At 38.2% G+C, this 57,671-nt stretch carries 56 protein-coding genes (2 of these 56 running past the window's edge); 43 read left to right on the top strand and 13 right to left on the bottom strand.

Annotated features, from left to right (window positions below; all coding sequences use genetic code 11):
* The 20 genes from IEX29_RS14165 to hfq all read left to right on the top strand — a co-directional run.
* Positions 1-162, top strand: partial view of a GntR family transcriptional regulator gene (locus IEX29_RS14165; protein WP_188735036.1) — the final stretch only. It extends 564 nt beyond the left edge of the window; only the last 162 of its 726 coding nucleotides appear in the window; its start codon lies beyond the left edge, outside the window; the stop codon is at positions 160-162.
* Between the two features lie 1,095 nt (positions 163-1,257).
* A complete protein-coding gene (gene yfmF, locus IEX29_RS14170) occupies positions 1,258-2,544 on the top strand; it encodes an EF-P 5-aminopentanol modification-associated protein YfmF (protein WP_188735037.1) in 1,287 nt (428 codons plus the stop codon).
* On the top strand, positions 2,537-3,832 hold the full coding sequence (yfmH, locus tag IEX29_RS14175; RefSeq protein WP_188735038.1) for an EF-P 5-aminopentanol modification-associated protein YfmH: 1,296 nt from the start codon (positions 2,537-2,539) through the stop codon (positions 3,830-3,832). Before yfmF ends, yfmH begins: the two co-directional genes overlap by 8 nt.
* Positions 3,829-4,545, top strand: coding sequence for an elongation factor P 5-aminopentanone reductase (gene ymfI, locus IEX29_RS14180; RefSeq protein ID WP_188735039.1), 717 nt, complete (start codon positions 3,829-3,831; stop codon positions 4,543-4,545). The genes yfmH and ymfI overlap by 4 nt, the downstream gene beginning before the upstream one ends.
* A gap of 278 nt (positions 4,546-4,823) precedes the next feature.
* The gene (locus IEX29_RS14185) at positions 4,824-5,075 is read left to right on the top strand and encodes a DUF3243 domain-containing protein (protein ID WP_077601222.1); all 252 of its coding nucleotides are present in this window, start codon (positions 4,824-4,826) and stop codon (positions 5,073-5,075) included.
* Between the two features lie 347 nt (positions 5,076-5,422).
* Positions 5,423-6,208 carry a DUF3388 domain-containing protein gene (locus IEX29_RS14190; RefSeq protein ID WP_188735040.1) on the top strand — a complete coding sequence of 262 codons (786 nt, stop codon included), beginning with the start codon at positions 5,423-5,425 and terminating at the stop codon, positions 6,206-6,208.
* Between the two features lie 25 nt (positions 6,209-6,233).
* Positions 6,234-7,139, top strand: coding sequence for a helix-turn-helix domain-containing protein (locus IEX29_RS14195; protein ID WP_188735041.1), 906 nt, complete (start codon positions 6,234-6,236; stop codon positions 7,137-7,139).
* 88 nt (positions 7,140-7,227) lie between these two features.
* Positions 7,228-7,806 carry a CDP-diacylglycerol--glycerol-3-phosphate 3-phosphatidyltransferase gene (pgsA, locus tag IEX29_RS14200; RefSeq protein WP_188735042.1) on the top strand — a complete coding sequence of 193 codons (579 nt, stop codon included), beginning with the start codon at positions 7,228-7,230 and terminating at the stop codon, positions 7,804-7,806.
* Positions 7,803-9,050, top strand: coding sequence for a competence/damage-inducible protein A (locus tag IEX29_RS14205; protein ID WP_188735043.1), 1,248 nt, complete (start codon positions 7,803-7,805; stop codon positions 9,048-9,050). The genes pgsA and IEX29_RS14205 overlap by 4 nt, the downstream gene beginning before the upstream one ends.
* Positions 9,051-9,279: 229 nt before the next feature.
* The gene (recA, locus tag IEX29_RS14210; protein ID WP_188735044.1) at positions 9,280-10,323 is read left to right on the top strand and encodes a recombinase RecA; all 1,044 of its coding nucleotides are present in this window, start codon (positions 9,280-9,282) and stop codon (positions 10,321-10,323) included.
* A 436-nt stretch (positions 10,324-10,759) separates the two neighbouring features.
* A complete protein-coding gene (rny, locus tag IEX29_RS14215; protein ID WP_188735045.1) occupies positions 10,760-12,322 on the top strand; it encodes a ribonuclease Y in 1,563 nt (520 codons plus the stop codon).
* A gap of 343 nt (positions 12,323-12,665) precedes the next feature.
* Positions 12,666-13,463 (top strand): 2',3'-cyclic-nucleotide 2'-phosphodiesterase, encoded by a 798-nt coding sequence (gene ymdB / locus IEX29_RS14220; RefSeq protein ID WP_188735046.1) that lies wholly within the window; start codon positions 12,666-12,668, stop codon positions 13,461-13,463.
* A 91-nt stretch (positions 13,464-13,554) separates the two neighbouring features.
* A complete protein-coding gene (locus IEX29_RS14225) occupies positions 13,555-13,815 on the top strand; it encodes a stage V sporulation protein S (RefSeq protein ID WP_042534912.1) in 261 nt (86 codons plus the stop codon).
* Between the two features lie 255 nt (positions 13,816-14,070).
* Complete coding sequence (gene miaB / locus IEX29_RS14230; protein ID WP_188735047.1) at positions 14,071-15,630, top strand: tRNA (N6-isopentenyl adenosine(37)-C2)-methylthiotransferase MiaB; 1,560 nt, start codon at positions 14,071-14,073, stop codon at positions 15,628-15,630.
* A 1-nt stretch (position 15,631) separates the two neighbouring features.
* Positions 15,632-16,060, top strand: a complete 429-nt coding sequence (locus IEX29_RS14235; protein WP_147209490.1) for a YlbF/YmcA family competence regulator — start codon at positions 15,632-15,634, stop codon at positions 16,058-16,060.
* 270 nt (positions 16,061-16,330) lie between these two features.
* Positions 16,331-16,903, top strand: a complete 573-nt coding sequence (locus IEX29_RS14240) for an outer spore coat protein CotE (protein ID WP_188735048.1) — start codon at positions 16,331-16,333, stop codon at positions 16,901-16,903.
* Positions 16,904-17,106: 203 nt separating this feature from the next.
* Positions 17,107-19,704 carry a DNA mismatch repair protein MutS gene (gene mutS, locus IEX29_RS14245; protein ID WP_188735049.1) on the top strand — a complete coding sequence of 866 codons (2,598 nt, stop codon included), beginning with the start codon at positions 17,107-17,109 and terminating at the stop codon, positions 19,702-19,704.
* A gap of 270 nt (positions 19,705-19,974) precedes the next feature.
* Positions 19,975-21,858 (top strand): DNA mismatch repair endonuclease MutL, encoded by a 1,884-nt coding sequence (gene mutL / locus IEX29_RS14250; protein WP_188735050.1) that lies wholly within the window; start codon positions 19,975-19,977, stop codon positions 21,856-21,858.
* Positions 21,859-21,895: 37 nt separating this feature from the next.
* Positions 21,896-22,825 carry a tRNA (adenosine(37)-N6)-dimethylallyltransferase MiaA gene (gene miaA / locus IEX29_RS14255; RefSeq protein WP_188735051.1) on the top strand — a complete coding sequence of 310 codons (930 nt, stop codon included), beginning with the start codon at positions 21,896-21,898 and terminating at the stop codon, positions 22,823-22,825.
* 46 nt (positions 22,826-22,871) lie between these two features.
* Complete coding sequence (gene hfq / locus IEX29_RS14260) at positions 22,872-23,096, top strand: RNA chaperone Hfq (RefSeq protein WP_077601236.1); 225 nt, start codon at positions 22,872-22,874, stop codon at positions 23,094-23,096.
* Positions 23,097-23,150: 54 nt separating this feature from the next.
* On the opposite strand, the gene IEX29_RS14265 is transcribed toward hfq, so the two are convergent.
* From IEX29_RS14265 to IEX29_RS14315, 11 genes are all read right to left on the bottom strand, one after another.
* Positions 23,151-24,224 (bottom strand): type I restriction endonuclease, encoded by a 1,074-nt coding sequence (locus tag IEX29_RS14265; RefSeq protein WP_188735052.1) that lies wholly within the window; start codon positions 24,222-24,224, stop codon positions 23,151-23,153.
* 471 nt (positions 24,225-24,695) lie between these two features.
* Positions 24,696-25,337 (bottom strand): cupin domain-containing protein, encoded by a 642-nt coding sequence (locus tag IEX29_RS14270; protein WP_188735053.1) that lies wholly within the window; start codon positions 25,335-25,337, stop codon positions 24,696-24,698.
* Positions 25,338-25,493: 156 nt separating this feature from the next.
* Positions 25,494-26,201 carry an RNA polymerase sporulation sigma factor SigK gene (gene sigK, locus IEX29_RS14275; RefSeq protein ID WP_147209483.1) on the bottom strand — a complete coding sequence of 236 codons (708 nt, stop codon included), beginning with the start codon at positions 26,199-26,201 and terminating at the stop codon, positions 25,494-25,496.
* A 229-nt stretch (positions 26,202-26,430) separates the two neighbouring features.
* Complete coding sequence (gene mnhG, locus IEX29_RS14280; RefSeq protein WP_188735171.1) at positions 26,431-26,781, bottom strand: monovalent cation/H(+) antiporter subunit G; 351 nt, start codon at positions 26,779-26,781, stop codon at positions 26,431-26,433.
* Positions 26,774-27,052, bottom strand: a complete 279-nt coding sequence (locus IEX29_RS14285) for a Na(+)/H(+) antiporter subunit F1 (protein ID WP_188735054.1) — start codon at positions 27,050-27,052, stop codon at positions 26,774-26,776. Before IEX29_RS14285 ends, mnhG begins: the two co-directional genes overlap by 8 nt.
* Positions 27,052-27,528, bottom strand: coding sequence for a Na+/H+ antiporter subunit E (locus tag IEX29_RS14290; RefSeq protein ID WP_188735055.1), 477 nt, complete (start codon positions 27,526-27,528; stop codon positions 27,052-27,054). The genes IEX29_RS14285 and IEX29_RS14290 overlap by 1 nt, the downstream gene beginning before the upstream one ends.
* A 5-nt stretch (positions 27,529-27,533) precedes the next feature.
* Positions 27,534-29,018 carry a Na+/H+ antiporter subunit D gene (locus IEX29_RS14295; RefSeq protein WP_188735056.1) on the bottom strand — a complete coding sequence of 495 codons (1,485 nt, stop codon included), beginning with the start codon at positions 29,016-29,018 and terminating at the stop codon, positions 27,534-27,536.
* On the bottom strand, positions 29,011-29,349 hold the full coding sequence (locus tag IEX29_RS14300) for a Na(+)/H(+) antiporter subunit C (RefSeq protein ID WP_188735057.1): 339 nt from the start codon (positions 29,347-29,349) through the stop codon (positions 29,011-29,013). The genes IEX29_RS14295 and IEX29_RS14300 overlap by 8 nt, the downstream gene beginning before the upstream one ends.
* On the bottom strand, positions 29,349-29,777 hold the full coding sequence (locus IEX29_RS14305) for a Na(+)/H(+) antiporter subunit B (RefSeq protein ID WP_373290681.1): 429 nt from the start codon (positions 29,775-29,777) through the stop codon (positions 29,349-29,351). Before IEX29_RS14305 ends, IEX29_RS14300 begins: the two co-directional genes overlap by 1 nt.
* Positions 29,777-32,194, bottom strand: a complete 2,418-nt coding sequence (locus IEX29_RS14310) for a Na+/H+ antiporter subunit A (protein ID WP_188735059.1) — start codon at positions 32,192-32,194, stop codon at positions 29,777-29,779. Before IEX29_RS14310 ends, IEX29_RS14305 begins: the two co-directional genes overlap by 1 nt.
* Before the next feature lie 416 nt (positions 32,195-32,610).
* On the bottom strand, positions 32,611-32,751 hold the full coding sequence (locus IEX29_RS14315) for a sporulation histidine kinase inhibitor Sda (RefSeq protein WP_077601248.1): 141 nt from the start codon (positions 32,749-32,751) through the stop codon (positions 32,611-32,613).
* Between the two features lie 511 nt (positions 32,752-33,262).
* On the opposite strand from IEX29_RS14315, the gene IEX29_RS14320 reads away from it, so the two are divergent.
* The 11 genes from IEX29_RS14320 to IEX29_RS14370 all read left to right on the top strand — a co-directional run bounded on the left by IEX29_RS14320 (position 33,263) and on the right by IEX29_RS14370 (position 42,091).
* Complete coding sequence (locus IEX29_RS14320) at positions 33,263-33,769, top strand: YqeG family HAD IIIA-type phosphatase (protein ID WP_188735060.1); 507 nt, start codon at positions 33,263-33,265, stop codon at positions 33,767-33,769.
* A 12-nt stretch (positions 33,770-33,781) separates the two neighbouring features.
* Positions 33,782-34,891, top strand: a complete 1,110-nt coding sequence (gene yqeH / locus IEX29_RS14325; protein ID WP_188735061.1) for a ribosome biogenesis GTPase YqeH — start codon at positions 33,782-33,784, stop codon at positions 34,889-34,891.
* A 67-nt stretch (positions 34,892-34,958) separates the two neighbouring features.
* Positions 34,959-35,789, top strand: a complete 831-nt coding sequence (gene aroE / locus IEX29_RS14330; RefSeq protein WP_188735062.1) for a shikimate dehydrogenase — start codon at positions 34,959-34,961, stop codon at positions 35,787-35,789.
* Between the two features lies 1 nt (position 35,790).
* A complete protein-coding gene (gene yhbY, locus IEX29_RS14335) occupies positions 35,791-36,081 on the top strand; it encodes a ribosome assembly RNA-binding protein YhbY (RefSeq protein WP_188735063.1) in 291 nt (96 codons plus the stop codon).
* A 103-nt stretch (positions 36,082-36,184) separates the two neighbouring features.
* Entirely contained in the window at positions 36,185-36,754 is a 570-nt protein-coding gene (locus IEX29_RS14340) for a nicotinate-nucleotide adenylyltransferase (RefSeq protein WP_188735064.1), read from the top strand.
* On the top strand, positions 36,741-37,325 hold the full coding sequence (yqeK, locus tag IEX29_RS14345; protein WP_188735065.1) for a bis(5'-nucleosyl)-tetraphosphatase (symmetrical) YqeK: 585 nt from the start codon (positions 36,741-36,743) through the stop codon (positions 37,323-37,325). Before IEX29_RS14340 ends, yqeK begins: the two co-directional genes overlap by 14 nt.
* Positions 37,318-37,674: a ribosome silencing factor gene (gene rsfS / locus IEX29_RS14350; protein ID WP_188735066.1), complete on the top strand. Its 357-nt coding sequence runs from the start codon at positions 37,318-37,320 to the stop codon at positions 37,672-37,674. The genes yqeK and rsfS overlap by 8 nt, the downstream gene beginning before the upstream one ends.
* 5 nt (positions 37,675-37,679) lie before the next feature.
* Positions 37,680-38,426 (top strand): class I SAM-dependent DNA methyltransferase, encoded by a 747-nt coding sequence (locus IEX29_RS14355; protein WP_188735067.1) that lies wholly within the window; start codon positions 37,680-37,682, stop codon positions 38,424-38,426.
* Positions 38,427-38,528: 102 nt separating this feature from the next.
* Positions 38,529-39,131, top strand: coding sequence for a helix-hairpin-helix domain-containing protein (locus IEX29_RS14360; RefSeq protein WP_229720227.1), 603 nt, complete (start codon positions 38,529-38,531; stop codon positions 39,129-39,131).
* A gap of 93 nt (positions 39,132-39,224) precedes the next feature.
* Positions 39,225-39,803, top strand: coding sequence for a ComE operon protein 2 (locus tag IEX29_RS14365; protein WP_188735068.1), 579 nt, complete (start codon positions 39,225-39,227; stop codon positions 39,801-39,803).
* Complete coding sequence (locus IEX29_RS14370; RefSeq protein ID WP_188735069.1) at positions 39,800-42,091, top strand: DNA internalization-related competence protein ComEC/Rec2; 2,292 nt, start codon at positions 39,800-39,802, stop codon at positions 42,089-42,091. The genes IEX29_RS14365 and IEX29_RS14370 overlap by 4 nt, the downstream gene beginning before the upstream one ends.
* A gap of 243 nt (positions 42,092-42,334) precedes the next feature.
* Here the strand turns inward: IEX29_RS14370 and IEX29_RS14375 are convergent, their stop codons facing one another.
* Positions 42,335-42,469, bottom strand: coding sequence for a YqzM family protein (locus tag IEX29_RS14375; protein ID WP_077601258.1), 135 nt, complete (start codon positions 42,467-42,469; stop codon positions 42,335-42,337).
* A gap of 391 nt (positions 42,470-42,860) precedes the next feature.
* Here IEX29_RS14375 and holA point away from each other — a divergent pair, with 391 nt between their 5' ends.
* Positions 42,861-43,865, top strand: coding sequence for a DNA polymerase III subunit delta (gene holA, locus IEX29_RS14380; protein WP_229720228.1), 1,005 nt, complete (start codon positions 42,861-42,863; stop codon positions 43,863-43,865).
* Positions 43,866-43,976: 111 nt separating this feature from the next.
* On the opposite strand, the gene rpsT is transcribed toward holA, so the two are convergent.
* Entirely contained in the window at positions 43,977-44,234 is a 258-nt protein-coding gene (gene rpsT / locus IEX29_RS14385; RefSeq protein ID WP_188735070.1) for a 30S ribosomal protein S20, read from the bottom strand.
* Positions 44,235-44,591: 357 nt separating this feature from the next.
* On the opposite strand from rpsT, the gene gpr reads away from it, so the two are divergent.
* The 11 genes from gpr to IEX29_RS14440 form a co-directional block, all read left to right on the top strand.
* Entirely contained in the window at positions 44,592-45,698 is a 1,107-nt protein-coding gene (gpr, locus tag IEX29_RS14390) for a GPR endopeptidase (RefSeq protein WP_188735071.1), read from the top strand.
* Between the two features lie 190 nt (positions 45,699-45,888).
* Positions 45,889-47,052, top strand: a complete 1,164-nt coding sequence (gene spoIIP, locus IEX29_RS14395) for a stage II sporulation protein P (RefSeq protein WP_188735072.1) — start codon at positions 45,889-45,891, stop codon at positions 47,050-47,052.
* A gap of 11 nt (positions 47,053-47,063) precedes the next feature.
* A complete protein-coding gene (locus tag IEX29_RS14400) occupies positions 47,064-47,357 on the top strand; it encodes a hypothetical protein (RefSeq protein WP_188735073.1) in 294 nt (97 codons plus the stop codon).
* Between the two features lie 177 nt (positions 47,358-47,534).
* Complete coding sequence (lepA, locus tag IEX29_RS14405) at positions 47,535-49,343, top strand: translation elongation factor 4 (RefSeq protein ID WP_188735074.1); 1,809 nt, start codon at positions 47,535-47,537, stop codon at positions 49,341-49,343.
* Between the two features lie 619 nt (positions 49,344-49,962).
* A complete protein-coding gene (gene hemW, locus IEX29_RS14410) occupies positions 49,963-51,144 on the top strand; it encodes a radical SAM family heme chaperone HemW (RefSeq protein ID WP_188735075.1) in 1,182 nt (393 codons plus the stop codon).
* A 76-nt stretch (positions 51,145-51,220) separates the two neighbouring features.
* Entirely contained in the window at positions 51,221-52,252 is a 1,032-nt protein-coding gene (gene hrcA / locus IEX29_RS14415) for a heat-inducible transcriptional repressor HrcA (RefSeq protein WP_188735076.1), read from the top strand.
* 104 nt (positions 52,253-52,356) lie between these two features.
* A complete protein-coding gene (grpE, locus tag IEX29_RS14420) occupies positions 52,357-52,917 on the top strand; it encodes a nucleotide exchange factor GrpE (RefSeq protein WP_188735077.1) in 561 nt (186 codons plus the stop codon).
* Between the two features lie 41 nt (positions 52,918-52,958).
* The gene (gene dnaK, locus IEX29_RS14425; protein WP_188735078.1) at positions 52,959-54,800 is read left to right on the top strand and encodes a molecular chaperone DnaK; all 1,842 of its coding nucleotides are present in this window, start codon (positions 52,959-52,961) and stop codon (positions 54,798-54,800) included.
* 181 nt (positions 54,801-54,981) lie between these two features.
* Positions 54,982-56,115 (top strand): molecular chaperone DnaJ, encoded by a 1,134-nt coding sequence (gene dnaJ / locus IEX29_RS14430; protein ID WP_188735079.1) that lies wholly within the window; start codon positions 54,982-54,984, stop codon positions 56,113-56,115.
* A gap of 99 nt (positions 56,116-56,214) precedes the next feature.
* Positions 56,215-57,156 carry a 50S ribosomal protein L11 methyltransferase gene (prmA, locus tag IEX29_RS14435; protein ID WP_188735080.1) on the top strand — a complete coding sequence of 314 codons (942 nt, stop codon included), beginning with the start codon at positions 56,215-56,217 and terminating at the stop codon, positions 57,154-57,156.
* A 17-nt stretch (positions 57,157-57,173) separates the two neighbouring features.
* Positions 57,174-57,671, top strand: partial view of a 16S rRNA (uracil(1498)-N(3))-methyltransferase gene (locus IEX29_RS14440; protein WP_188735081.1) — the 5' portion only. It continues 270 nt past the right edge of the window; only the first 498 of its 768 coding nucleotides appear in the window; its start codon is at positions 57,174-57,176; its stop codon lies off the right edge, out of view.

Below are 57,671 nucleotides of genomic sequence, written 5' to 3' on the forward strand. Positions count from 1 at the left end.
TATCATGAACGCATTTATAGTATTTTGCAGTGTGCGCCCGACCAGCCGTTGCTGCTATTAAAACAGATGCACTATACAAGCAATGATGAGGGTGTTTTGTACTCTATGAATTATTTCCGGGCGGATATGTTCAGCTTTCAAGTTGTGCGCCAACGACTTTAATTCTACCGGCTGTATCTATATTCAACTTTCGCACCTGAGAATAAGCATCTATACCTTACTATTCCAGGGTGAACATGTTCTTCATTATCCTGCTTGCATTTTGTCACCTTTTTATTGAAATGAAGATTGTGTATAGCTCCTGCAACCAACCACTACGCTTTCCATGGGGACGGCTTCAGCTAACTTGAAAAGAAAACCGCTTTTCAAGTGGATCTTCAGCTCGCCCTGCGATGCACAAATGTTTCCGATGGGGTGAGTAATCGCAGTCCTAGTCCCAGGACGTGCAAGTGCAGGCGTTGTGACAACGCTTTTCGATGGGGTAGTAATCTTAGGCCCCAGGAGTCACGGGTTTAGACTGCGAACCACTTAGGAGTCTACGTGGTTGGTCTGCGCTCAGTTAGGCTTCTACAGCGTATGAAAGAAATCATATCCTGATGGAGTTGGATGAAATAATTGCTTTTTGCTTGTTGAAAAGATCATTTTAGTATTTCAAATGGTTAATGCGGCAATTGAAACGATGACACACCACACAGCATGAATAATAAATATCAAGAATAGCTTTTATGAACAGAAAGTAATCGTGATGGGACATTTTTATATGCACCACGAAAAATATGTTCTTTACTATCTAATTTCTATTGGCTCCGTTGTATTAAAAGGTATAGAATCCCCTTCTAGCGGAGGCGGACCGTTTTGACTCCTGAGGGATTAGCATCATCTGAAGATCCACTTTTGCCAAGTGCTCTTCTTGGCAAAAGTTAGCTGAAGAGCATGCCCCTAGGAAAGCAAAACGGTCCGCCGCAGCGGTGGCCTTACACGTTATCTTCTTTCTTCTGGATAGAGTATATGCTTTGCTTTGCCAAGAGATAGATGGAAGGAACGATTAACACCTATCACTATGATAAGAAAGCGAAAGTTGAGATATCTATAATCAGAAGGAAAATTGTTCTATAGCGTAGATTAGCGGATATACTGATTTTATATACTTTTAAAAAAGAATTTGCTCAGATAATACCTGTTTCTTTGAATATGATGGATGATAAAGGAGAGAAACGTGTAAAATAAATACTGACTAGTTTAGAATGGAGGATAAATATGAGCGTTAAGGAAATCAAACAGAATGAAAATAATATACAATTTCACATGCTTCCGAATAAAAAACATAAAACATTAACCTTTGCAGTAAAATTCCGTGCAACGCTGGAGAGGGAAACCATTACAAAACGGGCTCTGCTTCCTTATGTGTTAAAACAGGGAACAGCTTCCTTTCCCACGCGGAAAGAGCTGCAGGAAGAATTAGCAGAATTGTATGGGGCAGTGCTGTCTATCGGTGGATCAAAAAAAGGAGAAAGTCATATTTTGACGTTTTATTTGGAAGTACCGAATGAAAAATTCCTGCCTGAAACCACTTCATTAATAGAACGGGCAATAGAACTGCTGTATGAAATCGTTTATAAGCCAAATCAGGAAGAGAATGGATTTCCTCAGCGGGTATTTGACAGAGAAAAAGAAACTCTCCGTCAAAATATACTTTCCATCAAAGATGATAAGGCCAGCTATGCTAACATGCGGCTGATGGACGAAATGTGTTCAGGCGAACGTTACAGTATTCATGCACAGGGCTATGAAGAGGATTTATCAGAGCTTTCAAATCAGGAGCTGCTTACTTATTATCAAAATCTTCGACAGGAAGATGAGATGGACATTTATGTAAGCGGGGATTTTGATGCAGAACAGATACTGGATTTACTAACCAGGCAATTTAAACAGTCTTCAAAGAAAAAAGAAGTACCTGTTAATGATGATGCACCAGTGCAATCAGTTACATCGAAAGAGCTGATCGAGGAAGATCAGGTACAGCAGGCGAAGCTGAATATCGGCTATCGGACCAATATACTTTATCGGGATGAAAAATATCCGGCTTTACAGGTTTTTAACGGGATGTTTGGCGGTTTCCCAAGCTCCAAATTGTTTATAAATGTAAGAGAAAAGAATAGCCTGGCTTATTATGCTGTCTCCCGGATGGAGAGTCATAAAGGCTTATTATTTGTGATGAGCGGAATTGCTCCAGAGGATTATGAAAAGGCATTGAAGATTATCCGTGAACAGATGGAAGCTATGAAAAATGGCGATTTTACTGAAGAAGAACTGGCAGAAACAAAGCTTCTTATTATCAATCAACTAAAAGAGACCTTAGATCATACGCAGGGTATGATTGAATTTATGTATCAGCAAGTAGTCGGACAAAAAGAGATGACAGTTGATGAGCTGTTTGAAGGTATTCAGCAGGTAACCAGAGAGCAGGTTATTGAAGTAGCGAATCAAGTGCAGGAAAACATGGTGTACTTATTAACAAGTGAAGGGGGAGAGGCCGATGAATAAGCAGTATTTTGATACAATTGATGAAACTTTATATGAAGAAAAACTGGATAACGGATTGCAGGTTTGTCTGCTGCCCAAACCGGAGCTGGCAAAAACATATGGTGTTTTCATGACAAATTACGGATCGATTGATCAGAGCTTTGTACCTATTGGTCAAACAGAGGCGATTACTGTGCCGGATGGAATTGCCCATTTCTTGGAGCATAAACTGTTTGAGAAAGAAGATCGTGATGTATTTACGGATTTTACCAAGCAGGCAGCTTCTCCAAACGCCTTTACTTCCTTTACAGAAACAGCTTATTTATTTTCGGCGACGAGTAATATCGAGAAAAACGTATTAACATTGGTTGATTTTGTGCAGGATCCCTATTTCTCCGAGCAATCCGTAGAGAAGGAAAAAGGAATTATCGCCCAGGAAATTAATATGTATGATGATCAGCCTGATTGGCGTCTGTTTATGGGGACGAATAAAGCGTTGTTCCATAATCATCCTGTTAATATTGATATTGCAGGTACAGTAGATTCCATTTACACCATAACAAAGGATGATCTATATACCTGTTACCATACTTTCTATCATCCGGAAAATATGATCTTATTTGTAACTGGAAACTTTGATGCTCAGAAAATGATGAATTTAATTAAAGAAAACCAGCAGAAAAAATCATTTGATAAGCTGGATGATATTAAGCGGCAGTTTCCGGAAGAGCCTGACACAGTAAAAGAAAAGAATTTAAAGATTAATATGCCGGTATCTATTCCTAAGTGTGCAGTAGGTATTAAAGAGCCGAATAAGCCGCTTGAAGGCGAAGAATACCTGAAACGTGATTTATTCGTTGATATGGTGCTGGATCACTTCTTTTCAACTGGCGGCGAGTTTTACCAAAAACTATATGATGAAGATTTAATTGATAACAGCTTCTTTTTTGAAAGTAATCTGCAAACTTCCTTTGGGTATGTTTCCATTGGTTCCAATACCAATAATCCTGAAGCTTTCTCCGCGCAGGTGCAGGAAATGCTTTTATCAACCAAAGAACTCGAAATTAGCGAAGCAGATTTTGAACGGATGAAAAAGAAAAAGATGGGACAATTGCTCCGTGCGATGAATTCTTTGGAATTTATTGCAAATCAATTTGCCACCCTATCCTTTAAAAAGGTAAATTTATTTGATATCGTTCCATTTATTCAAAAACTGACTGTCCAGGATATAAATACATTTTTAAATACGTGGATAGAAGAAGATCGTCTGGCAACATGTACGATTCAAAATCAAACGGTGGATAAATGAAAGGGAATATCCTTTTAATTGGTGCAAGCGGTGATATTGGTTCAGCTATCGCAAAAAAATTGCTGGACACCGGGTATCAGCTTATCCTTCATTATCACTCTAATCAGGAACCTGTTAAAGAATTAATGCAGGCTGATGAGCAAAACGCTATCTTAGCTGCTTATCAGGCTGATTTAGCAAATGAAGCAGAAGTGAATGCTTTTATAGAGGACGTCTCTGTTTCCGTAGACGGAATTATTTTTGCCGGTGGTCATGCGCATTATGGTCTGTTTCAGGATATGAGAGCAGGAGAGATGGATGTCTTATTACAGGTTCATGTCAAGTCCCCATGGCTGATTACCCATCATTTTCTTCCAGCTATGATCCGCCAAAGAAAGGGAAATATTTTATTTATTACAAGCATTTGGGGTGATTATGGGGCAAGTAATGAAGTTGCCTACTCCAGTGTAAAAGGAGCCCAAAATATATTTGTAAAGGCTTTGGCAAAAGAAGTAGCGTTATCCAATATCCGGGTAAACGCAGTAAGTCCCGGCTTTATTGATACGAAAATGAATCATCATTTATCTGTGGAAGAATCGGATGCTTTTATTAATGAAATCCCGGAGAATAGGGCTGGGCGTCCTGAAGAGGTTGCGAATGTAATCAGCTATTTACTTAGTGAAGAATCCAGTTATATCCAGGGTGAAGTTATTCATATTAATGGCGGTTTGTAGAAGGAGACCTGTATTCAGGCCGGCTATTTACGAGCGGTTTTCTATAACAAAAGATAATCGGGCATGTATAAATTTTAGAATTCCTCAAATACTATAGGTGCTTAAGGAGAGTTTCAGAGCAATCTGCTTTTGCGGTCAGTCTTTATTTTTGTGAATAAAGAGGCATAAAGCAGTGTTCTGAACTGAAAAGCTGTGTGTCTCTGGCAACAGAGATAATGGCCGGCAAATCGTGAGACCTCTTGATTTGCAAAAGAAAACTTTTGAGGAGGCATGTCCAAATGTCTGTATTAGATAACTTCGATTCATGGAAAGGCTTTTTAAAGGGACGTTTGCAGCAAGCGGAAGAAAGTGGTATTAACCATGATACGTTAACGAATTTAGCAGCTGAAGTCGGTGATTATCTGGCTGAAAGTGTTGATGCTAAAACACCGGAAGAGAAGGTGCTGAAAGAGTTGTGGAGTACGGCTTCTGAAGAAGAACAGCAAGCTCTTGCCAGTACGATGATTAAGCTTGTCCAAAAGCATGATTAACTAATGAATATTTAGGGGAAGAAGCTGTATAGTATGATCTATATGGCTTCTTTTTATGCATGGATAAACGTTATTACTTTTATATTTTAAACAGTTTCAGAAAAATGAATGAGGAAAAAGATGTTAGCTGTTTAGGAAAAACTAAAAAGATGGTATATTATAATAGAAAGCTTGTCCTTTTTTCGATATGATGGTACATAGTACGACATAATAAGTTATCTGTTTGAAAAGATTACTTAAAAAGTGTATGTTCAAAAAGTACAATAAAAAAGGTCAGGATTTTCCTTTTCTGATGTGTTATTTTTATTTAATTGGACTTTTTGAGCAACCTATAAAAGGAGCTTATCATGGATAGAACACAATGGTACTTAGAGTATGAAAATTTAATAAACCGCCCGGGATTACTAGGCGAAATTTCTTCTTTACTCGGTATGCTTTCCATTAATATTATTATGATTAATGGCGTGGAAAATTCCCGCAGAGCAATGCTCATCCTGTCTAAATATGATGAAAATATAATTAGACTTAAATATATTTTAGAAACAATGGATGCGATTAAAGTACACAAACTTCGTAAGCCTAAATTACGCGATAAAATTACAGTCCGGCATGGGAAGTTTATCCATCATGATAATGAGGATCGTAAAACCATTCGTTTTGTACGAAATGAACTTGGACTTTTAGTTGATTTTATGGCTGAATTATTTAAGGTGGAAGGGCATAAACTTATTGGGATAAGAGGTATGCCCAGAGTAGGAAAAACAGAATCTGTTGTTGCAGCGAGTGTCAGCGCAAATAAGAGGTGGCTGTTTGTCTCCAGCACCATGATTAAACAAACTGTACGTAAGAGCTTAATTGAAGGGGAATATGATTCAGACAATATTTACATTATCGATGGTATTGTGTCAAAAAGAAAAATGAATGAAGAAGAGCACTGGCAGCTGATTAGAGAAATTATGCAGCTGCCGACTGTCAAGGTGATTGAACATCCGGACATATTCGTTCAATCTACAGAATACAATATGGAGGATTTTGATTACATCATTGAACTCAGAACACATGAAGATCAGGAAATCACTTATGAAACAGTGGAAAATGAAGGTTTACAGCAGGACGGATTCTCGATGTTTTAATTTATAAAGGTGGAAGGTGTTTTAAATGGATGTTGGTGAAAAACTGAAAGAAGCACGGCTGGCCAAAGATATTTCTCTGGACAGCCTGCAGGAAAAAACAAAAATACAAAAAAGATATTTGGTTGCAATTGAAGAGGGGAATTTCAATATCCTTCCGGGAAAATTCTACACACGTGCATTTATAAAAGAATACGCGTCGGCTGTAGGGATAAATCCGGACGAGCTGATGACAGATCATAAAGAGGAGCTTCCTCCCACAGAAGAAGAAGAAAATGTACAATACAGCAGGATACAGCGGACCAGAAAAGAGAGTAGATCAGATAAAGAATCCCGTTCATCATCCATCATTCCGACGGTTACAGTCATTTTATTAATTATCGCTATTATCGCTGTAGCAATATTTTTCCTGCGCCAGAGTTCTTCCTCGAATGAAGGAGAGCCAGTTGAAGATAATAATACGGACAGCAGTACGATTATTACTGATTCAGATGAAAACAACAATGACAATGGTAATGATGCTGCAGCAGATGATTCTGAAGAGAACAACAATGATGAAGAAAATGAAGACGAGGAACAGGAAGCAGACGAAAATGAGGAAGTTTCTGTTGAAGTAGTAGAAGAAGGAACGGGTTCTTCCCCAACGTCTGTACTCGAATTATCAAATGTCAGCGATGAAGCTGTGCTGACGCTTGAATCAGCTGATTCAGAATTGAACAGCTGGTTAGATGTAACCGGCGGAGATGACGAGTCCTTATTCAGCGGTAATTTTGATGCAGAAGCATCACCATTAGAAATTGATATTTCTGGTGAAGATTCCGTATTATTAAATATAGGTAATTCATCAGCTGTAACAATATCTGTTGATGGAACAGATATTGAGTACCCAACGTCTGCAATCCATCAGCGTTTAGAGTTACAAATCGGTAATTAACTATTTAAGTAACCAGTAAACCCTCCCCAAAAGGGAGGGTTTACTTCATGCACATGATGAAAGTATAAGAAAAAATGGAGGATACAAAATGAATTTACCAAATAAGCTAACCTTTTCTCGTATTTTAATGATACCGCTTTTTATGATATTACTGGCAGTACCATTCCCATGGGGAAGCTGGGATATTGGAAATGCAGAACTGCCTGTCGCTCATTTTGCTGCTGCTTTGATATTTATTATTGCAGCAGGCACAGACTGGGTAGACGGCTATTATGCAAGAAAACATAATCTGGTAACCAATTTAGGGAAATTTATGGATCCTTTAGCTGATAAACTGCTTGTTTCTGCAGCCCTCATTTTATTGGTAGAGATAGAGCTTGCTCCGGCATGGGTTGTTATTATTATTATCAGCAGAGAGTTTGCAGTTACTGGATTAAGACTGGTTGCAGCAGGTGAGGGGATCGTTTTGGCTGCAGGGAGTATGGGAAAATTAAAAACAGCTACACAAATGGTTGCCATTGCTTCTTTATTGCTGCATAATTTTCCATTTTCTTATATGAGTTTTCCGTTTGGTACAATTATGCTATATATTTCTTTAGTGTTCACTATTATTTCAGGGGTGGACTATTTTATTAAAAACTGGCATGTGATGAGGGATTCTAAATGACAAAAAATTATCAGGCAGAAATTGTTGCAGTAGGTACGGAGTTATTATTAGGTCAAATAGCAAATACAAATGCTCAGTGGTTGTCTGAGCAATTAGCCACTTATGGCATTAATGTTTATAATCATACCGTGGTGGGAGATAATTTAGAACGTGTTGAGCAGGCATTCCGTCTGGCGCAGTCACGTTCGGATATTGTCATTGTTACAGGCGGTTTAGGGCCTACAGAGGATGATTTAACCCGTGAAGGCTTTGAACAATTGACCGGTCTTGAAATTTTAGAAGATAAGACTACGATGGAGAAGATAGAAAGTTATTTTAAAGAGCGCGGCCGCACGATGACACCGAATAATCGGAAGCAAGCCCGTGTTTTTAAGGGAGCCAGCGTTTTAAAAAATAATGCCGGTATGGCTCCGGGAATGCATGTAGATTATCAGGATACGCATTGGTTCTTTTTACCGGGAGTTCCCCGGGAAATGAAGCAAATTTCATCTGAAGAGCTGTTTCCATTTTTAGAAAACTTAACCGGCAAACAACAGGTAATTCAATCAACGGTCTTGAAATTTATTGGTATCGGTGAATCGAATCTGGAGCATGAATTGACAGATATGATTCATGGGCAGACAAATCCGACAATTGCCCCGCTCGCTCAGGACCAGGGTGTGGTTATCCGGGTTACAGCAAGTGCCTCATCGAAAGAAGAAGCACAAAAGCTGGTCGCAGATAAAAAGCAGGAAGTTTTAGAACGTATTGGTGAGTACTGCTTCGGTGAAGACGAGCAGACGATTGAGAATAAAGTGATTGAGTTATTGGCTGAAAAAGAAAAAACAATTGGTGCAGCAGAAAGTTTAACTGGCGGATTATTCTCTAGTAATCTTGTATCAGCCGCTGGAGCCTCCAACGTTTTTGCAGGCAGCTTAATTACTTATCAGACATCTGCAAAAGAGGCTTTATTAGATTTATCTCCGGAATGGATTGCTGAATATGGTGTTGTGAGTAAAGAATGTGCTGAAAAGATGGCTGAGCAGGCAGCTTTGAAATTAAATACACCAATGGCTATTTCTTTTACAGGGGTTGCCGGACCTGATACGCAGGAAGAAAAACCGGTCGGACAAGTCTATATTGCTATTTTTGATGAAGGAAAAATTGTAGAATCAAGCTCTATTCTTTTATCAGGAAGTCGTAATAATATCCGCGAAAGAGCTGCTTTAAAAGGATTTGAATTATTATACCAATACTTAAAATAATATTTTTGGGGTAAATGAAAGATTTATTTTCATTATACAAAAGGCAGATTTAATACTTCAATTTATTTAATAGAGAAAATAGAGCATTTTTGAACAAAATTATAAATAGATTTTAATTTTTGAAGTGAAATCCGGTTTGAAAATAGCAGAACATTTATTCGTCTTTTTGCTTGTTAAATATGTAAAAACGTTGTATGATGGATAAAGACAGATTAAGGAGGTAGTTTCGGTGAGTGATAAACAACAAGCTTTAGATATGGCTTTAAGACAAATAGAGAAACAATTTGGTAAAGGTTCCATTATGAAAATGGGGGAGCATGAGATACCTAAGATGGCAACTATTCCAAGTGGTTCATTGGCTTTAGATGTAGCTCTTGGAATTGGCGGGTATCCAAAAGGAAGAGTAGTAGAAATATATGGTCCGGAATCTTCCGGTAAAACGACCGTTGCGCTTCACGCTATTGCAGAAGCTCAAAAAAAAGGCGGGCAGGCAGCTTTTATTGATGCGGAGCATGCATTAGATCCCATCTATGCAAGAGCTTTAGGCGTTAATATTGATGAACTTCTGCTATCACAGCCGGATACAGGAGAACAAGCTTTGGAAATTGCTGAAGCGCTTGTACGAAGCGGTGCAGTAGATATTGTTGTTGTAGACTCTGTAGCAGCACTTGTACCAAAAGCAGAGATTGAAGGAGAAATGGGAGATTCGCATGTCGGTTTGCAGGCAAGATTAATGTCACAGGCACTTCGTAAGCTTTCAGGAGCAATCAATAAATCAAAAACGACAGCTATTTTTATTAACCAGCTCCGTGAAAAAGTAGGCGTTATGTTTGGGAATCCGGAAACTACTCCCGGCGGCCGTGCACTAAAATTCTATTCTTCTGTAAGACTGGAAGTGCGCCGTGCGGAAACACTTAAGGTTGGAAATGACGTGGTAGGGAACAAAGCCCGTATTAAAGTTGTAAAAAACAAAGTAGCGCCACCATTTAAACAGGCCGAAGTAGATATTATGTATGGCAAGGGTGTCTCCAAAGAAGGAGAGGTTCTTGATATTGGATCAGATCTTGATATCGTCCAAAAAAGCGGGGCCTGGTATTCTTATAACGGAGACCGATTAGGTCAGGGCAGAGAGAATGCTAAAATATTCCTGAAGGAAAATGAAACAGTATTTGAGGAAATCAAATCAGCAATTCGTAATCATTATGAGCTCGACAAAGAATTGGAACAGCCTGAAGAAAAATCAAAAGAAGAGCAGGAAAGCCTTGATCTTTAATGTAACCTGCTTTGTGTCTCGAAAAACCGTAGTACATCCGTGCTATGGTTTTTTGAGGTTATAGGATTCGCTCGTGTTCACGAAGACTTATATCCAGCTCTAAATGCCGAAGCCGGGAGGAATTATCCTGTCGTGGAACAGCTAAATGTATATCATGAACATGCAGTTATCGGTGTTTTTTTAAGCAGCACGTTCTTAAACTGGAGGATACTTTGCAGGCGTTTGGTCTTATTAACAAACTATATAACAAAATTTCGAATATATTTTAATTTATATATCGGGTGTTCCTTGACATTCAGGCTGGTGAGAATTAATATTAATAGTGTATAATTTTATAATTTGTATTATGAAATTACCTTTATTTTGATGCATTTGAAAATGTGATATGCCGACAAATACGCAATTTACAATTTTATAGGCAATAGGAGGTGAAGTCATGAACACTGTTATTATCATCATCTCCATTTTGCTTGCTCTAGTCGTCGGTATTGTTGTTGGTTATCTGGTACGTAAATCTATTGCAGAAGCTAAGATTTCTAGTGCGGAAACATTAGCTAAACAAATTATGGACGAAGCACGTAGAAATGCAGATGCTGCTAAGAAAGAGGCGCTTCTGGAAGCAAAAGATGAGAATCACAAGCTTCGTCAACAAGCCGAAGATGAGATTCGCGAGCGCCGTATGGAAGCTCAAAAGCAAGAAAATCGTCTGATGCAAAAAGAAGAGAATCTGGACAGAAAAGGTGAAACATTAGACAAACGTGAGGTTCTGCTTGAACAGAAAGAACAAACTCTTGTAGAACAACAACAACAAATTGAAGAAATGAAAAGCAAAGTGGAAGCTATGAAAGATGAGCAGCAAGCTGAGCTTGAGCGCATTTCAGGATATACAACCGAACAAGCGAGACAACTTATTTTAGAGCGTATCGAAAAAGAAGTCCAGCATGAATCAGCGATAATGATAAAAGAAGCTGAAAATCGTGCGAATGAGGAAGCAGATAAGAAAGCGAAAAATATCTTATCACTTGCACTTCAAAGATGCGCAGCTGATCACGTTGCTGAAACAACGGTCTCTGTTGTGAACTTGCCAAATGATGAGATGAAAGGCCGTATTATCGGAAGAGAAGGACGAAATATCCGTACATTAGAAACATTGACAGGAATTGATTTGATTATTGATGATACCCCTGAAGCGGTTATTCTTTCCGGTTTCGATCCGATACGGCGTGAAATCGCACGAATGGCACTAGAAAGACTTGTACAGGATGGCAGAATTCATCCGGCTCGTATTGAAGAGATGGTTGAAAAATCCAGACGTGATGTTGATGAATATATACGTGAAGTGGGCGAGGAAACAACGTTTGAAGTTGGAGTCCATGGATTACATCCGGATCTTGTTAAGATTTTGGGCCGTTTGAAATATCGTACAAGCTACGGTCAAAATGTCTTGAAGCACTCAATGGAAGTTGCTTACTTGTCAGGACTGCTGGCGGCGGAATTAGGCGAAGATATAAATCTTGCTAAAAGAGCCGGCCTGCTGCATGATATCGGAAAAGCGATAGATCATGAAGTAGAAGGCAGTCACGTTGAAATTGGTAAAGAACTGGCAATGAAATACAAAGAACCTGAAGTTGTTATAAATTCAATTGCTTCCCACCACGGAGATGAAGAGGCAACCTCCGTTATAGCTGTACTAGTTGCAGCTGCAGATGCACTATCTGCTGCCAGACCAGGAGCTCGAAGTGAAACACTTGAAAATTATATCAAGCGTTTAGAAAAACTGGAAGAGATATCTGAGTCGTTTGAAGGCGTAGAGAAGTCATTTGCTATCCAAGCCGGTCGTGAAATTCGTATCATGGTTCGTCCTGATGATATTGATGACATGGAATCAGCGAGAATTGCACGTGATATCAGAAAACGTATTGAAGGGGAGCTCGACTACCCTGGACATATTAAGATTACGGTTATTCGGGAAACAAGAGCAGTTGAATACGCAAAATAAAAGCAAGGGCGGCATATGTCGCCTTTGTTTTTTTGTAGCATAGGAAATTATAGAATTATTGCCTTGTGGATAACTATTTATAGAAAAGTAGCCGAGTCCAGCTCCGAGCGCCAAAAACTAGGAGATTTCACGTCACGCCCTACGATAAGTCAACATCGGTTCGTCACCTCACCGTGTTTCCTTTATCTCTGAAGTAAAGGAAGTTCGACCAAGGTCGAACCACCCCCAAAGACCGGGGGCGCAATCTCTACGTTTTTAAGCAGGCGCTCTGCGCTTTTGTTATTGTTATTATTATATAAAAAATTACATCGTTTGTATGATAAGAAGAAAGGCAGGAAGAATAATGAAAATATTATTTATTGGTGACGTTGTAGGTTCCCCGGGGAGAGATATGATTACGGAGTACTTGCCGAAATTAAAAGAAAAGTATAAGCCGAATTTAACCATTATAAACGGAGAGAATGCTGCTTCAGGAAAAGGAATCACAGAAAAAATTTATAAGCAATTTCTGCAGGCAGGTGCGCAGGTAATTACAATGGGGAACCATACCTGGGATAAAAAAGAAATTTTTGAGTTTATTGATCAGGCGCCGGCAATGATTCGTCCAGCAAATTTTCCGGAAAATAATCCTGGAAAAGGCATTACCTATACAAATATTAATGGAAAAGAAGCTGCCGTAATTAATCTGCAAGGAAGAACATTCCTTCCGCCGATTGATGATCCATTTGAAAAAGCAGATCAGTTAGTTGAGGAAGCTAAGAAAAGAACCAAAACGATTTTTGTGGATTTTCATGGAGAAGCAACAAGTGAGAAACAAGCAATTGGCTGGTATTTAGACGGAAAAGTCACAGCTGTTGTCGGCACGCATACCCATACGCAAACTGCAGACGAAAGAATATTGCCTGGAGGTACTGCATATATATCAGATGTGGGGATGACAGGACCGTATGATGCGATATTAGGTGTGGAGAAGGAATCCGTTATTAAAAGATTTCAAACTTCTCTTCCGGTACGTTTTGAAATTGAAAAAAAGGGAAGAACACAACTAAATGGAGTATTTATTAGTACGGACGATTCGACTGGTAAAGCATTATCCATTGAAAGGATTCTCATTAATGATGATCACCCCTTCTTTACGTAATATCTGCTTAGCGTCCAGTCGAACAAGGTATACATCTCCAGGAGAAATAGTAGCAATAAATGTATAAATAGCACATGAGGAGGTACTAGTGATGGAAGTTTTAAAAGTTTCAGCAAAATCAAATCCAAACTCAGTGGCAGGAGCTTTGGCAAATGTACTTAGGGAACGGGGTACGGCTGAAATCCAGGCTATCGGTGCGGGAGCATTGAATCAATCCGTCAAAGCAGTTGCTATAGCTCGCGGTTTTGTAGCGCCAAGCGGGGTTGATTTAATCTGTATACCAGCATTTACAGATATTTTAATTGATAATGAGGAACGTACAGCGATTAAGTTAATTATTGAGCCAAGATAAGGGTGTTTCGAGCATCTGTTCAACAAGAAGAGGCATATCCTGCAGAATTGGACAGAAGCATACCCGTTCTCAAATTAACTGGTAATTTAGCAATTATTTCTTTATGAATCAGAAAAAATCTCTTTTTTCAAATATGGAAAAAGAGATTTTTTTAATGTTTCCAGCCTTGAGTATTGTACAATTTTTCTGTAGGCTTTATACTGTAAGTTAGTGCATCAATACATATGAATCGATGAAAGAAGGGGGATCAACCTGATGAACGAAGAACAACGTAAACAGCAGGCCCAGATTCGTAGCGAAGAAGCAAATATTGAACGAATTAAGAATACATCCAGTGAAGAATTAATCGCTAAATATTTTCATGCGGAGTACGAGCCGCAAGCTCCAGATATAAAGAAAGCGAGAAAACGTCGCAAGGAAGATATTCAGTTTCATTATGATTTCTCTATCCCCGAGGATATGCAACGAATTGGGGAAGGTAAAAAGTTTCTAATACGAACCTATGGCTGTCAAATGAATGAGCATGATACAGAAGTAATGGCAGGTATTTTATCCGAGATGGGCTATGAGTCTACAAATGTAACAGAAGAAGCAGATATTATTCTGCTTAATACTTGTGCTATCCGCGAAAATGCTGAAAATAAAGTTTTTGGTGAAATTGGCCATTTAAAACCGCTGAAATTAGAAAAGCCGGATCTTATTATTGGTGTGTGCGGCTGTATGTCACAGGAAGAATCCGTGGTAGACCGGATATTGAAAAAACATCAGCATATTGATTTGATTTTTGGAACACATAATATTCACCGTCTGCCGCATCTTGTCAAAGAAGCATTGTTCGGCAAAGAAATGATTGTGGAAGTGTGGTCTAAAGAAGGCGACATTATTGAAAATCTGCCCAAAGTACGTAAAGGCAAAATTAAAGCATGGGTCAATATCATGTACGGCTGTGATAAATTCTGCACGTACTGTATTGTACCGATGACACGTGGAAAAGAGCGCAGCCGGCATCCGCAGGATATTATCCAGGAAGTCCGTCATCTTGTCGCGCAGGGCTATCAAGAGGTTACCCTTCTTGGTCAGAATGTGAATGCGTATGGAAAAGACTTTGAAGATATCGAATATGGCTTGGGTGATTTGATGGATGATATTCATAAGATTGATATCCCGCGTGTTCGGTTTACAACCTCGCATCCACGTGACTTTGATGATCGTTTGATTGAAGTTTTGGCACAGGGCGGAAATCTTCTGGATCATATTCATTTGCCGGTTCAATCCGGAAGCAGTGAAATATTGAAGAAAATGAATCGTAAATATACGCGGGAAGAATATTTAGAATTAGTTAGAAAAATTCGTAAAGCAATGCCTAATGCCACACTTACGACAGATATTATTGTGGGCTTCCCGAACGAAACGGAAGAGCAATTTGAAGAAACGATGACATTAATGGAAGAAGTAGGATTCGAAGCAGCTTATACTTATATCTATTCACCACGTGAAGGCACACCGGCTGCAAGAAAGAAAGATGATGTACCTGAAGAAGTGAAAAAACAACGCTTATATCGTCTAAATGAGCTGGTTAATAAGCAATCAGCAGAAACAATGAAGACTTATCAGGGCGAAGTTGTGAAGGTGCTTGTTGAAGGAGAAAGCAAGAAGGATCCAGATGTTCTTGCCGGCTATACAGAACGGAATAAATTAGTAAACTTTAAAGGGCCTAAATCCGTAATTGGCCAGATTGTGGAAGTAGAAATTACAGATACGAAAACGTGGTCACTAAATGGTGTAATGGCAGAGAATAGAGTTGAGGTGAAATAAGATGGCGATGTATGAGCGAAAAGAAGTACTTGATGAAGCAAGAAAATTAGCTGCAATGCTTGCAAATACAGAAGAAATTGAACGTTTCAAGCAAGTAGAGGCTAAATTAAACCAGAATAAAAAAGTTCAAAGCTTGATTAAGAAAATTAAAACCTTACAAAAGCAGGCAGTAAACTTCCAGGCCTACGATAAGAAGGAAGCATTACAACGTATCGAGCAGGAAATTGACCGATTACAAAATGAAATTGATGAAATTCCTGTTGTCCAGGAGTTTAAGGAAACACAAATTGTTGTCAATGATGTCTTGCAGCTGGTCTCCAAAACAATATCCCGTACAGTTACAAATGATATTATTGAATCTACAGGCGGAGATGTTCTTAAAGGTGAGACAGGTTCACAAACACAAAATAGTTCCAGCTGTGCGCACTAATTATGTAGCAGTTTAATAAAATAAATGAGCAGATAAAGCCGGACAGTTATTTGTCCGGCTTTTCGTTATCATAGAATTTAAAAGATAAACAGACGTTTAAATTCATTATTGTATCAGTCTGAGGGCATCCACTTTAGCCCATTTTTAAAAATAAAAACCTTTCAAGCTATCATAAGGCGGCTCCTTTTCTTTTTTCTTAGCAATAGTTATGCACTTTAGGTATTTGCCGTGCATAAAATGACTATGAAAAAAGAGGAGGTAAAATGTATCATGACTTTTCTTGATAAAGAATATAGAGAGATCATTACGAAAGCAGTATGCGGTAAAGGCAGAAAATTCACCAAAGATACCCATACCATAACTCCAAGCCATCGTCCGACAAGCATTCTTGGATGCTGGGTAATTAACCATTTGTACCACGCAAAGAAGAAGTCTGAGGATACTGTCATTATCAGTGGCAGTTATGATATTAATGTATGGTATTCTTACAACGACAACACGAAAACAGAGGTTGTTACAGAAAGGGTGGAGTATACAGATTTAGTTCCTTTATCTGTGAAGGATGATAATTGTATTAATGATGAATACGATATTATTGCAAAAGTGCTTCAGCAGCCCAACTGCTTAGAGTGCATGATTTCTGATAAGGGCGGAAGTGTGTCTATTGATATTGAACGTGAATTTGTTGTTCAAATTATTGGAGAAACAAAAATTTGTGTGAAAGTAAAACCAAACTGGAAAAGCGATGACGACGAAGAAGATGTTATCTGGGACTATGAAATGACCGATGATGAGGCAGAAGATATTCGCCCGGACTTTATTCATCATAATCGAAAGGATTAAATTTATGCGAGGGTATCTATTACTCTCGTTTTCTTTTCGAACAGGATAGGACAAGAATGCTTTAAAATATGCTATAATAAAATTTCATCCATCTTAAAAATTTCACTAAAAAGGATGCATGAGATTAAACAATATAAGAATCTGTTTAAACAATATAAATAGAAATAGAATAGATAATTTTAGCAAGGTGGAGGAAATTCTTTATGGCAAAATTAACACCAATGATGCAGCAATACATAGAAATAAAATCACAATATAAGGATGCTTTTTTATTTTACCGGCTCGGGGATTTCTATGAGCTGTTCTATGATGATGCAACAAAGGCTGCACAGGAGCTGGAAATTACTTTAACCAAACGGGCGGGCGGTAATGACCCGATTCCAATGTGTGGAGTGCCTTATCATTCCGCAGAAAATTATATTAAGGTATTAATCGAAAAAGGGTACAAGGTAGCTATCTGCGAGCAGGTGGAGGATCCAAAGACAGCTAAAGGTGTTGTTAAACGGGAAGTAGTTCAAATGATTACACCGGGAACCGTTATGGAGAGTAACATGCTTGTTGAGGGAGAGAACAATTATATAGGCAGTCTGTCTCATTTTGAAGATGGCTCCTTTGTGATTGCTTATAATGATTTATCAACCGGCGAGAATCGTCTTGCCTTAATGGAGGATGGCTGGGACAGTGTGATTCATGAATTTTACCATCAGCCGGTAAAGGAAATTGTTATTTCTTCCAATCTGCCGGAAGAAATGCAGGCACAGCTCCGGGAACGGTTGCAGGTTACGCTGTCCTATCAGGATGAAGTGAATTTTAATGCCGAATTTCGTGATTTAAGTGAGAACTTAAATGATGAACGTCTGATGAAGGCTTTCAGCAGATTATTGAATTATATCCAGGATACCCAAAAACGCTCCCTGGATCATCTGCAGCCGGCAGAAGTGATCGAATTAAAACAATATATGAGCCTGGATATGTATTCAAAACGTAATCTAGAGCTGACAGAGTCCATTATGAAAAAATCGAAGCATGGCAGTTTATTATGGGTACTTGATAAGACAGTAACAGCAATGGGATCCAGAATGCTGAAAAAATGGCTGGAGCGGCCGCTGTTAAATCAGGCTAAAATAAATCGCCGTCTTGAGATTGTCGGGACTTTCCTGGATGCTTTTATGGAACGGGAGAACTTAAGAGAGAGCTTAAAATCAGTATATGACTTAGAACGTTTATCTGGAAGAATTGCCTTTGGAAATGTAAATGCAAGAGATTTAATTCAGTTAAAACAATCGCTGCAGAAAATTCCTGCGATTAAAGAGACGCTTGGACAGCTAAAGGTTCCTGAAGTAACAGACCTGGCAGATTCTTTAATTTATCCGGATTATATTGTGGACCTTCTGGAAAAAAGTTTAGTAGAAGAGCCGCCAATTTCAATTAAAGAAGGAGCTCTGATTAAGGAAGGCTACCATGAAGAATTAGATAAATATCGCGATGCTTCTAAAAACGGAAAACAATGGATTGCAGCTTTAGAGAAAAAAGAACGGGAATTAACCGGGATTAAGTCGCTTAAAATTGGTTATAACCGTGTGTTTGGCTATTACATTGAAGTGACGAGACCTAACCTGCCTTTACTAAAGGATGACCGTTATGACCGTAAACAGACACTTACAAATGCGGAGCGATTTATCACACCGGAGTTAAAAGAGAAGGAAACACTTATTTTAGAGGCGGATGAGAAAAGTGTTGAACTCGAGTATGACTTATTTATTAAACTCAGAGAACGGATCAAACAGGATATTCCATTAATTCAACAGCTTGCACAAATCATTAGTGAAATAGATGTATTACAGGGGTTTGCAACGATTAGCGAAGAGAATAATTATAAGCGTCCTGCCTTTCAAAAAGGTGTGTTCTCTGTAGAAGGCGGCCGCCATCCAGTTGTCGAGCAGGTGATGAAGAGCGGAACCTATGTGCCGAATGATGTACAGTTAGATGATGATGATCAGATGCTGCTGATTACTGGTCCAAATATGTCCGGTAAGAGTACTTATATGAGGCAGGTAGCTCTGATTGCAATTATGGGACAGACAGGCTGCTTTATCCCGGCAGAATCAGGGATATTACCTATATTTGATCAAATTTTTACAAGAATCGGTGCAGCGGATGACCTGGTTTCTGGACAGAGTACCTTTATGGTTGAGATGCTTGAGGCGAGACACGCTATTCAAAATGCTACCTCCAACAGTCTGATTTTGCTAGATGAAATTGGACGGGGGACAAGCACGTATGACGGAATGGCCTTGGCTCAGGCAATTGTGGAGTATATTCATAACCATATTCATGCTAAAACACTGTTTTCAACCCACTATCATGAGCTGACTGCATTAGAAACTTCGTTAGAGCACTTAAAAAACATCCATGTCCGTGCAGAAGAGCATGAAGGCAATGTTGTATTCCTTCATCAAATTAAAGAAGGAGCAGCGGATCAGAGCTACGGGATTCATGTAGCTAAATTAGCTGATTTACCTGACGAATTAATCAGCCGGGCATCTGTTATTCTGGAAGGCCTTGAAACCAACGGTACAAAAGAAGAACTGAAAGAGTCAGCAGCATCGCTTGAACCGGAAGAAGCCCAATCAGATCAATTATCCTTCTTTGTGGAGGAGAACAGGAAAGAAAATAAGTCAGCGAAATTAAGTAATAAAGAAAATACAGCTTTGGAAGAGCTTAAAAGCTTAAATATATTGGAAATGAACCCGTTAGAGGCTATGAATGAGTTGTATCGCCTGCAGAAAAAGATAAAGTAACAGGAAGTTCAAAAAATCACCTAATGATAAGCGGCGAATCTCATCGTTGAAGTGTTTTTTACGATGGGGCTGCGATTACTCGCCCCACCAAGAGCGTTACTCACGTATTTGAAAGCATAGAGGAACTTCTGTTAAGAGCGTCCACGTCCTGTGGACAACACAGAAGTCATCACATCCTGTGAAAGTCGGTTCGTAAAAAACACTTTGCCTCGACCTTCTTGCTTCTAATTAGGCAACTTTTTGAACATACATTTATAGGAAGGTGGTAACATGCCAATTTTGCAAATGCCGGACAGCTTAGCAAATAAAATTGCGGCAGGGGAAGTGGTAGAACGCCCCGCTTCGGTTGTGAAAGAAATCATGGAAAACAGCATTGATGCGGGAGCGACCTGGATCCGGATCGATGTACATGAAGCAGGATTATCAGAAATACGAATTGTTGATAATGGTTCTGGAATTGCTGCTGAAGATGTGGAGAAGGCTTTTTTACCACATGCTACAAGTAAAATAAGTACAGAAACGGACTTATTCCATGTGAAAACACTGGGATTCCGCGGAGAGGCACTGGCGAGTATTGCTTCTGTAAGCAGACTCTCTATTCAAACCTCTGAAGGAAGCTCTGCAGGAGTGTCATTGGAACTGGAAGGCGGAGAAGTGGTCAAAAGAGGTAAGAGTGATGCCCGTCAAGGAACAGAAATTGTTGTCAGAGATTTATTTTATAATACACCGGCGCGTTTGAAGTATATGAAGAGTCTGCATACAGAGCTTGGGCATATCTCAGATGTTTTGAACCGGATGGGACTGGCTCACCCCGAAATCCGGATTGAAGCGACTCATAATGGCAAGGGGCTTTTAAAAACATCAGGAAATAATGATATGCTGCAGGTGATTTCACAGGTGTATGGAATGAGTGTAGCCAAGCAAATGTCACCGGTTGAATACCGCACGTTGGATTTTACGATTACTGGATATATAGCGAAGCCGGAAGTGACAAGGGCATCCAGAAACTATATGTCCACCATTATTAATGGCAGATTTGTCCGAAACGTTGCTATAAATAAAGCAATTATCGAAGGATATCATACATTGCTGCCAATCGGCCGTTCGCCGATTGTTGTCCTTTCCATTGAAATGGATTCTATATTGGTTGATGTAAATGTACATCCAGCAAAGCTTGAGGTCCGTTTCAGTAAAGAAAAAGAGCTTTATGCAGCTGTCAGAGATATGATACAGTCTCATTTCAGAAAAATGATACTTATTCCTGAAGTAACAAAAAAACCGGAACCAAAAGAAAAATCAGAACAGCATAGTTTTCAATTCGAAACAGAGCCTGTAAATCCGTTTCAGGAAAACAGGAAAAATATTGATTTTGAAAAATCAGATCCAGTTATCAAGGAAGAAAATCCATTTCAAAAGGAAGAATCCGCCTATCTTCGTGACGAAAATAAGGACATAGAGATGAGTTTGGAAGAACATGAACCAACTATCAATCAAGAAGCCGGAGCTTCTGAGAAGCCTTTAAAAGACATCTCAGACCCTATTGAAACAGGAGAGAGGCCAGTACAGCATCCGCGGGTACCAATGATGTATCCAATCGGCCAGCTGCAGGGAACCTATATTATGGCACAAAATGAAAATGGCTTATATATGGTGGATCAGCATGCCGCGCAGGAGCGGGTCAAATATGAATTTTTTAAAAACAAGCTGGGCCAGCCCATTAATGAATCACAGGAGCTTTTAATACCGATGACCTTCGATTTTTCTAGAAAAGAAGCCATTTTTATCGAAGAAGCAAAGGATACACTAGAAAAAGCAGGCTTATTTTTTGAACCGTTTGGCAGTCAAACTTATGTCATACGTTCTCATCCTACCTGGTTCCCGACAGGTTTTGAAGAGGAAATTATACGTGAAATGGTAGATCAGTTTATTCAGGAATCAACAGTTAATGTAGAGAAGATACGTGAAGATGCAGCGATATTAATGTCCTGTAAACGTTCGATAAAGGCAAATCATTATTTAACAAATGAAGAAATGTTCCAATTGCTTGAGGATTTGCGCAGTACAACGGACCCTTTTACATGTCCGCATGGAAGACCGATTATTGTTCATTTCTCTACTTATGAATTAGAAAAGATGTTTAAGCGTATTATGTAGAATGGAAACAAAAATATTGAAGTTGAGGAACAGGTAAATGAAGAAAAAAGTAGTTTCTATCGTAGGACCAACAGCAGTTGGAAAGACAGCATTAGGGATTGCTGCTGCAAAAAAGTTCCAGGGAGAAATTATCAGTGGTGATTCGACACAAGTATATATTGGTATGGATATTGGGACGGCAAAGGTGACTCAGGAAGAAACAGAAGGCATCCCTCACCATATGATTGATATCATCCGTCCAGATCAGCCATTCTCTGTAGCGGATTTCCAAGAGCATGTGAAATATCATATTGAAGCTGTTCATAAACGGGGGAATCTTCCTATTATCGTTGGAGGAAGCGGATTGTATATTCAATCTGTCCTGTTTGATTATCATTTTTCTGATCAGCGCCGTGATGAGGAGTTAACAAATAAACTGTTCCAGCAGATTGATGCAGAAGGTCCAGAAAAGCTTTATGGGCGCTTGAAGCAGATTGACCCGGAACAAGCCAAAAAAGTTCATCCAAATAATCACCGGCGTCTTGTGCGTGCATTAGAGGTCTATGAACTGACTGGACTGACAATGTCAGAGTACCAAAAAGAGCAGCAGGCAGAGTCTCCGTATGATCCATTCATTATCGGATTAGATATGGAGCGGACAGTATTATATGACAGGATTAACCGGCGGGTGGATCAAATGATAGAGGCAGGCTTAATCGATGAAGTCCAATCGCTTATTGAAAAAGGTTATAAGGACTGTCAATCGATGCACGCGATTGGATATAAGGAAATTGTTTCCTATTTGGAAAATTGTTTATCACAAACAGATGCGATTGCTGCGGTAAAACAAAACTCACGCAAATATGCGAAAAGGCAGCTTACATGGTTTCGGAATAAGCTGGACGTGAACTGGTATCAGCTCACTGAAAAAGAAGCATCTCAACAAATGAAATTAATTTTAAGTGATTTAGCAGGATTTTTAGAATAATAAATCGAATAAAGAAGTATAGATAGAAAAGAGGAGGAACTCATTTATGGCTCAATCCGTGAACATTCAAGATCAATATTTGAATCAGCTGCGAAAAAATCATATCTTTGTAACAGTTTTTTTAACAAACGGTTTTCAATTAAGAGGAACGGTAAAAGCGTTTGATAACTTTACGGTACTGTTAGAAACAGATGGCAAACAGCAGCTTATTTTTAAACATGCTATTTCTACATTCTCACCATCGAAGAATGTGGAGATTGAAAAAGAATAGAAGGTATGGAAGAGAGAAGCTTAGTGAGCTTCTCTCTTTTTAATCAAATGACTTTTAATTAATGAATGAAGCAGTAATTTCTTTAAGTTTTTCCTTATGTTTCATCAAATCAGAAATTCTCTCTATATTCACGGTAGTTTTATCAGTATCATTGAATTGAATATACTTTTTATTGTAATCCAGTCCTAAACGGCAAATCCATTTTCTAATATTGTCATCCAACAGAATATTAAAATAACTTTTATTATCCCGATAATAAATTCTGTCTTCTTCTACGATTTCAGATAAGATAATTTTAGCGACAGCATAACCCTGAATTTCTTCCTCGGTGGTGATAATCCCCATATCAATAGTAGTTTCATCTGGCTCGTTTTCAGCTTGCTTGTTTTCATCCGCTTTATTATTTTCATTATTAGTAGAGTTTAATGCTGCACTTAATTTTTTATTCACTAATTCATTAATGAACTGTTTTAATGATTGTTTAACTATCGGAGAGAACTGATTAATAATATTTTTTGTTTTACGTCCTTCATAAACATGAGCTAAAATGAATGAAATAAATTCTTCATTAGGTTCATCCCAAATTTCCGTCAGCAGAGATTTAATTTTACTAGTATATTTTAACTCAGAAGCAGTGCTAAAAATATTTTCTAAATCAAATTCATCTTTTTTGAACTTTTCTAATTCTATAATTTCACTATCTTTTAAATCAAGCAGATTGAAGTCAAAAAAAGGAGAGGAATCCATTTTGTTTTGTTCATCCAGATCAGTGAAGAATTTATATTCAATTCCATTTGTTAGAATGGCAAATTTGGCTGTCGTAGTGCCAAAATAACGAAATAATTGAGAATCATGCTTGTTTAATTGTTCTGCAATAGATTTAGCTTCAATTAAAATGACAGGTAAATCATTCTCCATTATGGCATAGTCAACTTTTTCTCCTTTTTTTATTCCAACATCAGCTGTGTATTCCGGAGTAAATTCACTTGGATCAAATACATCATACCCTAGGATTTGAAAAAAAGGCATAATAATACTTGTTTTAGTAGCTTCTTCAGTAGCAATTTTCCCCTCTAACGATTCTATTCTTTTAGCAAGTCCTTTCAACTTATCTTTTAATTCGGACATTTATGTATCTCCCCTCATAATAATTTTTTATCTGGATAAAAAAAATCAGTGATTTGAAGCGCTATAATAGTCCTGTACAATATAAAAATTTTTAAGGAAAATCACCTCCAAAAATGTAGTAAACATTGAATTCAGTAAGCAGATTCTCTTAATGTAAGTAATAAATATAATTTATCAGCCTAAAATGCACTAGTAAAATTACTCTATTTAGTTCTATTTTACACTATTTGTTTAATTAATAAATACTATTAATTGAATTGCTTAATATTTTTGTTTTTTTAAATAAATCATATTTGGAAAATTATTAAATTGATATGAGAAATTAAATTTAAATGCAATAAATAACTCTAAGCATGAAACAGTGACTATAATTATTCATTTGAGAATGGACTCTAACAACAATTATTAAAGATAAAATAAAAAAACATGGCATAAACCATGTTTCTGATATAACCTCTTCACTAACCCGTTTCAATAATACGGGTATCTTGGCAGATAAGGATTTTGCTGATACTGCCGGATATACTCTTGTTGTTGATATGGCCTGTTACTATATTGCTCATCCATCCTATTATTTTCTCTTTTACAATCTTTATAAGGACCGATATACGTTGATGGTTTTACAGGTTCTATCGCTTTTTTCCATTGGTTTTCATCCAGACAATAAGTATGGGCCATAATATTCGAGGGAGTAAATTTTAAAATATCAGAGCCTAAAACCACCTCAGGCGTCGGAGCATCAAAGATTGCTAGTATATGCGTGTTATCTGCAGTAGCTACCTCGTAATGCCACCACCCTTGTGGAATGTTTGCAACTTGCCCGGGTGTAATAGGATAGCTTTGTATTTCTTTTGTAAATGGGTTTAACATGGAAATTGTAGCAGCACCGGAAATGCAGTAAACGAGTTCAGCTGCATTTTGATGGTAGTGCGGCTCAACAACATTACTATCGCTTAGAAAAATATCCAGCAGAGATACATTTTCTAATGTATTTAACTGTTGAACCCCTACAACATTGATTAAGTTTCTGTTATCTTTTTTGAACAGGGGACTTTTATTTACATCAAAAAAGAATTGGGCTGATGGGGAAGTGTAATCCATATATGACACCATAATTTCGTCACTCCTTAATAAATTATGTAGTCATTTTATTCATATAAAAAGAATCGGTGTATGTGAAAAAATGATACAAAAAAATGCTTCAAGTGATAAATCTTCACTTGAAGCATTCTAAGTTGCACTGCTGTTTTTAATAATCAATTTCAATATTTAAAATGATGGATGCTCATTCCGGTAATACTCATGAAAAATCTTCATCAATGCCCGTTTTTCAATACGGGATACATAGCTTCTGGAGATATTCAGTTTCTTCGCAATTTCCCGCTGTGTCATTTCGTCCTGGTCATTTAAACCATAACGGTACACAATTACCTCACGTTCCCGGCTGTCCAGGATAGAGAAATATTGTTCAATTTTAGAAATCTCCATGTTTAATTGGATATATTCAATAACATTTTCATTTTCGGCTTCTAATATATCAATCAGGCTGATTTCATTCCCTTCCTTATCCTGCCCAATCGGATCATGCAGAGAGACATCCTTTTTTACTTTTTTAAGGGCTCTTAAATGCATGAGTATTTCATTCTCGACACAACGGGCAGCATACGTAGCAAGCTTTGTTCCTTTTCCCGTGGAAAAGCTTTCGACACCTTTAATTAAACCGATCGTTCCGATAGAGATCAAGTCTTCCATATCTTCCCCAGTGTTTTCAAATTTTTTGACCAGATGAGCTACGAGCCGGAGATTATGCTCAATCAGTTTGTTTCTGGCTTCTTCATCTCCTTCCTGCATCAATTGGATGTATTTTGCTTCTTCCTTTGGGGATAGTGGCTGGGGGAAAGATTGGTTCTTTACGTAAGAGACAAAAAATAATGCTTCTTTAATAAATAATCCAAGTGCAGATAATACAATGGACAAATCCCGTCACCTCCAAGAGTCAGCACCTCAAAATCTTCTAGGTAATTGCCTATAGCCTATTCTTATGTGCAAAAGAGGGAAAACGTGTCTGTCCATGATGAATACAAAGGCTGAAATGAAGAAATATATTTATGTTGAAAGACGATTCGCAGGTTAGATTTATATCAGACTATAAAAAAAGCTCAGATTTCCTTTATCAGGAAAAATCTGAGCTTATATTTTAAATTAATTATTTGGATTGGTTCTGATCGATTTCATACATTTCCTTTAAGTCATCGATGACAGTATTCTTTTCGAGCTTGACACCATTACGGTAGGCAGATCTCGTAATCATTAAGCTGGCTACTGGAGCTGTCAGAAATAAGAATAAAATAGCCAATAAAATTTTGGCATTCATGACACCCTGAGATAAAAAGTGAATAAACACTGCCAGCATAATAAAAATAACACCTAATGTTGCACTTTTACCGGAAGCATGCGCGCGGCTGTAGACATCCTTTAATCTTACAATACCAATGGCACTTACTACAGCAAAGAACACACCAATGACAACAAAAATTGCTACAAGTACATCAATCATCGTGTTCAATGACAACACCTCTTTCCAGGAATTTTGAGAGAGTCAAAGTTCCTACAAATCCCAAAATAGTCAATACGAGAACAATATCTGAGTATACGGATGTATCTTGTAAAATCATCAAAATCCCAATAAAACCGACCAGCAGAACACCAATTGCATCCAATGCCAAAATTCTGTCCTGTGTCGAAGGACCGATAATAACCCGGATAAACAATAGCAGAAGTGCTATGGAGAGCGCGCTTAATGCCACAATTAGAACTGTATCGAACATTATTTCGTCACCTCCATAATTGCTTTTTCAAAGGACCCCTGAATATCTTTGATCATGGCTTCTTTATCCGGAACATCAATAGAATGAACGTAAATGGTTTTACTATCATTTGAGAAATCCATTGAAATGGTTCCCGGAGTTAAAGTGATTAAAGCTGCGAGTATGGAAATTTCAAAGTTTGATTCTAATTGTGTTCTGACAGCAACAATCCCGGGCTGGTGATCTTGTTTTGGTTTAAGAACCACTTTCACAACATCAATATTTGCTTTAATTAATTCAACAATAAATAGATAAATTAATTTAATAATAGCCCAGACTCTTTTTAAATAGAAGTCAAACTTTAGAAAACGGCGTATGATAAATAAGATCAGAATTCCTATAACATAGCCGGAAATAAAGTTTACGACTGTATACTCATTTTGTAAAAACATCCAGAGTATCGCGAGCAAAACATTGATTAATATTTGAAAAGGCATAGCAACTACTCCTTCAGCACAGATTCAATATAATTTGTAGGATTCATAATTTCTTCAGCAACTCCCATTGAATAAGTAAACATTGGTTCAGCAGCGAAACCTAAAATAATGGTAAGTGCAATTAAGGGCAGGATAGGCAGTAAAAGTTTTCCAACAGGAATTTTCCCTTGCTCTTCCGTATGTTTTTGCTTGCCCCAAAAGACTTGGCTGAATATTTTCATCATCGTGATCAGTGTAAGTAAACCAACCAGCAGTGCAACTCCGGAAATCACATAATGCTGTGCCTCGAAACCGCCTAATATGATTGGAAACTTACTGAAGAATCCACTTAGCGGCGGAATACCTGCCATGGAAATTGCTGCGATAAAGAACATCCAGGTCAGCCAGGGATGCGTTCCGATAAGTCCTCCCATTTTCTTTAAATCAGTTGTTCCGGTAATTTTTTGAGTAACACCGGCAAATAAAAATAGTGCCGGTTCTACAATCATATGGTGGGCGATATAGTAAATAGCGCCGGCAACAGCAAGCGGAGTGAATATTCCTAACCCCATAACCATATAGCTCACCTGACTGATAATTAAGTAAGAGAGTAAACGTTTGAAATCGAATTGCGATATTGCTCCAAGAGCGCCGATGAACATTGTAACACCGGCAATCGTAATGAGGAGCCCTTTATGTGTGAATTCAAGATTGTGGTTGAAAATCAATGTAAAGGTTCGGATGATCGCATAAATTCCTACCTTGGTTAAGAGTCCTCCGAATAATGCTGCAATTGCTGCTGGTGGTCCATAATAAGATTTTGGCAGCCAAAAATGAAGCGGGAATAAAGCTCCTTTAGATGCAAAAACAATAAACAGCATGATAGCGATAATATTTAATGCACCTGCCTGGTCCAATTCAGCAACACGCTGAGCTATGTGAGCCATATTCATTGTGCCGACAATGGAATAAATCCATGCAATGGCAACAACGAAAAGGGCGGATGCAAAAACATTAATAATAACATATTTAAAAGATTCTCTTAATTGATAGCCTGTTCCTCCATGAACAATCAATCCATAAGAGGAAATTAACATGACTTCAAAGAAAACAAATAGATTAAATAAATCGCCTGTCAAAAAAGAACCATTTACTCCAACCATTAGGAAAAGAAAAAGCGGATAGAAAAATTGTTTTTCTCTGTCCAGGGCAATAGTTTGAAAAGCAAAGAACATACAGGCTGCACCGACCAGTGTGGATAGCAGCAGCATCAAAGTGGAGAGCATGTCTGCTACAATAACAATTCCAAACGGCGCTTTCCAGCCGCCGACCTCCAGGACAACTGTGCCATGCTGGTAGACATAAATGGCTAAAAAAACGGAAAAGGCTAATAATATCAGCATTGTGATTCCACTTATTACACGTTGAACAGCATGTCTTTTATATAAAATTATAAGAATAGCGCCGATTATAAAAGGAATAATAATCGGCAAAATAACGATATTATTCATCAGCAGAACCCCTTAACTCTTCTAAATCATCTGTCTTATGCACTTTATAGGTACGATAAGACATAACCAGCAAGATAGCAGTCACACCAAAACTGATAACAATCGCCGTCAGTACTAATGCCTGTGGCAGCGGATCAGTGTAAGCATCTGCATCAAAACTTAAAATAGGAGCAGCACCGCGCTGCAAGCCGGACATTGTTATTAATAAAAGGTGTACCCCATGAGAAAGTAATAATGTAGCTGCAACAACACGGAGCAGATTTTTAGACATAAACAAATAGATGGTTACGCTAAAAATAATTCCTATTACGATTGACATTAATAGTTCCATTATTTATCATCCTCCGCAATCGTCAGAATAATTGTAAGGGCACTTGCCAGTACAACAAAGTATACCCCCAGATCAAAGACCATAGCAGTAGTCAATTCCACTTCTCCCAAGATTGGAAGAGTAAAATAGTCAAAGAAATGCTTCAAAAAAGGAAAACCGAACAACATGGATACGACACCCGTTAGACTGGCAAAAAGTAACCCCATCCCGATAATTTTTATATAATCAAATTTGATGGCCTTTTGAATTGATTTTAAATCAAATGAAAGGTACAAAATAAGAATCGCACTGGCAGTCATTAAACCGCCGACAAAACCTCCGCCGGGGCTATTATGCCCTGCCAATAACAGATATATAGAAAAGGAGAGGATAATAAGTATAATTAATCTGGCCAATGTCTGTAACATCATATTATTAGGCTTTTGCATCATATATCCTCACTCCCTTTAAATCGTAATCGAATTAGACTGACAACCGTTAATACTGCCATAGATACAACGAGTATTTCCAGCATGGTATCCAAACCACGGAAATCCACTAAGATGACATTAACAATATTATATCCGCCAGCTTCTTCTTTCGAATTCTCTACATAGTATTCAGAAATAGAATCAAAATTAACTTCCTGTCCCATGGAAAATACGGATAACGATCCAAGTGTAATCATCAGCCCGAAGCCAACAGAGATAATTAATTTGACAGCTTTCATTTTCGGTGGTGTTTTTACCTTTTTCAACTTAGGCAAATGATAAAAGACAAGCATAAACAAGATAACGGAAACTGATTCTATAAGAAGCTGAGTCAATGCTAAATCAGGAGCCCTGAATAGAACAAATAAAAGAGCTACAATAAATCCGCTGACACCGGTTGTAATAATCAATGCTACCCGATTATTAATAAATGGAATAATCACAATTGAACAGACAAATACCAGTATAACTAGCCAGAAATAGACTGGAATTGGTGATAAATCCAGGGATTGAATTGCCGGCAGACTGTACCGGTACATGGTATAAGCCATGATGAGAATAATAAATGTATTCATATAGATAAAGTAATCCCTTAACCTTCCAGTCATTTGAATACGTGTCAGCCATTGCGAGCCTTTAATAAACCCGTCAAATCCATAATCATAGGCATAGTTGAACAAATCTTGTTCGCCGCGGTAAAATGCAGTATTTTCCCATTTTTTAAATGTCATAAACAGGAGTATACCTAAAATAACAACCCCAAATGTCATCCAAAGTTCCGGAGAAAATCCGTGCCAGTGAGAAATGTGTACATCAAAAAATTCTCCCGGGGAAAGGATTCCCGGTGCAATTGCAGCCATAGCAGGCTCAATAAGAGAATAGGCTAACAAATTAGGGAAAAGCCCGAATAGAATAACCAGAGCAGCTAATATAACAGGACTGATCAGCATACCGACTGGTGCTTCGTGAACATGCTTCACTTTCAGCTTACTGATATCGAATTTACCCATAAATGTTTTAGAAAACATAAGAATACAATATAAGAAGGTAAATACACTGGCAATCCAGGCAATAACAGGGATGATAAATCCAAATGTTTCTAAATTAAAAATACCGTATTCTGTTACGTTAAGCATGCCTGTAAAAAACAATTCTTTACTTAAAAATCCGTTAAATGGCGGCAGCCCTGCCATTGAAGCCAGCCCGATAAGAGAAATAGTCGCAGTAACAGGAAGGACTGTCATCAATCCGCCCAGTTTACGGATATCTCTTGTTCCTGTCTCATGATCAATGATTCCTGCAGCCATAAACAGGCTTCCTTTAAAGGTTGCGTGGTTAATTAAATGAAATACAGCTGCTAAGATAGCAGTCATATATAAAGCATTGTCCCCATCCTGGAAGTAGAAAGCAGCAGAACCTGCTCCCAGTAAGCTCATAATTAAACCAAGCTGGCTTACTGTAGAATAAGCCAGGATACCTTTTAAGTCTTTCTGACGTACTGCAGAGATTGAGCCCCAGGTTAAAGTGACTAATCCTGCGATGGTAATAATCCAAAACCACTCCGGTGAGCCGCCAAAAACACCTGTTAATCGTGCAACAAGGTAAATTCCTGCTTTAACCATTGTTGCAGAGTGAAGATAGGCACTGACAGGTGTAGGTGCCTCCATAGCATCCGGCAGCCAGATATGGAATGGAAACTGAGCAGATTTTGTAAATGCTCCTAATAAGACAAGTATCATCGCAGGGATGAATAAACTGCTTGCCATGACAAGGTCAGCATTTGCGATAAGTTCCCTGATGCTGAATGTGCCTGCAATAACGTAAAGTAAAGAAAAACCACCGAGCATGGATAATCCGCCGAAGACAGTGATATACATAGATTTTAGAGCACCATAAACAGATTTCTCTCTCGTATACCAATAACTGATTAATAATGAAGAGGCAATACTTGTTAACTCCCAGAAAACGTAAATGACGATTAAGTTATCAGAAAGAACAACTCCAAGCATAGCACCCATAAACATTAACAGATAAACGTAAAAATTATTCAGCTTTTCTTTGTGCTTCGATAAGTAGTAGATAGAGTATAGCACTACTAAAGACCCGATTCCGGTGATCAATAATGCAAAAAGCAAGCTTAAACCATCTAGGTATACATTAAAATTAATACCGAGTGAAGGTACCCAGTTCAGGTTATTTAATATCACTTCGCCAGACGATGTTTTCGGTATAAATGATAAGAAATAAACAAACAGTACCAAAGGCAGGACTAAAACAAACCAGCCAGTATGTATTCTTTTCAGGTACTTATACAAGAATGGAATAAGGATAGCTGCAATAAATGGTAATAAAACAGCCCAATGTAGTAACGTCAACAGTAATTCCTCCTTTGTGGTGATAACGAATGCCCTTTAACCTTCAAGAAATATTAAAAACCTTTAAATATTACTTCAGTCAAAAGCGTTCGCTCCCTTTTCTGATGTTAAAAAAATAAAAGTTCTTCTGTTTATAATGAAAACGGGATGGAAGCTTTTTATAACATAAAGGTAATTCGATACGATAATCAAGGGGAATACCATGCTTTTCTTAAATCTTTCCCTATCTCTTTACAATATTTTTAGACACAAACCAGAGTACTAACCTAGATTATAACTTATTCAGAAAAAAGATGCATACAAAAAGAATACGGTTACCAAGGGTTAAAACTTTTATTTTAAATAGGAAGGAACAAGGGGAAAAAGGCAAAAAAAAACTTCAATTTTAAAATTGAAGATTTGTAAACCAGACAAAATTATACAGATTCTTTGATTTTATGAGTTAGAGATCTTTTATGGATTTCTTCTTCAAATAAAGAAAGAAAATCAGGACTGAGGTTTAATGCTACCGCTGTATAATAAGATTCTAGTAATAGTTCGTCCGATAATGTTTCCACAATACAACCTCCTCAATTTGTAGGCAAATATTTAAGATAATAATAATTTAACATGTATATGTTGTGTTAACAAGCTCTAACTTATCTACATATAGTTGTAGATAAGCTGTGTATAAGGAAGTGGGTAACCTTATTCAAGATTGTTGTTGGTACATTCTTATGTTGATAAAGTTATCCACATAATCGAAGAGTATCGGAATTTGTCGAACGATTTTTAAAACATATATACATTTTTAATAAGGTTTCTGCATAGTTCCTTTTAGGATAGAAGAAAAATTTGGATATCACTATCGTTGAAGCACCATTTCTTAATGCAGATAATAATTCTTTGAAACGCTAGTCAGTTGTAGTAGGATTAGGTATAATGTGATGTATCGTAAAGTTGCTTTGTCTTGTGTTTTCCCAGGATAAGAAATAAAAACAGTATTCTTTTAAATGAAGTATCTTTACATAAAGGGTATAATATGCAAGAAATATAATGTTAACTAATTGGAAATCTTGAGGTGTGAATATGTTTTCAAAATTTTTACCGGATGAACAAATTGATCAAATTTTTGACCTGAAACCGGAAACGTTAAAAAAGAAGGGGATTAAAGGGATTATAACGGACCTGGATAATACCCTCGTTGCATGGGATGTAAAGGATGCAACCCCTGATGTCATTTCATGGTTTAAAACAATGGAAGAAAATGATATAAAAGTAACGATTATATCGAATAATAATCAGGAGCGTGTAACAGTTTTTTCAGAACCGCTTGGTACACCATTTGTATTTAGTGCCAGAAAGCCTTTGAGCAGAGCTTTTAAAACCGTTGCCAGGCAGATGGAGCTGAAAAAAGAAGAAATTTTAGTTGTCGGGGACCAATTGTTGACAGATGTCCTGGGCGGCAATATAGCCGGATTTTATACGGTATTAGTTGTTCCTGTGGTACAAACGGATGGTAAAATAACGAAGATTAACCGTTTAATTGAGAGGAAGATTTTAAAACGAATGCAGAACAAGAGTGATAGTAATTAAGGAGGAATAAGTTTGGAGCAGCATATTTGTCAGGGATGCGGAAGCGTTATACAGACAGAGCATCCGGATGAGCCGGGCTATGCACCTGTCAGTGCACTAGAGAAAGATATTATTTTATGTAAAAGATGTTTTCGATTGAAGCATTATAATGAGATTCAGGATGTATCGATAACGGATGCAGACTTTTTGAAAATGGTCAGTTCAATTCGGGACAGGAATGGATTAATTGTTCATATTATTGATATTTTTGATGTGGACGGCACATTATTAAGTAATTTACCCAGAATTACGGGTGATAATCCAATTATTTTGGCCGGGAATAAACTTGATTTATTGCCGAAATCGACAAACGAAAATAAATTAAAGCAATGGCTGCGTCATGAAGCGAGCCAGCTTGGAATTAAAATAAAGGATGTTGTTTTAATTTCTTCAGTAAAAGGAAAAGGAATAGATGAGCTCAAGAAGAAAATAGAAATACATCGGGAAGATAAGGATGTATTCATTGTTGGTGTCACGAATGTTGGTAAATCAACTTTTATCAACCGTTTAATTAAAGAAACAACCGGAGAAGAGAACGCTATAACGACTTCTTATTTCCCTGGAACGACACTTGGTTTTATTGAAATACCACTGGATGCAGAGACGTTTTTGGTAGATACACCAGGGATTGTTAACAAACAGCAGATGGCTCATTATGTTTCTGAAAAGGAATTAAAGATGATTACTCCGAAAAAAGAAATAAAAGCAAGAGTTTATCAGCTGAATGAGCAGCAGACACTGTATGTCGGCGGCTTGGTCAGATTGGACTTTATCAAAGGAGACAAGCAATCATTCGTTTGCTATTTCTCTAATGATTTAACAATCCACCGGACAAAGCTGGAAAATGCGGATGAACTGTATGAAAATCATGCTGGAGAGCTGTTATCACCTCCATATAGTGAGCAATTGGATAAATTTCCTCCATTGACTGCACATAGCTTTAAAGCGGGAAAAGGAAAAACGGATATTGTCTTTCCGGGACTGGGCTGGATCAGCATTCAAGGCGAAGGGGCTACTGTGGTTGCACATAGCCCTAAAGGAGTCTCGGTAACAACGAGAAAATCCTTTTTATCAGGTCAGTAAGCAGCCAAGGTTCGCAGATAAAATAGAAGTAAGGTTTAATACTGTTGGTGGAGGAGGAGACGTTTCGTTGCGTTTGAAATTAAAATTAATTGGTTATCCTATCAAGCATTCTTTATCACCCTGGATTCAGAGTTCTTTTTTAGAACGAAGCGGTGTAGAAGGTTCTTATACATTGCATGAAATACCAAGCGAAGAAAGCTTTGGTGAGGAAATCCAGAAATTAAGGGAAACAAAAGTTAACGGGTTTAATATTACGGTTCCTTATAAGGAAACAATTATTCCTTATCTGGACAAAATCGATATTACGGCGGAACGCGTAGGGGCAGTAAATACGGTTTCTTTAGAAGGAGACAGCTGGGTCGGATATAATACGGACGGTATCGGCTATGTACAGGCGTTGTGTGATAAGTTTCCGGATATAGATAGAAATATGGAGGTTCCTATAATAATACTCGGTGCTGGCGGTGCCGCACGGGGTATATTCCATGGGCTGGTACAGGCAGGATATAACAATCTGACGCTTGCAAACCGTACTAGATCAAAATGCGAAGATATTATAAAAGGAACCAGCGCTTCTGTGATTACATTGGAAGAAGCTGAAAAAAATATTGCAGCTTATGATGTGGTTATTCAAACCAGTTCTGTGGGGATGAATGAAGCAAAACAAATCATAGATTTGTCCAATATACAAGAAGGCACTATTGTCAGTGATATTGTTTATCAGCCGCTTGACACACAGTTTTTAAAGCAGGCAAAGGAAAAAGGCGGGCGCATTCATTATGGTCATACAATGCTGCTTTATCAAGCACAGAAGGCCTTTGAAATTTGGACAAATAAAAAAGTAGATGTGCACGGCATGGACGAAGAAATGAAAGCAAAAATAAAAGGAGAGAAATAAAATGTTAACAAATAAGCAAAAGCAATTTTTGCGCAGTGAATCACACCATATTAAGCCGATTTTTCAGGTAGGTAAGGATGGCGTAAATGAAAATATGGTAACCCAAATTGGTGAAGCTCTGGAAAAAAGAGAATTGATAAAGGTCAGTATCCTTCAGAACTGTTCAGAGGATAAAAATGTAGTTGCTGAGCAAATTTCCGATGGGACGGATTCAGAAGTGGTACAGGTTATCGGCAGCACGATTATTTTATATAAGGAGTCAACAGATCACAAAGAAATTAAACTTCCATAATAGAGGATGTTCAAAAAGTCCAGCGGTTCCGAGATAAGTGTCATCTCAAGGATTTTCATTGGCACCTTTTGAACACGTATTAATAACTGCAGAAGGTGAGACTTTGAAGAAGATTGGAATTTTAGGCGGAACATTTAATCCACCCCATATAGGACATTTATGGATTGCTGAAGAAGTAAGAATAAGAAAACAATTAGATGAGATTTGGTTCATCCCGACACGGACACCGCCTCATAAAGACACCTCGGTGCTTGAAGCATCCCACCGTTTAAGAATGCTCCGATTGGCGGTGCGCGATAACCCTCATTTTCATGTGAATGCTTTAGAGCTTGAAAGAGAAGGGAAATCGTACACATATGATACAGTAAGGGATTTAACTTCAAGTTATCCTGAAGATGATCTTTATTTTATTATTGGCGGAGACATGGTAGAATATTTGCCCAAATGGTACAGGGTAGATGAATTAGTGCATATGGTTCGTTTTATAGGAGTATCCAGACCAGGTTATACATTAGAGACGGTTTATCCAGTGGAATGTCTGGAGATACATCCACTGGACATTTCCTCTACTTTCATAAGGAATCGGCTGGAAGACGGCGAGCTTATCCGTTACTTGCTTCCTGATGATGTAATGAATTATATTAAGGAGAATCAGATTTATGGATATAGATAACCTTAAAGCAGATCTGAAAGAAAGGCTGACTGAAGCAAGGTATGAGCATACATTAAGAGTAACAGATACAGCAATAGTTCTGGCAGAGACCTTTCATGAATCAGTAGAAAAAGCGAAAATTGCTGCCTTATTTCATGATTATTGTAAGTATGATTCTTTAGAGGAAATGAAAAAAATTATTGAAACAAATAGCAAGCTGCCGGATTTGCTGCTTTCTTTTCATCATGAGTTATGGCATGGGCCGGTTGCATCTGTTCAGATAGAAGAAAAATATGCTGTTACGGATCAAGAGATAAAAGATGCGATTTTCTTTCATACCACAGGAAGAGCAAATATGACAAAGCTGGATAAAATTATTTTTCTTGCTGACTATATAGAGCCGGGAAGAAGCTTCCCCGGATTAGATGATGTAAGAGCTGCAGCTAAAACAGATTTAACAAAAGCGTGCTATCAGGCTGCCAGGAATACGGTTCACTTTTTAATGGAGAGGAATCGTACTGTATACCCTGACAGTTTTCATGCTTATAATGATTTAAATCAACAAGTTTTTGGAGGAATAATAAATGAATAGTAAAGAATTAATTCAAGTAGTTGCAGAAGCCTGTGACGATAAAAGAGCAGAAAATATTGTTGCTTTGGATATGCACGAAGTATCTTTAGTTGCTGATTATTTCGTGATTTGTCATGGGAGCAACGAACGGCAGGTACAAGCAATTGCACGAGCAATAAAGGAAACAGCTGAAGAAAACGGAAAAGATATTAAAAGAATGGAAGGCTTTGAAGAAGCCCGCTGGATTTTAGTAGACGTTGGTGACATTGTCTGTCATGTCTTCCATAAGGATGAAAGACATTATTATAATTTAGAAAAATTATGGGGCGATGCTGACCGTGTTGCGCTGAATATTACGCAAGAAGGTTAACGAAAATGGCATATCATAAAATGGCTGAGGTTTATGACGGGCTGATGGAGAATGTTCCATATGATGATTGGGTGGTCATGATCCGGCAAATGATAGCTCAGGCAGCCAAACCGATTCAATCAGTTATCGATTTAGGATGTGGAACTGGAGTTATTACCCGGAAGCTTGCTGCAGGAGGATATACGATGACAGGGGTAGATCAATCCGTGGAGATGCTTGAGAAAGCCCAAAAGGATTTAGGACCCGTCAGCAGCATCAATTGGTTAGAAGTAGATATTACAGAATTGGATGAGCATAAGCAGCAGTATGATATGGCAATCAGCTGTTGTGATGTTATAAATTATGTGACAGACCTTCAGAGTGTAGAGAAAGCATTCAAAAATATATATCAGTTATTAGAGAAAGATGGACTATTTTTCTTTGATGTTCATTCTCTCTACACGGTGGAAGACGTCTATATCGGTCAAACATTTTCAGATGTAACGGATGAGGCAGCTTACATCTGGGAATGTATCCCTGGTGACGAGGTTGGAGAAATGTACCACAAACTGACCTTTTTCCATCAGGAACAAGGAGATCGATTCATTCGTTTTCAGGAAAAACATCATCAGCGGACATTTCCGGTAGAAGTATATAAAAATATTTTAAAAAAAATTGGCTTTGAAAAAATTAAAATTTACGCTGATTTTTCATTGAAATCAAACAATTGGAATGAAAAATCAGAAAGAATTTTCTTTTTAGCTGAAAAATAAACGATAAAAGTGGATTTTAATGTGATTGCCACTGAAAAGGAGATTACCTTTCTTTGTCGAAGTATCCATTAGCAGTATTTTGACAAAGAAGGAGGTAATACCTTGAATTGGTTTAAGAAAAAAATTCCACTTTTTATCGTTATTGTTGTTGTATTGGTATTTTTTGTGTTTATGAATAAGAAAGAAGCCTCCACCCCGCTATCTGCCTCATTAATTTCTTCTGAACCCGCCGAACCCGCTGAATCCCCTCTTACAGTAGAAACCATAGAAGAGAAGGAACGAGCTGCAGTGGTTGATATAAAAGGCGAAGTGGTACGGCCGGGAGTATATGAGATTGAAGAAGGCGACCGCATCCAGGATATTATTGAACGTGCTGAGGGCTTTACGGAAGATGCAGATGTATTTCAAGTGAATTTAGCACAAATTTTACAGGATGAAATGGTTGTCCTGATTCCAGCCGTCGGTCAAGAAGGGGATACAGCTGATACTTCTGTGGGGGAGCAGACCAATAATAAAGTAAAAATAAATTCTGCAACAAGCGAAGAATTGACACAGCTGCCAGGAATCGGACCTGCCAAAGCAGAAGCAATTATTGCTCACCGGGATAACCATGGTCAGTTTCAAAAAGCCGAGGATTTATTAGATATTTCCGGTATTGGAGAAAAAACACTGGAGACGCTTATAGAGCATATCCAGGTACCCTAGATGGAACCAATGTTATATTTGATAGAAGAATATTTCTTTATAAATGGAATCGTATAACTCTTGTAATACAAAACAGAGAAAGAGGTAATAATCATGGAGAGAATTGCTTGGGATCAGTATTTTATGGCTCAAAGCCAACTGTTAGCTTTAAGAAGTACATGTACCCGCTTAATGGTCGGGGCTACAATTGTTCGGGATAAACGCATTATTGCCGGCGGTTATAACGGCAGTGTTTCCGGTGATGTTCATTGTATAGATGAGGGATGTTATGTCATTGACGGTCACTGTGTACGCACTGTACATGCGGAAGCTAATGCGCTTCTTCAATGTGCAAAATTTGGTGTGCCTACGGATGGTGCAGATGTCTATGTAACACATTTTCCTTGTCTACAGTGTACAAAGCAACTTATTCAAAGTGGAATTAAAAATTTATTTTATGCAGAAGATTATAAGAACCATCCTTATGCAATCCAGTTATTTGAAGAAGCTGGTGTGAAAACACAAAAAGTGCCATTAGTTGATGCCATGGTTGACACGAATTTTATGGAAAAGAATGCTTTTGTTTACAAACTTATGGAAAAGTTAGATTCATTAGACTTGAGCTCATCGGAAAAAGCGAAAATCCAAGCCGATGCGGACAGACTTTTTTTTAATGAAAGCAAAACACATTGAGAGGTTATTGGCATTTCCCTGCTATTGCAGGGGTAATCGCCATTTTATATCAATTGCTGGATATAAAATGGCTTCTCCTTCTTTTCATAGCGTGGTTCTTATGGCTGAAGCTCCTGAAAAAACTTGATATCAGTGTATGGCTGATTACCGTATGCAGCTTTATCGTCTTTAATTATATTATTCCTGTGATCCCGCAAGCACCCTTTGAAGAAAGCTCTGTAGAAGCAGAGGTTACCGGGAAAATTGAAGGAGAGGTAAAGCTCAGCTCCAAACAAATACAATTCACTCTTAATCCGCCAAGTAGTTCCTCTAACCTTCTAGTCACTTATTTTCCCGAAAAAAATGAAGATTTTCGCGATATTCCTCTAAAGCATTCGCTATTTCACGGATCACAATGTACCATTCGTGAAAGTATTGAAATCCCTCCTTCAAGCACTAACCCTGCTCAATTTGATTTTCGTCAATTCCTCCTGCAAAAACAAATTACCCACCAGGCAGTTTTAAAGGATTTTAATCATATTGTTTGTACTCCAGAAAGTGGCATACTTCCTTTATTATATAAACTGAGAACAGATTTGCTGAATAAAATGGAATATAGATCGAGTAATTATAGTGCTCCGTGGATTAATGCAATTGTTTTTGGAGATGCTTCTGGAATAGAGGAATCAGTAACAGAGCTGTTTCAGCGGTTTGGATTATCGCACATTATTGCTATTTCAGGTACACATGTAACATTAGTAATTGCTTTTATATATTTGATTCTTGTAAAAGGAAATATAATTACAAAAGAGAAAACACATCTATTCTTACTTATTTTCCTTCCTATGTACTCTATACTGGCGGGAGCTAATCCGCCTGTGCTTCGTGCGGCTTCCATGATGGTAGTGGTGCTGATACTTCAGAAATACAGGTGGAAACTTCCGTATTCTGATTTATTTTCTATCATTTTTATGATTTTTATTCTTTGGGAACCTTATATTATTTATAATGTGGGCTTTCAGTTTTCTTTTTCAGTAACCTTTGCAATTCTCCTGTCTCAGGCATGGATCCGAAAAACAAAATCTCCAGTGTGGAATATCTTCCAAGTGAGTTTTGTTGCGCAGATGGCAATTCTTCCGCTGCAGATTTATTATTTCAATATCTTCCATCCGCTGTCTATTTTAATGAATTTAGCAGTCATCCCTTATTTTACCTTCTTCGTCATTCCACTTATGTACACATTTGTACTTATTCATTTTTTACCTGGTAACCTTTTGTCTATCGCAGATCGGAGCTTTGCATTCATCCATGATAAAGTTCTGATATTTATGGAAGCAATTGATGATATATTATTCCCCCCTATTTATCTAGATCAATTATCTATATGGAGTGTTGCCATTTATTTCACTTGCTTTTTGCTGTTTATGAAATATTTAGAACATAAACAGCAAAAACGGGCATGGATAGCTGGAATTATTTTTATAATGTCTATTTTAATAACTGCAGGCAAGCCTTATTTTCAGGAGGAAGGTATCGTAACGATGTTTGATATGGGGCAGGGAGATGCCATACTGGTGGAGGCGGCCAGGAGAGAAGCTGTTATTATGATTGATGCCGGAGCTGCTTTTCATTTTGAAGATATGGAACCGACGAGGGGAGTGTACAAAAATATTATTCGGGCCTATTTCCATCAACGCGGAATTAAGGAGCTTGATGCAATTATTGTTACGCATGATGACGTAGATCACTTTGGGAGTATCCGCTATATTTTAGAAGAGGTTAAAGTCAAAGAATTAATAGTAAGCCCCTATTTTGATGAGGAGCTGTTAAAAGAATTTCAAGAGGTGCAGCCTGATTTATATATAACGCAGGCAGAAGCAGGAGATTTTCTGAACTTTAATGATTCTTTGTCTTTTCAGGTTTTAACGCCTGATACAGATGCTGGAAATTCAAATGATAATTCAATTGTACTTTATGCAAACCTTGGCTTGAAATGGTTATTTACAGGTGATATCAGTAAGGAAATAGAAGAAAAAATAACACGTAATTATCCGGAACTGAAGATTGATATTTTAAAGGTTGCACACCATGGCAGTAAAACCTCCACAGGAGAATCATTTATAGAAGCTGTTCAGCCGCATACAGCTCTAATTTCAGCAGGGAGGAATAATCGATTTAATCATCCGAATGAAGAGGTGCTGGAGGTTTTGGAGGATAATCAGGTACATGTTTACCGGACAGATGAACAAGGGGCAATTCAATTTTTTTATACAGATGAAGGAGGAACCTTTTCAACCTTTTTACCATAAAATAAAATGAGAAAATAGAGATAGTATAAATCACTCAACTTTCGCACCTTAAAAAATAACTTGCTTATCATTGAGGCATGTGTTGATCATTCCTTCCACCTATCTCTCGACAAAGCATAAACTCTAGCTGGAAAGAAGGTAATATGTGTGGCCGCCTCCGCTAGAAAGGGTGTTCTATACTGTTTAATACAACAAAAAAGAAGAGATGTAATCCCTTCCTTTTTGACCTTTTATCTCTTTTATTTATCGGCCAATCACGCTGATGGTAACACCAACCGCAAAAATAATAAAGAAAAAGAGAAATGAAAAGGTAAATCCTTTAATGGAGTCTACTACGTCGCTTCCTTTATACTGCGGATCTTTTTCGAATTCGTTCAAGACATACCCCTCCTATACTCACAATTATAGTATAAATCATACACATAAAAAAATCCACATTATTTAAAGGATTCCAGACTAATGCGGTATCAGCCATTTTTAGCAACAGTTGTCATCTATACTTTTTGCCTGTAAGCACAAATTATATATAAGAGGATGAATACGCACTATAAGCAAATATCGTTTTTAAAATTTGTTTCTAGAGCAGATTTTAAGACGTTTAATATAGATGCTTCATAAGGGAGAATGCAAAATACTTGCGTTTCTTCCTTTATTTTTTTGTTGCGTTTATGCGTGCTTCCTTATAGGATAAAAAGAGATGAATTTATTGATTGCATAGATATCACAAATTGTGAAATGAAATTTTGTTTAGATGGGAAGCGTAATATTCATGATGGATCAGATCACGAAAATAAAAAGTAATCAAATTCAGCCGGTTTACTTTGCTTTTGGAACGGAATCGTTTTTTCAGGAGCAACTAAAAAATCGGCTGATAAAAACAGTATTAGATGGAGATAAGACGAATTTATCCCTGTATGATTTAGAGGAGACATCCATACAAGAGGTTTTAGCAGATGCTGAAACCTTCCCGTTTTTCGGTGAGCGCAAATTAATATTTGCCAGCAATGCTTCTTTTGTTAAAACAAAGCCCGATAAAGCGCCGTTTGAGCATAATTTAACATATCTGCAGGAATATTTGGAAAACCCGCCTGAGTACTCTGTTTTGCTTATTATAGCACCGTATGAAAAATTGGATGAGCGTAAAAAAGTAACCAAACAATTAAAAAAACTGGCTTATTCCGTTGATTGTCAATCTGTTAAAGAAAAAGATGCAAGAACGTGGATTCAAAGTCTGGTGAAATCATATGGAATACATATTGATCAGGAGGCAATGGAAATATTGGAAGCAGAGGTTTCTAATAACATTCAGCTTCTGCAGAGTGAAATTGAGAAGCTGGCTCTTTTTGTTGGAGAGAATGGTACGGTTACCAAAGAAATTGCACAACGACTAGTATCGCATACTCCAACTACAACATCTATTGCACTTGTTGATGCTGTTATGAAAGGGAGTATTCAGGAAGCCATTCAAATTTACCAGGATTTAGAGAAAATGAATGAAGATCCGATTGCAATGATCGGTTTACTCGCCTATCAATTTCGGATGATTTTAAGGGTGAAGCAATTAAAGAAGAAAGGTTATTCCCAGTTTCAAATTCAGAAGAATATTGGTGCACATCCATATGTCATTAAGGTAGCTATGGCAAGAGAGGCGAGATTATCAGAAGAGCGCTTGTCTTATATTATTTGTCAGCTTGCAGATGCGGATGCCAAAATGAAACAGGGGCTGATGGAAAAAGGGCTGGCGTTTGAGCTGCTGTTAATGGATTTAGTGTAGGCAGCTGAAGGTATTAGATAATCATAGTATACAATTTCTATAAAACAGTAAAAAAATAAAAGGTGAAGTATCTGCGGGAATATCCGGGATTACTTCACCTTTTATTTATTATTATGCGTTAACTTTTTTAGCTAAACGAGCTTTTTGGCGATTTGCAGCATTTTTGTGGATAATCCCTTTTTGAGCTGCTTTATCGATATGCTTGCTAGCAGTTTGGTATGCTGCTTTTGCATTATCAGTATCGTTTGCTTCAACAAGTTGTTCTACACGTTTAATCTCTGTACGCATAGCAGAAAGCTGTGAGACGTTATTAGTACGTTTCTTTTGGTTAACTTCTACGCGTTTAATTGCAGATTTGATATTTGCCATGTTAATTCACCTCCTAAAAAGTGTACGATTTAAAAAAACATGTTTAAGTATGCTTTAATCAGTTGTCAATTTTTATCCGTACGACAAGATGTATTTTACCAAAGCTACCCCATCTTTTCAATAGAATTGTTACTTAATCAACAAATTGGTATGAAATAATTAAAGGCGTACATGCTAAGAATGTAAAAATACAGGAGTTTATCATGGTATAAATGTTTATGATTTTCACCGGCTGATAAGAGGATAGATGAATGTATCACGGTGCAAATCTATTGAGATGGGACGAGTGTTCGCAATTTCAGTCCTATAATATTTTATTTATGCTAATAGTACGCATTGAAAAAGGTGGATGAGGTTATGAAAAATAAAAATATTGAGGAAAATTTTCAGGTGAGAACGGATTTAGCTGTGGAAGCAAGAGACATGTATACAGAAAAGAAAGAAAGTAAAGAAGACAAAGAAATTGCAGGAGTTACCTTTAAAGAAACCACGATAAAGGATGTAAAAATTTCTTACGTCACTATCGACGAAACAGGTGCCGGGCAAATTGGAAAGAAGCCCGGAAATTATGTCACCATTCATGCTGACGGTGTAAAAAAACAGGATACAGAGAAACAGCATCAGGCGGCGAAGATATTAGCGAAAGAGCTGGAGCATTTAATAAAAAAACAGGGTCTGTCTGACAATGCTTCATGCTTAGTGGTTGGTTTAGGGAATTGGAATGTAACTCCTGATGCTCTGGGGCCGATGGCGGTGGAAAAGGTTCTGGTAACCAGTCATTTATTTCGCCTACAGCCGGAATCTGTGGCAGAAGGCTATAGAGAAGTAGCTGCTATTACACCGGGAGTGATGGGAGTAACAGGGATTGAAACCAGCGATATTATTTTTGGAATTGTAGAAAAATATCAGCCTGACCTTGTTATTGCTATTGATGCTCTTGCCGCCAGATCGATCAGCAGAGTGAATGAAACGATCCAATTATCTGATACAGGTATTCACCCGGGCTCAGGTGTAGGCAACAAACGAAAAGAAATAAGTAAACAGACACTTGGAATGCCTGTCATCGCTATTGGTGTGCCGACAGTGGTAGACGCAGTAACAATAACAAGTGATACGATAGATTACTTATTAAAGCACTTCGGGAGAGAATGGAAGGAAAAAGATGATCCGTCAAAATCCTTAACACCTGCTGGTATGAGTTTCGGACAAAAGCAGTTAACGGACGAGGATCTGCCTGATAAAGAGCAGCGTGAAAAGCTGTTCGGTATAGTTGGCGGATTATCCGACGAGGAGAAAAGGCAGCTGATTATGGAAGTATTGACGCCAATTGGCCATAATCTAATGGTTACTCCCAAAGAAGTGGATGGATTCATGATTGATATGGCTGAGGTAATAGCAAATGGATTGAACGCAGCTTTGCATGAGACGGTCACAATAGATAATTTTTCAAGCTATTCCAGATAAGCTCTATTAGATGGTGTCCAAAAAGTCGCTGGGCTTTTTGGATCCGCACTATTCGTATCAGTCCTCTTTTTTCTTTTCAGGACACATACTATTAAGTCTATTTTTTTCTTATTACACGGTTCTACTTTCTCTATTTTACTCATAGATTAAACTATAGAGTTGTTAGAGAAAGGTGGCATCGTGTATTTTTATGAAAAAAAATAATTGGAGTAAAATAGTACAAACCTTTTCTCGACGAAGCGGGATTTACATTGTATTTTTTGTCAGTATCTTTTTATTAATCAGCGTTTTGACAGCTGTCCAGCCTGCATATCGGTTTTCATCAGATATGCTCTCGAATTGGACAAAAGAAATGGATAGTACAATTTTTTATCATTTAATTACGATGGAAAACAGGGCCTATGAGCAGAGCTTTCCAGAGGGAGAAGCTGAAATACCAAAACTGTCCGGTTTATTTTTTGAATTGACGTCTAATGTGAAGCCAACAGATCCCAGAAGCCTTTTCGGAAATGAAATTCCGGGGTTTGCAATATTTGATAATCAATTATTAATGGCAAGTGATAATGATTTTACTCACTTTCCAATCGAATCTAACCCGCCTTTAGAAGAAGTGTTACGGGATAGAGAAGCAGTATTGACAGAAGAGGAAGAAGCAGAAGAGGACACAGAAGAAGAAATAGAGAATGAACAGACTACCGGAGACCGGGATGTTGTTTTTATTTATAACACACACAATAGAGAGTCATTTTTGCCGCATCTGCCCAACGAAACGAACCCTGATGCTGCAATGCATGGAGAAATTAATATTACAAAAGTCAGTGACCGTTTAGCAGAGGGACTTGAGCGAAAGGGAATTGGAACACAGGTGGATAAGACAGACATCGGGGAGCTGCTCAATGAATTGGGGATGGGGTATAACCAATCTTACGAAGCTTCCCGTGATGTGGTTGAGGAAGCTGTAGCAGGCAATCAGGAGATTCAATATATGTTTGATCTGCATAGAGATGCGCTCCGGAGAGACAAGACCACACAAACTATTGAAGGAGAAGATTATGCGAAAATTCTATTTGTGATCGGCACCGGGCATCCAGATTATGAAAACAATTTGAAAGTAGCGACCGAATTACATGCCTTAATAGAAGAAGCTTATCCTGGAATGAGCCGGGGAGTATTCCAAAAGGATGGATCGAGCGGCAATGGAATTTACAATCAGGACTTGGCAGAGAACGCATTACTCATTGAGTTTGGCGGAGTAGATAACACAATGGAGGAGCTATACCGTTCTGCAGATGCTTTAGCAGAAGTGTTCAGCGAATATTATTGGGATGCAGAGGCAGTACAGTCTAATCAATAAGGAGAGATTTGATGCGAAATATTATTATATTATTATTGCTTGTCATCTTTTTTCTGGGCGGACTTGTATTCGGTATGCAAAAGAATGAAAAGGCTGAACAATCTGCTATTCCAGATGAGTCTGCTGTTGAGGTAGCAGAGGAGATAAATGAACAAGAACAAACAATTATCGCCGAAACAGATGTGCTGGAGGAAGGTAATTATTCCCTGACAAATCGCACGGCGGCGACCATGGAAGGAATTGTTAAAGGGTTGTTTGAAGTAATTGTCTCTATCATGTATGGGATAGGAGAGCTGTTTTTCTGAAAATGAGCCAGTTCAGACATTTATTTTGAGAAAAAAATTCAACGATAAGAAGGTTACTTATTAGTTAATCATTGAATCTCGGGGCGTCAATTGCTATAATCAATGCTAGTAATTGACGCCTTTTTATTGTGGAAAGAAATTTAGGTTGTACAGGAAAAACTTAGGAGTGTGCGTGAAATGACGAATAAAAAAAGAAACGTCAGAAATTTTTCGATCATTGCTCATATTGACCACGGAAAGTCAACATTAGCTGATCGGATTCTTGAAAATACAGAAACAGTAACGAAACGTGAAATGAAAGAACAGCTGCTGGATGGAATGGATTTAGAGCGTGAACGCGGCATAACCATTAAATTAAATGCAGTACAATTAAAATATACAAATAAAGCCGGAGAAGAATTTATTTTCCATTTGATTGATACACCGGGCCATGTTGATTTTACATACGAGGTATCCAGAAGTTTAGCTGCTTGTGAAGGCGCTATTCTTGTGGTGGATGCTGCCCAGGGGATCGAAGCGCAGACGCTCGCAAATGTTTATTTAGCAATGGAAAATGATCTGGAGATTATTCCGGTAATTAATAAAATCGATTTGCCGAGTGCAGACACTGAAAAAGTTAAAAAGGAATTAGAAGATGTTTTAGGAATTGATGGTGATGAAGCAATCTTAGCTTCTGCAAAAGCAAATATAGGAATTGAAGAGATTCTTGAGCGTGTGGCTGAGGTTGTGCCGGAGCCGCCCGGAAGCGCGGATGATCCGTTAAAAGCGTTAATCTTTGACTCACTTTATGATTCCTACCGCGGAGTTATTGCTTATGTCTGTGTGAAGGAAGGCTCTGTTAAAGTCGGGGATAAAATTAAAATGATGGCTACCGGCAAAGAGTTCGAGGTAAATGAAGTTGGTGTATTTACACCGAAGCAGCTTCCTCAAAAAGAATTAACAGTCGGTGACGTTGGTTATTTAACTGCGTCGATTAAAAACGTCGGTGATTCACGTGTCGGGGATACAATTACATTAGCTGACAGACCGGCAGATGAAGCACTTCCTGGTTACCGCCGTTTGAATCCAATGGTGTTCTGTGGACTCTACCCGGTAGATTCCAATGACTATAATGATTTAAGAGAAGCTTTAGAGCGTTTGGAGCTGAACGATTCCTCTCTGCAATATGAAGCAGAGACTTCTCAGGCCCTCGGCTTCGGCTTCCGCTGTGGATTCTTAGGACTGCTCCATATGGAAATTATTCAAGAGCGTATTGAAAGAGAATTTGGGATCAGCTTAATTACAACAGCTCCAAGTGTTATTTTTGAAGTAGAGCTGACAAATGGCGAAGTGGTTTCTGTGGATAACCCGTCAGAAATGCCTGATCCGCAAGTGATTCAGGAAGTTCGTGAACCTTACGTAGAAGCTACTATTATGGTTCCGAATGACTATGTAGGGGCTGTGATGGAAATTGCCCAGAAGAAACGCGGGAATTTTGTAGATATGCAATATCTGGATGATATTCGCGTCAATGTGGTCTATCATATTCCGCTTTCGGAAATTGTTTATGATTTCTTTGATCAGTTAAAATCACAGACAAAAGGATACGCATCATTTGACTATGAATTAATCGGTTATCAGCCTTCCCGTCTTGTGAAAATGGATATCCTGCTCAACAGTGATTCCATTGATGCGCTATCGTTTGTTGTTCACCGTGATTTTGCTTATGAGCGTGGAAAGCGGATTGTAGAAAAGCTGAAGAAATTGATTCCCAGACAGCAGTTTGAAGTGCCGATTCAGGCAGCAATCGGCAATAAAATTGTAGCCAGATCCAATATTAAAGCAGTCCGTAAAGATGTAACTGCAAAGCTGTATGGCGGAGATATTACCCGGAAAAAAAAGCTTCTTGAAAAACAAAAAGAAGGTAAGAAGCGAATGAAAATGGTAGGTTCTGTAGAAGTTCCGCAAGAAGCGTTTATGGCTGTTCTGAAGATGGATGAGGATTAAATACGGATTTAACGCAAATTTTATATCGAAACATATATTTTCATAAGTAAAACCCGTCGTGGCAAAGATACATGCTTCTGACGGGTTTTTGAATTTTATAGGTTCTCCTATGCGGATTGATGAATTGTATTTGATTCAGTTGTATTAAACGGCATAGAATCCTTTTCTAGCGGAGGCAGACCGTTTTGACTCCTGAGGGAGCATGCCCCCAGGCAGGCTAAGGTCGCAACGTCCTGGGGTTGCGATTACTCACCCCATCGAAAAGAGTTGTACGTCGAAAGCAAAACGGTCCGCCGCAGCGGTCACACATATTACCTTCTTTCCAGCTAGAGTTTATGCTTTGTCAAGAGATAGGTGGAAGGAACGATCAACACCTGTCTCAATGGTAAGTAAGTTATTTTTTGAGGTGCGAAAGTTGAGTGATGTACATTACAGCCCGTAAGAATGATAGTGAAACATATGTAAATATGATAAAATACAGTACATTGTCTTTTATTCAATCAAAGACTTTGTCTTCGGTATTTGAAGATGAACGAATAATTACAGGTATATTTCCGTATGAAATGAAGAAACTCCTGTTGATTGACGATTTATTTTTAGTAAGAAAGGAAGTCAACCAATGCAAGTTCAGTCAGTATATATTCACATTCCTTTTTGCAAGCAAATTTGCCATTACTGTAATTTTGTAAAATATTACTATATGGAGTCAAAGGCAGATGCCTTTATAGATGCATTAATAAAAGAAATTGATACAGCTATTCCAGGAAGAGGAAATATCTTCCGGACGATTTATATGGGCGGCGGAACGCCTACAGCTTTGTCCATCAGCCAGCTACAGAAGCTTTTTCAATTTTTAAATGAAAAATTTGACCTTACATCATGCGAAGAATTCACGATTGAAATTAACCCCGGGGATATTGATACAGAAAAGGCAGCATTGCTTCATGATTATGGAGTAAACCGGATTTCCTTCGGTGTGCAGGTAATGGACGATGACATGCTTGAAAAAATAGGCCGTATGCATCGTGTAGCAGATGTTTATACAACAGTTGATATTTTGACACAGGCAAAGTTTACAAACATTAGTCTGGATTTAATTTATGCTCTCCCCGATCAATCCGTTTCCCACTTTGAAAAAACATTAAAAGAAGCCCTGCAGTTTGGACTTCCGCATTATTCAACCTATGCACTGCAAATCGAACCGAAAACCGTGTTTTATCACAAGCGGAGAAAGGGAGTGCTGCATCAGCCTCCAGAGGATGATGAAGTAGAGATGTATCAGCTGCTTCAGGAAAACATGAAAAAACAGGGCGTGCTTCAGTATGAAATAAGTAATTTTGCCAAGCCGGGGTATGAGAGCAGGCATAATTTAACATACTGGAATAATGACTATTATTTTGGATTTGGAGCTGGAGCTCATGGATACCTGCCAGGAAAACGTACAGCAAATTACAAACCTTTGGGAACTTATATGAAAGAAATCCACCGCAACGGTTCTGCAGTTGAACAACTGGAAGAAATAACGCTGCAGGACAGAATTGAGGAAGAGTTGTTTTTACAGCTGCGAAAAGCGGAAGGAATTGATGAGAAGGTATTTCGACAAAGATATGGTGTAGCTTTGGAAAAATTATATGGGAATGAATTAGAGCAATTAATTCATGATAAATTATTAACATATAACACTGGAAGCTATGCCTTGACGAACATAGGAATGCTTCTGGGCGACAGAGTTTTCGGGAAGTTTTTACTGCTGGAGGACTTTGAACAAAAAATTATTGCGGCAAAAAGCCAAACTGTTTGACAAAATAAAATGAATTTGATAATTTTATTATAGATTTAGCACTCAAAACATGAGAGTGCTAACAGAGGTGATCATCATGTTAACAGATAGGCAACTTATGATATTGCAGGTGATTATTGATGATTTTATAGAATCTGCTAAACCGGTCGGGTCCAGGGCACTGTCTAAAAAAGATACTTTACCGTACAGTGCCGCAACGATTCGAAATGAGATGGCGGATTTAGAAGAGTCAGGTTTTTTAGAAAAGACGCATACCTCTTCCGGACGTGTACCTTCAGAAAAAGGATATCGTTATTATGTCGATCATTTAATCGGTCCTGAGATTTATCAGCATGGACTGGGTATCATTGAAAGATTAACAAATAACGGGATATATGAATTTGAACAGATTGTACAGACGGCAGCAGAGGCTCTTTCTAAATTAACAAATTATACGTCAATCATTCTTGGACCGGAAATGTTTGAAGCAACAGTAAAGCAGATTCAGGTTTTAGCACTATCCGATCAATCAGCAGTAGCAATTTTAGTAACAAACACAGGTCATGTAGAGCATCGATCCTTTACTTTGCCAAAAGGAGTTTCATCATCTGATCTCGAAAAGCTGGTAAACATTTTAAATGATCGCCTTCATGGCATTCCGCTTTATAGAATTCCTGAGGTGATTCAAAATGAAGTAGCTTCCCTGATGATGAAATATATGAATGGACTAGATTCTTCACTCAACTGGATTCGAACACTCTTTACGCAAGAGCAGGCGGTAAAGCTTTATTTTGGCGGAAAAGCCAATATCCTGATGCAGCCGGAATTTAATGATGTGGATCGAATTCGTTCATTTTATTCCTTAATGGAGCGTGAGGACGAAATTGTAAATCTCTTGAAAAACTCTAACCAAGGTATTAAAGTTTCTATTGGTCATGAAAATGAAGTCGAGGAGATTAAAGACTTGAGTTTGATCACTGCTTCTTACCACATTGGCGGAGGCCAGATGGGTACTATTGCATTAATCGGACCTACGAGAATGGAGTATAAAAAAGTATTATCCTTAATGGAAAGCATCTCCAGGGAAATGACTGGTGCAATGGGAAAATGGTATAGTGATAAATCATAAATTGAGATACCAGCGTTATAAAGAAATCAATGATTTTGGTTTTCAGTCTATATCTTCTATGATATAGTTTTTAATTGGAAATTAGAAAAGAGGTGCCCGAGTAGATGTCAGAGAATGAAAAAAGAGATGAAGCAACACAGGAAGAACAAGAAATTATTAATGAGACAATAGAAGAAGTGAATGCTGATTCTGAATCTGTCGAGGAAAATAATGAATTAGAAGTTCAAATTGAAGAACTGAAAAATGAAAAAGAAGAGCTTACAAATCGTATGCTCCGCTTGCAGGCTGAATTTGATAATTATAAAAGACGCACATTAAAAGAACGTGAAGCAGATCGTAAATATAAAGCACAGGATATGGTGCAGGAACTGCTCCCGGTTATGGATAATTTTGAACGCGCCCTGCAGGTAGAGGTATCTGAAGAAAACAAAAGCATACTTGAAGGAATTGATATGGTATATCGTCAATTACAAGATGTTTTTGCTTCCCAGGATGTTTCAATTATTGAAACAGAGGGTGCTGACTTTGACCCGAATCTCCATCATGCAGTAATGCAGACTGAAGATGATTCGATTGAAGCAAATAAAGTGGTTGAAGAGCTGCAAAAAGGCTATCTTTTAAAGGACCGGGTTATCCGGCCGGCTATGGTAAAAGTCAATAAATAACCTAATAGATGTCATTGAAGGATTTAAGGAGGAAATGAAGAATGAGTAAAATTATTGGAATAGACTTAGGAACAACAAACTCATGTGTATCAGTTATGGAGGGTGGCGAAGCAGTCGTTATCCCTAACCCGGAAGGAAACCGTACAACTCCTTCTGTTGTATCTTTTAAAAATGGTGAAAGACAGGTTGGGGAGGTTGCTAAACGTCAGGCAATTACAAACCCGAACACAGTTCAATCTATCAAACGTCATATCGGTACAGATTATAAAGTAACTGTTGAGGATAAAGAATATACACCACAAGAAATTTCAGCAATCATTTTGCAATATATCAAATCCTATGCAGAAGATTATATCGGTGAAAAAGTAGAGAAAGCTGTTATTACAGTTCCTGCTTACTTTAATGATGCTGAACGTCAAGCTACAAAAGACGCTGGTAAAATTGCAGGTCTTGAAGTTGAACGTATTATTAACGAACCGACAGCAGCAGCACTTGCATATGGTATTGATAAAGATGATCAGGATCATACAATTCTTGTATATGACCTTGGCGGTGGTACATTTGATGTATCTATCTTAGATATCGGCGATGGTACATTCGAAGTTGTTGCAACAGCCGGAGATAATCGTCTTGGCGGAGATGACTTTGACGAAGTAATCATCAAGCATATGGTAGAAGAGTTCAGAAAAGAAAACGGCATTGACCTTTCTAAGGATAAAATGGCTGTACAGCGCTTGAAAGATGCTGCAGAGAAAGCGAAGAAGGATTTATCCGGTGTTGCACAGACACAGATTTCTCTTCCATTTATCACAGCCGGCGATGCAGGTCCATTACACTTGGAAATGACATTATCCCGTGCGAAATTTGATGAACTGTCATCTGATTTAGTAGAACGTACAATGAAACCGACACGCCGTGCACTTTCTGATGCAGGATTATCTAAAAATGATATCCACAAAGTTATCTTAGTTGGTGGTTCTACACGTATTCCAGCGGTACAGGAAGCAATTAAAAAAGAATTAGGACAGGATCCTTCTAAAGGTGTTAACCCGGATGAAGTAGTAGCACTTGGTGCAGCTATTCAAGGCGGCGTATTACAAGGAGACGTTAAAGACGTATTATTACTTGACGTAACACCACTTTCATTGGGTATCGAAACAATGGGTGCTGTATTTACAAAATTGATTGAGCGTAATACAACAATACCGACAAGCGCATCACAAACATTCTCTACAGCAGCAGATAATCAAACAGCAGTAGATATTCATGTACTTCAAGGGGAACGTGAAATGGCAGCAGATAACAAAACACTCGGCCGTTTCCAATTAACTGATATTCCGCCGGCACCACGAGGAATGCCTCAAATCGAAGTATCCTTTGATATTGATGCTAATGGTATCGTGAATGTTAGAGCGAAAGATTTAGGAACAAATAAAGAACAATCTATTACAATCAAATCTTCCTCCGGTTTATCTGATGATGAAGTAGACCGCATGGTAAAAGAAGCGGAAGAAAATGCGGATGCGGATAAAGCACGCCGTGAAGAAGTAGAGCTTCGCAACCAGGCAGATCAGCTTGTATTTACAACAGATAAAACATTGAAAGATTTAGGCGATAAAGTTTCTGATGAAGACAAACAGCAGGCAGAAGCTGCGAGAGATGAATTAAAAGAAGCTTTAGAGTCTAATGATCAGGAACAAATCAAAGCGAAGAAAGATGCTTTGGAAGAAAAAGTTCAGCAGCTTTCAGCTAAGCTTTATGAGCAGGTTCAGCAGGAGGCTCAAGCATCACAAGGAGCAGAAAATGCTGACGGCCAGCAAGGTGACGACGTTGTTGATGCTGATTATACAGAAGTCGACGATGACGATAAAGAAAATAAATAATAAATAATTACTGAATAAAAGTCAAAGTCAGGATTTCCTTGGCTTTGACTTTTTTACAGATGAATACAGAACATGAACGCTGGCAATCAGTTTAATTCAAAGCAGATATTCATTGTTGCCACAAACAAATGAATGATGATATGATTAAACTTATGCAATCAGAGTTTCGGGAGTGAGTAATTTGGCAAAACGTGATTATTATGATGTTTTAGGCGTGGATAAGGGTGCCTCGAAGGATGAGATAAAAAAGAGTTACCGGAAGCTGGCCCGTAAATATCATCCAGATGTAAACAAAGAAGAGGGCGCAGCGGATAAATTTAAAGAAGTAAAAGAAGCTTATGAAGTATTAAGTGACGATCAAAAGAAAGCACAATATGACCAATTTGGGCATGCAGGAGCCCAAGGCCAGGGATTCGGCGGTTTTGGCGGCGGTGGCGGCGCTCAAGACTTTGGCGGATTCAGTGATATTTTTGATATGTTCTTTGGCGGCGGCGGGCGTACGCGAGATCCGAACGCTCCACAACAGGGAGACGATCTGCAATATACGCTGATTCTTGATTTTGAAGAAGCAATTTTTGGAAAAGAAACCGATATTGAAGTAGCGCAGGAAGAGGAATGTGACACTTGTCATGGCTCAGGAGCGAAACCGGGTACGAAGGTAGAAACATGCTCACACTGTCATGGCTCAGGTCAATTAAACCAGGAACAAAATACGCCGTTTGGCCGTGTGGTTAATCGCCGTGTTTGTCATTATTGTAATGGAACAGGTAAAATCATACCTGAAAAATGTGAAACCTGCGGCGGTTCCGGAACAGTGAATAAAAAGAAAAAAATTCATATTAAGATTCCGGCAGGTATTGATGAGGGGCAGCAAATCCGTGTCTCTGGAAAAGGAGAGCCAGGAAAAAATGGCGGGCCTGCAGGCGATTTGTTTGTTGTAATCCGCGTTCGCAAGCATGATTTCTTTGTCCGGGAAGGCGACCATATTTTCTGTGAATTACCGCTTACCTTTGCACAGGCTGCTTTAGGAGACGAAATAGAAGTTCCTACTGTACACGGCAAGGTTAAATTAAGAATTCCTGCAGGTACACAAGCAGGAAAAACTTTCCGTCTGAAAGGAAAAGGTGCGCCAAATGTTCATGGAAGAGGTCATGGAGATCAACATATTAAAGTGAAGGTTATGACACCAACCAACTTAACAGACAAACAAAAGGATTTATTGCGTCAATTTAATGAACTAGGTGGACATGAATCCACAGATGAACAAGGGGATAATATTTTCCAACGTTTTCGTAAAGCGTTCAAAGGTGACTGATCAGGGTATCCTCCAGCTTGAATTTTGATGATATTTTCAGGGTAAAGCTGGAGGTACTTCTGTTTACATAGATATTTTATAAGGACGGCGGTGTTCAATATGAAATGGTCAGAGATTACCATTCTTACAACAAACGAAGCAGTGGAGCCTATTTCAAATATTTTGCATGAAACAGGTGCGAGCGGATTAGTTATCGAAGATCCACTGGATCTGGAGCGTTTTGAAGGAGAAGGATTTGGAGAAATCGTGGAGTTAGATCCTGAGAACTATCCGGATGAAGGGGTCCGTATTAAGGCGTACCTGCCGATGAACAGCTTTTTAGGAGAAACTGTTGAGGAAATCAAACAGGCAATTAACCAATTACTTCTTTATGATATCGATTTAGGGAAAAATCAGGTAACCATAAGCGAGGTCCATGAAGAAGAATGGGCGAGCGCCTGGAAGAAATACTACAAGCCGGTTAAAATATCTAACCGGATCACAATCACTCCGACATGGGAGGACTATAAACCGGTATCTACAGATGAATTAATTATCGAGCTGGATCCGGGAATGGCTTTTGGTACTGGCACACATCCTACCACAGTATTGAGTATTCAAGGTTTAGAAGCCTATATAGAGCCTGGTGATAAAGTGATTGATGTAGGCTGCGGCTCAGGCGTCTTAAGCATCGCTTCTATAAAATTAGGTGCTGAATCTGTACAGGCTTTTGATTTAGATGAAGTAGCTGTGCATAGTACAAAACTGAATGTGAAATTAAATCATCTTCAGGATAAGGTAACAACGAAACAAAATAATTTACTGGACGGTGTAGAGGGTCAGGTGGATGTGATTGTCTCTAATATTCTCGCTGAAATTATTGTCCGTTTTGTAAGAGAGGCTTATAATAACCTTCGTCCAGGCGGTCATTTTATTACTTCAGGTATTATTCAAAAGAAGAAACAGTCCGTTCGTGATCAGTTAGTAGAAGCAGGATTTGATATCATTTCAGTCAGCGAGATGGAAGATTGGGTTTCCATTGTTGCAAAAAAACCGGAATAAAAGCAGGTGGAATTAGAATGCAGCGCTACTTTATCTCGAAAGAACAAATACAAGACCCATCGGTCCGGATTCTTGGAGACGATGTCCATCACATGACAAAGGTTATGCGGAATAAGCCTGGTGATAAGTTTATTTGCAATACAGAGGACGGAAAATCAGCTCTTTGTAAAATAGAAGAAATAAACGAAACAGAAGTACAAGCAGTGATTGAAGCCTGGCTGGATGAATCAGCTGAATTACCAGTGGAAGTCACCATTGCACAAGGAATTCCTAAAGGAGATAAATTTGAATGGATTCTTCAAAAGGGGACTGAGCTGGGGGCAGCAAAATTTATTCCGTTTGCAGCAGAGAGATCTGTTGCAAAATGGGATGACCAGAAATTTCATAAAAAAGCAAAACGCTTTGAGAAAATTACCAAGGAAGCAAGTGAACAGAGTCATCGCAATCGGATTCCTGAACTGTCTCCTGTTATGCAATTCAAAGATTTATTAGAAGAAAGCGAATCCTATACAGTA

Source organism: Oceanobacillus neutriphilus (assembly GCF_014645515.1).
In the GTDB taxonomy this organism is placed as follows: domain Bacteria; phylum Bacillota; class Bacilli; order Bacillales; family Amphibacillaceae; genus Oceanobacillus; species Oceanobacillus neutriphilus.

What these genes read in the sequence shown, in the direction of transcription:
- yfmF (WP_188735037.1), top strand. Translation starts at nt 1,258, where the DNA reads ATGAGCGTTAAGGAAATCAAACAGAATGAAAATAATATACAATTTCAC.
- yfmH (WP_188735038.1), top strand. Translation starts at nt 2,537, where the DNA reads ATGAATAAGCAGTATTTTGATACAATTGATGAAACTTTATATGAAGAA.
- ymfI (WP_188735039.1), top strand. Translation starts at nt 3,829, where the DNA reads ATGAAAGGGAATATCCTTTTAATTGGTGCAAGCGGTGATATTGGTTCA.
- IEX29_RS14185 (WP_077601222.1), top strand. Translation starts at nt 4,824, where the DNA reads ATGTCTGTATTAGATAACTTCGATTCATGGAAAGGCTTTTTAAAGGGA.
- IEX29_RS14190 (WP_188735040.1), top strand. Translation starts at nt 5,423, where the DNA reads ATGGATAGAACACAATGGTACTTAGAGTATGAAAATTTAATAAACCGC.
- IEX29_RS14195 (WP_188735041.1), top strand. Translation starts at nt 6,234, where the DNA reads ATGGATGTTGGTGAAAAACTGAAAGAAGCACGGCTGGCCAAAGATATT.
- pgsA (WP_188735042.1), top strand. Translation starts at nt 7,228, where the DNA reads ATGAATTTACCAAATAAGCTAACCTTTTCTCGTATTTTAATGATACCG.
- IEX29_RS14205 (WP_188735043.1), top strand. Translation starts at nt 7,803, where the DNA reads ATGACAAAAAATTATCAGGCAGAAATTGTTGCAGTAGGTACGGAGTTA.
- rny (WP_188735045.1), top strand. Translation starts at nt 10,760, where the DNA reads ATGAACACTGTTATTATCATCATCTCCATTTTGCTTGCTCTAGTCGTC.
- ymdB (WP_188735046.1), top strand. Translation starts at nt 12,666, where the DNA reads ATGAAAATATTATTTATTGGTGACGTTGTAGGTTCCCCGGGGAGAGAT.
- IEX29_RS14225 (WP_042534912.1), top strand. Translation starts at nt 13,555, where the DNA reads ATGGAAGTTTTAAAAGTTTCAGCAAAATCAAATCCAAACTCAGTGGCA.
- miaB (WP_188735047.1), top strand. Translation starts at nt 14,071, where the DNA reads ATGAACGAAGAACAACGTAAACAGCAGGCCCAGATTCGTAGCGAAGAA.
- IEX29_RS14235 (WP_147209490.1), top strand. Translation starts at nt 15,632, where the DNA reads ATGGCGATGTATGAGCGAAAAGAAGTACTTGATGAAGCAAGAAAATTA.
- IEX29_RS14240 (WP_188735048.1), top strand. Translation starts at nt 16,331, where the DNA reads ATGACTTTTCTTGATAAAGAATATAGAGAGATCATTACGAAAGCAGTA.
- mutS (WP_188735049.1), top strand. Translation starts at nt 17,107, where the DNA reads ATGGCAAAATTAACACCAATGATGCAGCAATACATAGAAATAAAATCA.
- mutL (WP_188735050.1), top strand. Translation starts at nt 19,975, where the DNA reads ATGCCAATTTTGCAAATGCCGGACAGCTTAGCAAATAAAATTGCGGCA.
- miaA (WP_188735051.1), top strand. Translation starts at nt 21,896, where the DNA reads ATGAAGAAAAAAGTAGTTTCTATCGTAGGACCAACAGCAGTTGGAAAG.
- hfq (WP_077601236.1), top strand. Translation starts at nt 22,872, where the DNA reads ATGGCTCAATCCGTGAACATTCAAGATCAATATTTGAATCAGCTGCGA.
- IEX29_RS14265 (WP_188735052.1), bottom strand. Translation starts at nt 24,224, where the DNA reads ATGTCCGAATTAAAAGATAAGTTGAAAGGACTTGCTAAAAGAATAGAA.
- IEX29_RS14270 (WP_188735053.1), bottom strand. Translation starts at nt 25,337, where the DNA reads ATGGTGTCATATATGGATTACACTTCCCCATCAGCCCAATTCTTTTTT.
- mnhG (WP_188735171.1), bottom strand. Translation starts at nt 26,781, where the DNA reads ATGATTGATGTACTTGTAGCAATTTTTGTTGTCATTGGTGTGTTCTTT.
- IEX29_RS14285 (WP_188735054.1), bottom strand. Translation starts at nt 27,052, where the DNA reads ATGTTCGATACAGTTCTAATTGTGGCATTAAGCGCGCTCTCCATAGCA.
- IEX29_RS14290 (WP_188735055.1), bottom strand. Translation starts at nt 27,528, where the DNA reads ATGCCTTTTCAAATATTAATCAATGTTTTGCTCGCGATACTCTGGATG.
- IEX29_RS14295 (WP_188735056.1), bottom strand. Translation starts at nt 29,018, where the DNA reads ATGAATAATATCGTTATTTTGCCGATTATTATTCCTTTTATAATCGGC.
- IEX29_RS14300 (WP_188735057.1), bottom strand. Translation starts at nt 29,349, where the DNA reads ATGGAACTATTAATGTCAATCGTAATAGGAATTATTTTTAGCGTAACC.
- IEX29_RS14305 (WP_373290681.1), bottom strand. Translation starts at nt 29,777, where the DNA reads ATGCAAAAGCCTAATAATATGATGTTACAGACATTGGCCAGATTAATT.
- IEX29_RS14320 (WP_188735060.1), top strand. Translation starts at nt 33,263, where the DNA reads ATGTTTTCAAAATTTTTACCGGATGAACAAATTGATCAAATTTTTGAC.
- yhbY (WP_188735063.1), top strand. Translation starts at nt 35,791, where the DNA reads ATGTTAACAAATAAGCAAAAGCAATTTTTGCGCAGTGAATCACACCAT.
- yqeK (WP_188735065.1), top strand. Translation starts at nt 36,741, where the DNA reads ATGGATATAGATAACCTTAAAGCAGATCTGAAAGAAAGGCTGACTGAA.
- rsfS (WP_188735066.1), top strand. Translation starts at nt 37,318, where the DNA reads ATGAATAGTAAAGAATTAATTCAAGTAGTTGCAGAAGCCTGTGACGAT.
- IEX29_RS14355 (WP_188735067.1), top strand. Translation starts at nt 37,680, where the DNA reads ATGGCATATCATAAAATGGCTGAGGTTTATGACGGGCTGATGGAGAAT.
- IEX29_RS14365 (WP_188735068.1), top strand. Translation starts at nt 39,225, where the DNA reads ATGGAGAGAATTGCTTGGGATCAGTATTTTATGGCTCAAAGCCAACTG.
- holA (WP_229720228.1), top strand. Translation starts at nt 42,861, where the DNA reads ATGATGGATCAGATCACGAAAATAAAAAGTAATCAAATTCAGCCGGTT.
- rpsT (WP_188735070.1), bottom strand. Translation starts at nt 44,234, where the DNA reads ATGGCAAATATCAAATCTGCAATTAAACGCGTAGAAGTTAACCAAAAG.
- gpr (WP_188735071.1), top strand. Translation starts at nt 44,592, where the DNA reads ATGAAAAATAAAAATATTGAGGAAAATTTTCAGGTGAGAACGGATTTA.
- spoIIP (WP_188735072.1), top strand. Translation starts at nt 45,889, where the DNA reads ATGAAAAAAAATAATTGGAGTAAAATAGTACAAACCTTTTCTCGACGA.
- IEX29_RS14400 (WP_188735073.1), top strand. Translation starts at nt 47,064, where the DNA reads ATGCGAAATATTATTATATTATTATTGCTTGTCATCTTTTTTCTGGGC.
- lepA (WP_188735074.1), top strand. Translation starts at nt 47,535, where the DNA reads ATGACGAATAAAAAAAGAAACGTCAGAAATTTTTCGATCATTGCTCAT.
- hemW (WP_188735075.1), top strand. Translation starts at nt 49,963, where the DNA reads ATGCAAGTTCAGTCAGTATATATTCACATTCCTTTTTGCAAGCAAATT.
- hrcA (WP_188735076.1), top strand. Translation starts at nt 51,221, where the DNA reads ATGTTAACAGATAGGCAACTTATGATATTGCAGGTGATTATTGATGAT.
- grpE (WP_188735077.1), top strand. Translation starts at nt 52,357, where the DNA reads ATGTCAGAGAATGAAAAAAGAGATGAAGCAACACAGGAAGAACAAGAA.
- dnaK (WP_188735078.1), top strand. Translation starts at nt 52,959, where the DNA reads ATGAGTAAAATTATTGGAATAGACTTAGGAACAACAAACTCATGTGTA.
- prmA (WP_188735080.1), top strand. Translation starts at nt 56,215, where the DNA reads ATGAAATGGTCAGAGATTACCATTCTTACAACAAACGAAGCAGTGGAG.